General features: G+C 70.5%; 60 protein-coding genes and 4 pseudogenes. 37 read left to right on the forward strand and 27 right to left on the reverse strand.

Annotation, left to right across the window (positions count from 1 at the left end; all coding sequences use genetic code 11):
- Positions 1-422 precede the first annotated feature (422 nt).
- From AB0B76_RS52600 to AB0B76_RS52625, 6 genes are all read left to right on the forward strand, one after another.
- Positions 423-2,732 carry a glycoside hydrolase family 9 protein gene (locus tag AB0B76_RS52600; protein WP_360391926.1) on the forward strand — a complete coding sequence of 770 codons (2,310 nt, stop codon included), beginning with the start codon at positions 423-425 and terminating at the stop codon, positions 2,730-2,732.
- A 39-nt stretch (positions 2,733-2,771) separates the two neighbouring features.
- Positions 2,772-3,365, forward strand: a complete 594-nt coding sequence (locus AB0B76_RS52605; protein WP_360391929.1) for a CBS domain-containing protein — start codon at positions 2,772-2,774, stop codon at positions 3,363-3,365.
- 307 nt (positions 3,366-3,672) lie between these two features.
- Complete coding sequence (locus tag AB0B76_RS52610) at positions 3,673-6,126, forward strand: glycosyl hydrolase family 65 protein (RefSeq protein ID WP_360391932.1); 2,454 nt, start codon at positions 3,673-3,675, stop codon at positions 6,124-6,126.
- A gap of 157 nt (positions 6,127-6,283) precedes the next feature.
- The gene (locus AB0B76_RS52615) at positions 6,284-6,781 is read left to right on the forward strand and encodes an MBL fold metallo-hydrolase (protein WP_360391934.1); all 498 of its coding nucleotides are present in this window, start codon (positions 6,284-6,286) and stop codon (positions 6,779-6,781) included.
- A gap of 530 nt (positions 6,782-7,311) precedes the next feature.
- Positions 7,312-7,887, forward strand: a complete 576-nt coding sequence (locus tag AB0B76_RS52620; protein ID WP_360391937.1) for a hypothetical protein — start codon at positions 7,312-7,314, stop codon at positions 7,885-7,887.
- Entirely contained in the window at positions 7,884-8,483 is a 600-nt protein-coding gene (locus AB0B76_RS52625) for a nucleotide disphospho-sugar-binding domain-containing protein (RefSeq protein ID WP_360391940.1), read from the forward strand. Before AB0B76_RS52620 ends, AB0B76_RS52625 begins: the two co-directional genes overlap by 4 nt.
- On the opposite strand, the gene AB0B76_RS52630 is transcribed toward AB0B76_RS52625, so the two are convergent.
- The 12 genes from AB0B76_RS52630 to AB0B76_RS52685 all read right to left on the reverse strand — a co-directional run bounded on the left by AB0B76_RS52630 (position 8,439) and on the right by AB0B76_RS52685 (position 19,531).
- Positions 8,439-8,927, reverse strand: a complete 489-nt coding sequence (locus AB0B76_RS52630; protein ID WP_360391943.1) for a hydrogenase maturation protease — start codon at positions 8,925-8,927, stop codon at positions 8,439-8,441. The two genes, AB0B76_RS52625 and AB0B76_RS52630, sit on opposite strands and share 45 nt — an antisense overlap.
- Before the next feature lie 11 nt (positions 8,928-8,938).
- On the reverse strand, positions 8,939-10,240 hold the full coding sequence (locus tag AB0B76_RS52635) for a Ni/Fe hydrogenase subunit alpha (protein WP_360391946.1): 1,302 nt from the start codon (positions 10,238-10,240) through the stop codon (positions 8,939-8,941).
- Positions 10,237-11,010: an oxidoreductase gene (locus AB0B76_RS52640; RefSeq protein ID WP_360391948.1), complete on the reverse strand. Its 774-nt coding sequence runs from the start codon at positions 11,008-11,010 to the stop codon at positions 10,237-10,239. Before AB0B76_RS52640 ends, AB0B76_RS52635 begins: the two co-directional genes overlap by 4 nt.
- On the reverse strand, positions 11,010-11,825 hold the full coding sequence (locus AB0B76_RS52645; RefSeq protein WP_360391951.1) for an FAD/NAD(P)-binding protein: 816 nt from the start codon (positions 11,823-11,825) through the stop codon (positions 11,010-11,012). Before AB0B76_RS52645 ends, AB0B76_RS52640 begins: the two co-directional genes overlap by 1 nt.
- The gene (locus tag AB0B76_RS52650) at positions 11,822-12,283 is read right to left on the reverse strand and encodes a cyclic nucleotide-binding domain-containing protein (protein WP_360391954.1); all 462 of its coding nucleotides are present in this window, start codon (positions 12,281-12,283) and stop codon (positions 11,822-11,824) included. The genes AB0B76_RS52645 and AB0B76_RS52650 overlap by 4 nt, the downstream gene beginning before the upstream one ends.
- Positions 12,280-13,410 (reverse strand): 4Fe-4S dicluster domain-containing protein, encoded by a 1,131-nt coding sequence (locus AB0B76_RS52655; RefSeq protein ID WP_360391957.1) that lies wholly within the window; start codon positions 13,408-13,410, stop codon positions 12,280-12,282. Before AB0B76_RS52655 ends, AB0B76_RS52650 begins: the two co-directional genes overlap by 4 nt.
- A gap of 89 nt (positions 13,411-13,499) precedes the next feature.
- Positions 13,500-14,561: a hydrogenase expression/formation protein HypE gene (hypE, locus tag AB0B76_RS52660; RefSeq protein WP_360391960.1), complete on the reverse strand. Its 1,062-nt coding sequence runs from the start codon at positions 14,559-14,561 to the stop codon at positions 13,500-13,502.
- Entirely contained in the window at positions 14,558-15,673 is a 1,116-nt protein-coding gene (hypD, locus tag AB0B76_RS52665; RefSeq protein ID WP_360391963.1) for a hydrogenase formation protein HypD, read from the reverse strand. Before hypD ends, hypE begins: the two co-directional genes overlap by 4 nt.
- Positions 15,670-15,960 (reverse strand): HypC/HybG/HupF family hydrogenase formation chaperone, encoded by a 291-nt coding sequence (locus AB0B76_RS52670; RefSeq protein WP_360391965.1) that lies wholly within the window; start codon positions 15,958-15,960, stop codon positions 15,670-15,672. The genes hypD and AB0B76_RS52670 overlap by 4 nt, the downstream gene beginning before the upstream one ends.
- Positions 15,961-15,965: 5 nt before the next feature.
- Positions 15,966-18,305, reverse strand: coding sequence for a carbamoyltransferase HypF (gene hypF, locus AB0B76_RS52675; protein WP_360391968.1), 2,340 nt, complete (start codon positions 18,303-18,305; stop codon positions 15,966-15,968).
- A gap of 341 nt (positions 18,306-18,646) precedes the next feature.
- Entirely contained in the window at positions 18,647-18,967 is a 321-nt protein-coding gene (locus AB0B76_RS52680) for a hypothetical protein (protein ID WP_360391970.1), read from the reverse strand.
- A gap of 114 nt (positions 18,968-19,081) precedes the next feature.
- Positions 19,082-19,531 (reverse strand): hypothetical protein, encoded by a 450-nt coding sequence (locus AB0B76_RS52685; protein WP_360391972.1) that lies wholly within the window; start codon positions 19,529-19,531, stop codon positions 19,082-19,084.
- Positions 19,532-19,667: 136 nt separating this feature from the next.
- On the opposite strand from AB0B76_RS52685, the gene AB0B76_RS52690 reads away from it, so the two are divergent.
- A complete protein-coding gene (locus tag AB0B76_RS52690; RefSeq protein WP_360391974.1) occupies positions 19,668-20,000 on the forward strand; it encodes a hypothetical protein in 333 nt (110 codons plus the stop codon).
- Positions 20,001-20,162: 162 nt separating this feature from the next.
- Positions 20,163-20,537, forward strand: coding sequence for a GNAT family N-acetyltransferase (locus AB0B76_RS52695; protein ID WP_360391976.1), 375 nt, complete (start codon positions 20,163-20,165; stop codon positions 20,535-20,537).
- On the opposite strand, the pseudogene AB0B76_RS52700 reads toward AB0B76_RS52695, so the two are convergent.
- Positions 20,494-20,622, reverse strand: a pseudogene (locus AB0B76_RS52700) (IS3 family transposase); the annotation flags it as partial. The gene AB0B76_RS52695 and the pseudogene AB0B76_RS52700 sit on opposite strands and share 44 nt — an antisense overlap.
- A gap of 339 nt (positions 20,623-20,961) precedes the next feature.
- On the opposite strand from AB0B76_RS52700, the gene AB0B76_RS52705 reads away from it, so the two are divergent.
- From AB0B76_RS52705 to AB0B76_RS52740, 8 genes and pseudogenes are all read left to right on the forward strand, one after another.
- Positions 20,962-21,366 (forward strand): nitroreductase family deazaflavin-dependent oxidoreductase, encoded by a 405-nt coding sequence (locus tag AB0B76_RS52705; RefSeq protein WP_360391979.1) that lies wholly within the window; start codon positions 20,962-20,964, stop codon positions 21,364-21,366.
- 301 nt (positions 21,367-21,667) lie between these two features.
- Positions 21,668-22,156 carry a flavodoxin domain-containing protein gene (locus tag AB0B76_RS52710; RefSeq protein WP_360391981.1) on the forward strand — a complete coding sequence of 163 codons (489 nt, stop codon included), beginning with the start codon at positions 21,668-21,670 and terminating at the stop codon, positions 22,154-22,156.
- A 492-nt stretch (positions 22,157-22,648) separates the two neighbouring features.
- A complete protein-coding gene (locus AB0B76_RS52715) occupies positions 22,649-22,807 on the forward strand; it encodes a hypothetical protein (protein ID WP_360391984.1) in 159 nt (52 codons plus the stop codon).
- 29 nt (positions 22,808-22,836) lie between these two features.
- Entirely contained in the window at positions 22,837-23,082 is a 246-nt protein-coding gene (locus AB0B76_RS52720; RefSeq protein ID WP_360391987.1) for a hypothetical protein, read from the forward strand.
- 215 nt (positions 23,083-23,297) lie between these two features.
- Positions 23,298-25,118 carry a phosphoenolpyruvate carboxykinase (GTP) gene (locus AB0B76_RS52725; protein WP_360392072.1) on the forward strand — a complete coding sequence of 607 codons (1,821 nt, stop codon included), beginning with the start codon at positions 23,298-23,300 and terminating at the stop codon, positions 25,116-25,118.
- Positions 25,115-26,713, forward strand: a complete 1,599-nt coding sequence (locus AB0B76_RS52730) for a TrkA C-terminal domain-containing protein (protein ID WP_360391990.1) — start codon at positions 25,115-25,117, stop codon at positions 26,711-26,713. The genes AB0B76_RS52725 and AB0B76_RS52730 overlap by 4 nt, the downstream gene beginning before the upstream one ends.
- Positions 26,714-26,852: 139 nt before the next feature.
- Positions 26,853-26,996, forward strand: a pseudogene (locus AB0B76_RS52735) (universal stress protein); the annotation flags it as partial.
- Positions 26,997-27,109: 113 nt separating this feature from the next.
- Positions 27,110-27,241, forward strand: a complete 132-nt coding sequence (locus tag AB0B76_RS52740; protein ID WP_360391993.1) for a hypothetical protein — start codon at positions 27,110-27,112, stop codon at positions 27,239-27,241.
- Between the two features lie 137 nt (positions 27,242-27,378).
- Here the strand turns inward: AB0B76_RS52740 and AB0B76_RS52745 are convergent, their stop codons facing one another.
- Positions 27,379-27,684, reverse strand: a complete 306-nt coding sequence (locus AB0B76_RS52745) for a DUF4389 domain-containing protein (protein WP_360392075.1) — start codon at positions 27,682-27,684, stop codon at positions 27,379-27,381.
- 386 nt (positions 27,685-28,070) lie between these two features.
- Positions 28,071-28,598, reverse strand: coding sequence for a TrkA family potassium uptake protein (locus AB0B76_RS52750; protein WP_360391996.1), 528 nt, complete (start codon positions 28,596-28,598; stop codon positions 28,071-28,073).
- A gap of 185 nt (positions 28,599-28,783) precedes the next feature.
- Between AB0B76_RS52750 and sulP the strand changes: the two genes are divergently transcribed.
- Complete coding sequence (sulP, locus tag AB0B76_RS52755; RefSeq protein WP_360391999.1) at positions 28,784-30,502, forward strand: sulfate permease; 1,719 nt, start codon at positions 28,784-28,786, stop codon at positions 30,500-30,502.
- On the opposite strand, the gene AB0B76_RS52760 is transcribed toward sulP, so the two are convergent.
- Entirely contained in the window at positions 30,454-30,618 is a 165-nt protein-coding gene (locus AB0B76_RS52760; RefSeq protein ID WP_360392002.1) for a hypothetical protein, read from the reverse strand. The genes sulP and AB0B76_RS52760 overlap by 49 nt on opposite strands.
- On the opposite strand from AB0B76_RS52760, the gene AB0B76_RS52765 reads away from it, so the two are divergent.
- A complete protein-coding gene (locus AB0B76_RS52765) occupies positions 30,583-30,939 on the forward strand; it encodes a hypothetical protein (RefSeq protein ID WP_360392005.1) in 357 nt (118 codons plus the stop codon). The genes AB0B76_RS52760 and AB0B76_RS52765 overlap by 36 nt on opposite strands.
- A gap of 1,029 nt (positions 30,940-31,968) precedes the next feature.
- On the opposite strand, the gene AB0B76_RS52770 is transcribed toward AB0B76_RS52765, so the two are convergent.
- The 3 genes from AB0B76_RS52770 to AB0B76_RS52780 form a co-directional block, all read right to left on the reverse strand.
- Complete coding sequence (locus AB0B76_RS52770) at positions 31,969-32,373, reverse strand: CBS domain-containing protein (RefSeq protein WP_360392007.1); 405 nt, start codon at positions 32,371-32,373, stop codon at positions 31,969-31,971.
- Between the two features lie 82 nt (positions 32,374-32,455).
- A complete protein-coding gene (locus AB0B76_RS52775) occupies positions 32,456-32,671 on the reverse strand; it encodes a hypothetical protein (protein ID WP_360392009.1) in 216 nt (71 codons plus the stop codon).
- Positions 32,672-33,158: 487 nt separating this feature from the next.
- Positions 33,159-33,842 (reverse strand): acetyl-CoA hydrolase/transferase C-terminal domain-containing protein, encoded by a 684-nt coding sequence (locus AB0B76_RS52780; protein WP_360392012.1) that lies wholly within the window; start codon positions 33,840-33,842, stop codon positions 33,159-33,161.
- 100 nt (positions 33,843-33,942) lie between these two features.
- On the opposite strand from AB0B76_RS52780, the gene AB0B76_RS52785 reads away from it, so the two are divergent.
- From AB0B76_RS52785 to AB0B76_RS52800, 4 genes are all read left to right on the forward strand, one after another.
- Positions 33,943-34,092, forward strand: a complete 150-nt coding sequence (locus AB0B76_RS52785) for a CBS domain-containing protein (RefSeq protein WP_360392014.1) — start codon at positions 33,943-33,945, stop codon at positions 34,090-34,092.
- A gap of 29 nt (positions 34,093-34,121) precedes the next feature.
- Positions 34,122-34,448 carry a CBS domain-containing protein gene (locus tag AB0B76_RS52790; protein WP_360392017.1) on the forward strand — a complete coding sequence of 109 codons (327 nt, stop codon included), beginning with the start codon at positions 34,122-34,124 and terminating at the stop codon, positions 34,446-34,448.
- A gap of 279 nt (positions 34,449-34,727) precedes the next feature.
- Positions 34,728-37,235, forward strand: a complete 2,508-nt coding sequence (locus tag AB0B76_RS52795; protein ID WP_360392020.1) for a DUF4118 domain-containing protein — start codon at positions 34,728-34,730, stop codon at positions 37,233-37,235.
- Positions 37,236-37,746: 511 nt separating this feature from the next.
- Positions 37,747-38,436: an IS6 family transposase gene (locus AB0B76_RS52800; RefSeq protein ID WP_360392078.1), complete on the forward strand. Its 690-nt coding sequence runs from the start codon at positions 37,747-37,749 to the stop codon at positions 38,434-38,436.
- An 11-nt stretch (positions 38,437-38,447) separates the two neighbouring features.
- On the opposite strand, the pseudogene AB0B76_RS52805 reads toward AB0B76_RS52800, so the two are convergent.
- A pseudogene (locus tag AB0B76_RS52805) lies at positions 38,448-38,754 on the reverse strand (DDE-type integrase/transposase/recombinase); the annotation flags it as partial.
- Positions 38,755-38,955: 201 nt separating this feature from the next.
- Here AB0B76_RS52805 and AB0B76_RS52810 point away from each other — a divergent pair.
- The 8 genes and pseudogenes from AB0B76_RS52810 to AB0B76_RS52845 all read left to right on the forward strand — a co-directional run bounded on the left by AB0B76_RS52810 (position 38,956) and on the right by AB0B76_RS52845 (position 43,630).
- Positions 38,956-39,351, forward strand: coding sequence for a GntR family transcriptional regulator (locus tag AB0B76_RS52810; RefSeq protein ID WP_360392023.1), 396 nt, complete (start codon positions 38,956-38,958; stop codon positions 39,349-39,351).
- A complete protein-coding gene (locus AB0B76_RS52815) occupies positions 39,348-40,223 on the forward strand; it encodes an ABC transporter ATP-binding protein (RefSeq protein ID WP_360392026.1) in 876 nt (291 codons plus the stop codon). The genes AB0B76_RS52810 and AB0B76_RS52815 overlap by 4 nt, the downstream gene beginning before the upstream one ends.
- Positions 40,223-41,194, forward strand: coding sequence for a transporter (locus AB0B76_RS52820; RefSeq protein ID WP_360392029.1), 972 nt, complete (start codon positions 40,223-40,225; stop codon positions 41,192-41,194). The genes AB0B76_RS52815 and AB0B76_RS52820 overlap by 1 nt, the downstream gene beginning before the upstream one ends.
- Positions 41,195-41,662: 468 nt before the next feature.
- The gene (locus AB0B76_RS52825) at positions 41,663-41,938 is read left to right on the forward strand and encodes a hypothetical protein (protein ID WP_360392031.1); all 276 of its coding nucleotides are present in this window, start codon (positions 41,663-41,665) and stop codon (positions 41,936-41,938) included.
- Between the two features lie 64 nt (positions 41,939-42,002).
- Positions 42,003-42,368: a hypothetical protein gene (locus AB0B76_RS52830; protein WP_360392034.1), complete on the forward strand. Its 366-nt coding sequence runs from the start codon at positions 42,003-42,005 to the stop codon at positions 42,366-42,368.
- Positions 42,369-42,479: 111 nt separating this feature from the next.
- Positions 42,480-42,920 carry a hypothetical protein gene (locus AB0B76_RS52835; protein WP_360392037.1) on the forward strand — a complete coding sequence of 147 codons (441 nt, stop codon included), beginning with the start codon at positions 42,480-42,482 and terminating at the stop codon, positions 42,918-42,920.
- Positions 42,921-42,960: 40 nt separating this feature from the next.
- Positions 42,961-43,224 (forward strand): annotated as a pseudogene (locus tag AB0B76_RS52840) (transposase); the annotation flags it as partial.
- A gap of 217 nt (positions 43,225-43,441) precedes the next feature.
- On the forward strand, positions 43,442-43,630 hold the full coding sequence (locus AB0B76_RS52845; protein ID WP_360392084.1) for a hypothetical protein: 189 nt from the start codon (positions 43,442-43,444) through the stop codon (positions 43,628-43,630).
- Positions 43,631-43,973: 343 nt separating this feature from the next.
- Here the strand turns inward: AB0B76_RS52845 and AB0B76_RS52850 are convergent, their stop codons facing one another.
- Together AB0B76_RS52850 and AB0B76_RS52855 are read right to left on the reverse strand one after the other, a co-directional pair.
- On the reverse strand, positions 43,974-44,480 hold the full coding sequence (locus AB0B76_RS52850; RefSeq protein ID WP_360392039.1) for a hypothetical protein: 507 nt from the start codon (positions 44,478-44,480) through the stop codon (positions 43,974-43,976).
- A gap of 195 nt (positions 44,481-44,675) precedes the next feature.
- Positions 44,676-46,685, reverse strand: a complete 2,010-nt coding sequence (locus AB0B76_RS52855) for an AAA family ATPase (RefSeq protein WP_360392042.1) — start codon at positions 46,683-46,685, stop codon at positions 44,676-44,678.
- Positions 46,686-46,928: 243 nt separating this feature from the next.
- Between AB0B76_RS52855 and AB0B76_RS52860 the strand changes: the two genes are divergently transcribed.
- Positions 46,929-47,174, forward strand: coding sequence for a hypothetical protein (locus AB0B76_RS52860; RefSeq protein ID WP_360392045.1), 246 nt, complete (start codon positions 46,929-46,931; stop codon positions 47,172-47,174).
- 22 nt (positions 47,175-47,196) lie between these two features.
- On the opposite strand, the gene AB0B76_RS52865 is transcribed toward AB0B76_RS52860, so the two are convergent.
- From AB0B76_RS52865 to AB0B76_RS52875, 3 genes are all read right to left on the reverse strand, one after another.
- Positions 47,197-47,583, reverse strand: a complete 387-nt coding sequence (locus tag AB0B76_RS52865) for an ATP-binding protein (protein WP_360392047.1) — start codon at positions 47,581-47,583, stop codon at positions 47,197-47,199.
- Between the two features lie 706 nt (positions 47,584-48,289).
- Positions 48,290-48,391: a DivIVA domain-containing protein gene (locus tag AB0B76_RS52870; RefSeq protein ID WP_360392050.1), complete on the reverse strand. Its 102-nt coding sequence runs from the start codon at positions 48,389-48,391 to the stop codon at positions 48,290-48,292.
- Between the two features lie 108 nt (positions 48,392-48,499).
- Positions 48,500-49,462: a DJ-1/PfpI family protein gene (locus tag AB0B76_RS52875; protein WP_360392052.1), complete on the reverse strand. Its 963-nt coding sequence runs from the start codon at positions 49,460-49,462 to the stop codon at positions 48,500-48,502.
- Positions 49,463-49,612: 150 nt separating this feature from the next.
- Here AB0B76_RS52875 and AB0B76_RS52880 point away from each other — a divergent pair, with 150 nt between their 5' ends.
- From AB0B76_RS52880 to AB0B76_RS52900, 5 genes are all read left to right on the forward strand, one after another.
- Entirely contained in the window at positions 49,613-50,860 is a 1,248-nt protein-coding gene (locus AB0B76_RS52880) for a YbfB/YjiJ family MFS transporter (protein WP_360392054.1), read from the forward strand.
- Positions 50,752-51,060, forward strand: a complete 309-nt coding sequence (locus AB0B76_RS52885) for a universal stress protein (RefSeq protein ID WP_360392056.1) — start codon at positions 50,752-50,754, stop codon at positions 51,058-51,060. The genes AB0B76_RS52880 and AB0B76_RS52885 overlap by 109 nt, the downstream gene beginning before the upstream one ends.
- A gap of 169 nt (positions 51,061-51,229) precedes the next feature.
- Positions 51,230-51,991, forward strand: coding sequence for an aquaporin (locus tag AB0B76_RS52890; protein ID WP_360392059.1), 762 nt, complete (start codon positions 51,230-51,232; stop codon positions 51,989-51,991).
- An 867-nt stretch (positions 51,992-52,858) separates the two neighbouring features.
- Complete coding sequence (locus AB0B76_RS52895) at positions 52,859-53,059, forward strand: helix-turn-helix domain-containing protein (RefSeq protein WP_360392081.1); 201 nt, start codon at positions 52,859-52,861, stop codon at positions 53,057-53,059.
- A 36-nt stretch (positions 53,060-53,095) separates the two neighbouring features.
- A complete protein-coding gene (locus AB0B76_RS52900) occupies positions 53,096-53,473 on the forward strand; it encodes a cupin domain-containing protein (RefSeq protein WP_360392061.1) in 378 nt (125 codons plus the stop codon).
- 92 nt (positions 53,474-53,565) lie between these two features.
- On the opposite strand, the gene AB0B76_RS52905 is transcribed toward AB0B76_RS52900, so the two are convergent.
- Positions 53,566-53,865 carry a hypothetical protein gene (locus AB0B76_RS52905; protein ID WP_360392064.1) on the reverse strand — a complete coding sequence of 100 codons (300 nt, stop codon included), beginning with the start codon at positions 53,863-53,865 and terminating at the stop codon, positions 53,566-53,568.
- A 345-nt stretch (positions 53,866-54,210) separates the two neighbouring features.
- Positions 54,211-55,026, reverse strand: a complete 816-nt coding sequence (locus AB0B76_RS52910) for an Ig-like domain-containing protein (RefSeq protein WP_360392067.1) — start codon at positions 55,024-55,026, stop codon at positions 54,211-54,213.
- Positions 55,027-55,091: 65 nt separating this feature from the next.
- Here AB0B76_RS52910 and AB0B76_RS52915 point away from each other — a divergent pair, with 65 nt between their 5' ends.
- Positions 55,092-55,628 carry a hypothetical protein gene (locus tag AB0B76_RS52915; RefSeq protein WP_360392069.1) on the forward strand — a complete coding sequence of 179 codons (537 nt, stop codon included), beginning with the start codon at positions 55,092-55,094 and terminating at the stop codon, positions 55,626-55,628.
- Positions 55,629-55,686 lie beyond the last annotated feature (58 nt).

The raw sequence follows: 55,686 nt of genomic DNA on the forward strand, positions 1-55,686 counted from the left end.
GACGAACGCGGCGACGACGAGGGTCAGCCGGACCGAGGCCGGTTGCTTGCTTCGCACGGACGAGATCGTGGCAAGGCCCGACCGTTGCCGGACCCGTTGTCAGCACCAATCACCCGATACACCACCCGCACCACCGGTCCGATCCGCGGCCGCGGGAATCGCCTCCCGGGCGCCAGGCCAATCTGCGTACCGTCGGCGTATCCGCCGGTAGGTGGCCGCCCGCGCGTGGTTTCCGTCGCGCCCACGGACGAGCTGGCAGGGCGAGACGGTTCTGCTCCTCCGAGATGTCGTAGCCCCAGTTCGATATCGGGCTCGGCTTGCCTCACTCAGATGTGAGCGGCGGGGGGAGGCTCCGTTCGCTCGGCGCACGTCTGCCGGTGTGGGTGTGGCGGGTGGTGGCGGGGCGAGGCACCGTCGGAGGTATGGCGAGGGATGCGCGTGAGAAGGTCTTCAACGGGACGTTCGACGGCAATGACACCGCCGGCTGGTTCGCCGCCGATGCGGACATGGCCACGGCCGACGGGAGGTTGCGCGTCCAGGTGCCGGCTGGCCGCCGCCAGCCGTTCGACGTGATCGTCGGGCAGAACGACATCCCGCTGGAGCGTGGCGCGCAGTACAACATCTCGTTCACCGCTTCGGCCAGCCGTCCGGTGACCATCCGGACCCAGGTCCAGCTCAGCGACGAACCGTACACGGCGACGTGGTCGCAGGACGTCGGCCTCGACACGGGCCGGCAGCAGTACCGGTACTCATTCACGTCGAACCTCGACACCGACCGGGGTCAGGTCTCCTTCCAGCTGGGCGGCTCGGACGCGTCGTGGACGTTCACCCTCGACGATGTATCCCTCGTCGGCGGTGAACCGCAGGAAGCGTACGTGCCGGACACCGGCCCCCCGGTGCGGGTCAACCAGGTCGGCTACCTGCTCTCCGGACCGAAACACGCCACGGTCGTGACCAATGCGCCCGAGCCCATGTCCTGGAAGGTCGTCAGCAGCTCGGGCGAGATGGTCGCGTCGGGACGCTCGACGCCGCGCGGGCTCGACGCGTCGTCTGGGCAGCGGGTGCACACGATCGACCTCGGCACGGTGGCCAAGCCGGGCACCGGCTACACCCTGCAGTTCGACGGTGCGCAGAGCCACCCGTTCAGCATCGCCGACTCCCTGTACGAACCGCTGCGCCGGGACGCGTTGCACTTCTTCTACCTGCAGCGCAGCGGTATCCCCATCGACAACGCCCTAGCGCCCGGATACGCCCGCCCCGCCGGTCACCTCGGCGTGCCGCCCAACCGGGGCGACACCAGCGTGCCCTGCCAGCCCGGCGCCGGCGACTACACCCTCGACGTGCACGGCGGCTGGTACGACGCCGGCGACCACGGCAAGTACGTCGTCAACGGCGGCATCGCCACCGCGCAGCTGCTCAGCCAGTACGAGCGCACCAAGACCGCAACCGTGGTCACCAGCGCCGCGCTGGACGACGGCAGCCTCAGCATCCCGGAGCGCGGCAACCGCGTCCCGGACATCCTCGACGAGGCCCGCTGGGAGCTGGAGTTCCTGCTGCGCATGCAAATCCCCGCCGGCAAACCCAACGCCGGCATGGCCCACCACAAGGTCCACGACCGGGCCTGGACCGGCCTGCCGTGTCTGCCCGACCAGGACCCCCAGCCCCGCGAACTGCACCCGCCGTCCACCGCGGCGACCCTCAACCTGGCGGCAACGGCGGCCCAGGCCGCCCGGCTGTACCGGCCCTTCGACGCTGCCTTCGCCGACCGGTGCCTGGCCGCGGCCCGCACCGCGTGGCAGGCCGCGCAGGACCATCCGGCGATGTACGCCAAATCGGACGACAGCACCGGCGGCGGCCCCTACGACGACACCGACGTCCGCGACGAGTTCTACTGGGCCGCCGCCGAACTGTTCATCACCACCGGCGAACAGCCCTACCTCGACGCGCTGCGCTCCTCGCCCTACTGGACCGGCGACACGTTCGCCAGCGGCGGCCCCGACTGGAAGTTCGTCGCCCCACTCGGCCGGCTGGACCTGGCAACCGTGCCCAACCGGCTGCCGAAAGGCGACCGCGAGGCGGCCCAGGCCTCGGTACGTGCCGCCGCCGATCGCTACCTGACGACCATCCGCGACCAGGCCTACGGCGTCCCGCTCACCGAGAACGAGTACACCTGGGGATCCAACAGCGTGATCCTCAACAAACTCGTCGTCATCGCCACCGCCTTCGACCTCACCGGCGAGCAGCGGTACCGCGACGGCGTCCTCGAAAGCCTCGACTACCTCCTCGGCCGCAACGCGCTCAACCACTCGTATGTGACCGGCTACGGCACCCGCTTCTCGCACAACCAACACAGCCGCATCTACGCCCACCAACTCGACCCAAACCTCCCCCAGCCGCCACCCGGATCGATCGCCGGCGGACCCAATCCCGGTCTGGAAGACCCGAAGGCGAAGAAGGTCCTGCTCGGCACGGCGCTCGCCGAACGGCCCAAGCCACAGCTCTGCTACCTCGACGACATCGAGTCCTGGTCCACCAACGAAGTCGCGATCAACTGGAACTCCGCCCTGTCCTGGGTCGCCTCATTCGCCGCCGACCAAGGCCGGCCCGTCCCTCACGATGGCCCGAAGCCCCACGGCGAGGTTGAAATCACCATGGGCGAAGACCACCAGGTGAACGTCATACTGCCGCCCGGCTGGTCGATCCTCGTCCAATCCTCCGGAGGCGCCCCGTAAGGCCGAGCACACAGACGGCCGCACATGAAGGAGCCCTCGATGCACGCGAAGGACATCATGACGGTGCCGGCGCATACTGTCCGCGCCGACGCGCCGCTGGACGACGCGGTCGCGCTGCTCGAGCAGAAGTCCATCACCGCGGCACCAGTCGTCGACGAGCGGAACGTACTTGTCGGGTTGATCAGCGAACTGGACGTACTGCGGCAGGAGATGGCCGCCCGAGCTGGCGACGCGGCCAGGGTCCATCCAAGCGCACGGCGCGTGGCCGAGGTGATGTCGGGTCTTCCGTTGGCGGCCTGGCCCAACGCCGACGTCGCCGACATCGCGGCGGCCATGGTGAACCAGGGTGTGCACAGCGTCCCGGTCGTCGTCGACCAGCACGTGGTCGGCATCGTCAGCCGGTGTGACGTGCTGCGGACCATCCTGCCGACCGACGATTCCGCGCAGCACGAGGCCCAGCAGCGCCTCGACCACTACGCCGGCGGGCGGCGCCGCTGGTCGGTCACGGTCCACGACGCCGCCGCGACCATCGACGGCAGCTTCGACAACGACACCGAGCTCGCGGTCGCCGAGGCGTTGGTGCGCACCACCGCAGGGGTGACGAACATCCACGTCGCCGCACAGCCTGGCTGACGCCGGCGTCGCAAGACAACGGTTGGAGCACACCTGTGAACGCCTCGCCTGCCCTGGACCGCAGCCCACGAGACACTCCGGGCGGCGGACTCACCTTCAGCCGGACGCTGCCCAGGTCCGCCACCCGGTCCCGACGTGATCGGGGCGCACGTTGCGGTTCAGGGCGGACCCGCCACGCTGACGGGTTATGGTCTGGGACGTCGGTCCGCTGTGATCCCTGCAGACCCGGCGGATGCGCAGCGCCCGTGGGCGCACGATCGCCGTTGCGCAGGCCGGGCGAGCAGCTTCATAAGACGAGGGTGCGCACGTGGTAGGTGCGTGGACGCTGCAGTTCGAAGAGTTCGACCCGGCTCGGGAGGGGCTGCGCGAAGCGTTGTGCACTCTGGGCAACGGCTACCTGGCCAGCCGGGGGGCCCTGCCGGAGCACAATGCCGGTGAGGTGCACTACCCAGGCACATACGCGGCCGGTTGCTACAACCGCCTGCGGGACACCGCGGACGGCGAGACCGTCGAGAACGAGAGCCTGGTGAACCTGCCGAACTGGCTGCCGCTGACGTTCCGGGCCCAGGACGGCCCGTGGCTGGGTCAGACCGGTGTCGAGCTGCTCGATCAGCGGCACGAGCTTGACTTGCGGCGCGGGGTGCTGACCCGCCGGCTTCGCGTGCGTGACAGCGCTGGCCGGGTCACGGCGGTGACGCAGCGCCGGTTCGTGCACCTACGCCACGAGCATGTGTGCGGGCTGCAGATCACGCTCGCACCCGAGGACTGGTCGGGGACGTTGACCGTGCGCTCTGGGCTGGACGCGACGGTCAGCAACTGGGGTGTGGCCCGCTACCGGGGTCTGTCCGGGCAGCACCTGACATTGCAGAGCGCCGAGCCAGCCGGCGCCGACACTGTGCTGTGTGTGGTGGAGACGAACCAGTCGCACATCCGTGTCGCCGAGGCCGCGCGTACCCAGGTGCTCAGCAGCGGTCAGCCGGTCGCCCCCGGACGGGAGGTGTACCAGGAGCAGGGCCGCATCGGGCACGAGATCAAGATCGATGTCTCGGCCGGGCAGCAGATCACCGTCGAGAAGGTGGTCACCATCTACACCTCGAGAGACAAGGCGATCTCCGATCCTGCCGGCGCGGCGGTGCAGCGGCTGACCTGGCTGGCTGGGTTCGACGAGCTGCTCGACGAGCATGTACTGGCCTGGCGGCACCTGTGGCGACGGTTTCGCATCTCGCTGGAGGGGCAGGAGAGCCGTGCACTACCAACGGTGCGGCTGCACCTGTTCCACCTGTTGCAGACGGTGTCGGAGAACAGCGTCGACGCCGACGTCGGGATACCGGCCAGAGGGTTGCACGGCGAGGCGTACCGGGGGCACGTCCTGTGGGACGAGTTGTTCGTCTTCCCGATCCTGAACCTACGGCTGCCGGTGTTGAGCCGGTCGCTGTTGCGCTACCGCTACCGGCGGCTGCCGCGGGCCCGGGCGGCCGCTCGCGCCGCGGGCCACGTCGGGGCGATGTATCCGTGGCAGTCCGGCAGCGACGGGCGTGAGGAGAGCCAGCGGCTGCACCTCAACCCGCTCTCGGGCCGGTGGATCATGGACGCGAGCAGGCTGCAGCGGCATGTCGGGCTGGCCGTGGCGTACAACGTCTGGCACTACTTCCAGGTCACCGGTGACCGCGAATTCCTCAGCCATTATGGCGCCGAGATGATTCTGGAGATCGCCCGCTTCTTCGCCGGCCTGGCGGACTACGACCACGGCCGCGACCGGTACGTCATCCGTGGGGTGATGGGCCCGGACGAGTTCCACACCGGCTATCCCGGCACCGGCCGGGTGGGAATCGACAACAACGCCTACACCAATGTACTGACGGCGTGGGTGATGCTGCGCGCCCTGGATGTCCTTGACGTGCTGGGCGACGACCGCCGTGTCGAGCTGACCGAGACACTGGGCATCGATCCCGGTGAGCCGCAGCGCTGGGAGGACGTCTCCCGCCGGATGTACGTGCCGGTCCGGCCCGACGGGATCGTCAACCAGTTCGACGGGTACGAGGAGCTCGCTGAGCTGGATTGGGCGGCCTACCGTGGCCGATACGGCGACATCCGCCGCCTGGACCGCATCCTGGAGTCGGAGGGCGACAACCCCAACCGGTACAAGGCATCCAAGCAAGCTGATGTGCTGATGTTGTTCTACCTGCTGTCCGCCGACGAGCTCGGGGAGCTGTTCGACCGGCTCGGCTACCGGTTGCCACGCGACGCCATCCCGAAGAACATCGAGTACTACCTGGCCCGCACCTCGCACGGCTCCACGCTCAGCGCGGTCGTGCACGCATGGGTGCTCGCCCGGAATCACCGCGCACAGGCGCTGCGCTACTTCGTCGAGGCGCTCGAGAGTGATGTCGCCGACATCCAGGGCGGCACCACTGCCGAAGGCGTACACCTGGCGGCCATGGCCGGATCGGTGGATGTGCTGCAACGCTGCTTCGCCGGCGTGGAGACCCGTGACGACGCGCTGGTGCTCAATCCGTACTGGCCGCGGCACCTGGGCGCGCTGCAGTTCGACATCCGCTACCGGGAACACCCTCTGACGCTGCGGATCACCGGCGACACCGTCAGAGTCGAGGCGGCGGCCGGCCGGCAGCCACCGATCCGGCTGTGCTGCCGCAGCGAGACGGTCATGCTCGGCCCCGGCGAGGTCGTCGACTTCCCCGTCTCGCGACGTGCCGCAGTCACCGGCGATCCGAATCAGGCGTGGGATGGCGACCAGCCCTGAGCCCGTTGGGGGCGGTGTGGTTCGCCTGCTACGGCTGACGCTGCTCGGCGTGGGGGCGATGAACTCGCCACGGTTCGCGCCGGCCGGGTTGCTGCTGCGGTTCGCCGGGACCCGGATCGCCTTCGACGGAGGCCCTGACGCAGAATCGGCTGGGCGGTTGGACGCCTGGCTGGTCACCGATGAGCGCAGCGAGCTGCGTGCCAAGCTGCGCCGGCTGGCGGCCGAACATGAGGTCACACCGGCGATGGCCGGGCACACCGCCGGTGCCCTCTGCGTGCAGCCCCAACCGGTGACGCACACCTCCCACCCGACCTTTGGGTACGCGATCCGCGCCGGGAACCGCTTGGTGGTGTGGGCGCCGGAGTTCTGGCAGTTTCCGGCCTGGGCCGCCGGGGCGGACCTGATGTTCGCCGAGGCCGCCGCCTGGGACCGCCCGATCCGATTCCGCGGCGGGGTGGGCGGGCACGCCAGCCTGCACAGCACTGCCGAGCAGGCCGAGCAGCTCGGCGTACGCCGCCTCGTCTACGCACACATCGGCCGACCGGTGATCCGCGCCATGGACGCGGGGCTGCAGCCGCCCATGGGCGAATGGGGCATCGAGGGCCACACGTACCAGTTGCCGGTGCAGGGCCCTGGGCCCGGTCGATTGGCATGACCGCCGCAGCGGCGGGGCCGGGCGGGAACAGACACGCTGATGCGCGGCCGCATCGCGGGCGGCGTTGCCGCACGGCGGCGCCGGAGCCTGGCCGCGGAGGAGGCAGCATGTCGACCACCACGCATGTCGCGGTCAGCGTCGCACTCTCCGACGCCGGGGAGGCGACCCGCGCGCTCGCGCTGGCTCGCGCCCTGCGTGATCGGTGCCCGGCCGGCCATGAACTACGGATCCGTTCCTCACGGGAGGCAGCCGCTTCGAGCCCATGATCGAAGCGGCCGGGTTCTCGATCGTCGCCTGCGAGCCGCGGGTCGCAGGCCGCAGCATCGCCGAGGACCTGCGATGGGAACTTCCGGAACTGGTCGGGTCCGCCGAGATCGCCCGTGCCTTCATCGAAGGGCAACTGGCCGCGCTACGGGACTTGCGGCCGCACGTCGTGCTGCACGGCATGTGGCCGTTCGCCAGCCTGGCGGCCCGCATGCTCGACCCTGCCGACCATCGCCTTCCTGCCGCTACCGTTGCACCAGACCACCGTGCGTGGCGGCATCCTGTGCGACCTGCCGGATCCGGTCCCGGTGCTGACCCGCCTGCCACGCCCGCTGCGGCGCAGGATCGCCCGAGCGGCCGCTCCCCTGATGGTGAGGGCACCGATCTTCCACCAACGCCGGCTCGGTGCCCCCGCGACCGCCTGCGGCTGGCCGAGCAAGGGCCCGTTGAGCCTCTTCGAGGCGATCCGCGCCGACTTCACCGTGGTCACCGACCTGCCCTCGTTCCACACCGGCTACCCGCTGCCGGAGGGCTTCGAGATCACCGGGCCGGTGTTCGCCGACGACGGTGCTGGCGCGCATGCCGGCTCCGCCGAACTGGACGCGGATGTCGGCACGGCCCTACGCCGCGACGGTCAGCCCGCGATCCTGCTCACCATGGGCAGTTCCGGCACCCCGGAGCTCCTCCTCGAGGCGATCCACGCCCTCGTCCCGCCTCCGCGCACCGTCCCGGTCGTGACCTTGCTCCCGACGAGTGGAATGTGCTGGTCCTGGCCCCGCCCGCAGTGTGTTCGTTGGAGGACGCCCGGGCCGCCGCGGCGCGGAGCTCTCGCGTTCTGGTGACCGACCGGTTCGTTCCCGCGCTGGCGGCGAGCCGCCTCGCGGACGTGGTGGTCAGCCGCGGCGGCCAGGGCACGGTGCAGACCGCGCTCGCCGCGGGCGCCCCGCTGGTCGGCGTCGGGCCGCAGATGGAGCAACAAATCAACCTCGACCACGTGATGGACGCCGGGGCCGGGATCCGCATCCAACGGCAGCGCTGGCGGGCTCCGGCCATCCGGCACGCCGTCCGCACCGTCCTAGCCGACCCGCGATACCGCCGCCACGCCGAGGCCCTGGCTGGGACGATAGGGACCATGGACGGTGCCGCGACCGCCGCCGAGCGGATGTGGGACTTCGTGCGCGGCATGGCGCAACTGGGCGTGGCACTCGCCCTGCGGGCCCGCGGCGGCGCACACCGCAACTGGGGCCTGGCCGTCGCCGTCGCGCTGTCCCTGGCGCTGCAACTGGGCGCGCTCTGGCTGCCCCCACTGCGGTCGCTGCTCGGCACCGAGATGCTCTCCCCCGCTCAGGTCGCCGCCTGCGCGAAAGCGGCCGCGATCCCCGGGCTCGTCACCCTAGCCACCGCACGAGTCCGCCGGGACACCTCGCAGGTCCGGTGACAGGCGAGCACACAATTCGGCGGCGAGCTCCGCGGCCACACGGTCGACGGCCACCGCCACAGCCGGTGACAGGCCGGTGCCGAAGCCGGTATCCGCCGCCTCGACACCGAATACGATCATCCGGTCCGGGAGGCGGTTGAGCTCGCGGGCCAACGCCACCGCCTCGCCCATGTCCGTGGCGTGTGAGCTGGTGGTTCTGGCCCGTTCGGGCGACGGGCGCGGCGCGATCAGTCGATGGATCCGGCCCGGATGTGCCGGGTTCGCCTGCACGGCCTCGACGAGGATGGCGAGGCGTCGCCGTTCCCACAGCATGATGAGCGCGCAGGCCTCGCCGTCGCTCTCGGCCAGGGTTGCCCCCTGCATGCCGGCGTGCCGCAGCCGCCGGATGACGGCCGGACCGACGCCGTCGTCACGCCGGTAGGGGTTGCCGACGCCGATCACCACAACCGGCAGGATCATGTGCGCTCCACGGTCAGGTCGAGGAAATGCGTGGCGCACGAGATGCACGGGTCGTAGCTGCGGATGGCCTGCTCGCATTGGGCGGTGAGCTGTTCGTCGTCGAGCTCCAACCGGTCCTGTACGAAGCGGCGCAGGTCGTCCTCGATGCTGGGCTGGTTCTGTGCGGTAGGTGGCACGATCCGGGCGCTGCGGATGGTCCCGTCGCCGTCCAGCTCGTACCGGTGGAACAGCACACCCCGGGGCGCCTCGGTGGCGCCGTATCCGGTGGCAGATCGCGCCGGGACCGCCACGGACGACGGTTCCGGCGGCTGGTACGCCTCGATGAGCCGCAACGCCTCGTCGAGGGCGTAGACGATCTCCACTGCGCGGACGACGATGCTGCGGAACGGGTTGTCGCAGCGTTGCCCGAGGCCCGCGGCGGCGGCTGCGTGGCGGGCGAGCGGCGAGAGCGCGGCGTGGTTGAGCGCGTATCGGGCGAGCGGGCCGGTGAGATACCTTCCCGCGTTGGCCAGTTGGGCGTGCATCGCGGTCGAGTGTGGTACCTGTGTCTCGACGACGTGCCGTTCGAAGTCCTGTACCGGGAACGACCGCCCGGTCGACGTTCGCGGCTCGCCGCGGTCGATCGGGTATCGCTGCGGGTCGGCCAGGGCCAGCAGCTCGTGGTCGATGGTGAAGTCCGGGAGCGGGAAGCCGGCGACCCACTCGACGGTGGCGAGGGCGTGGTCGAGCGCGGGCCGCAGCGTGTCGCGGGCGAGCATGCGCAACTCGTCGGCGGACGGCGCGTGGTAGAAGCCGCCTACGCGCACGTTGATCGGGTGGATCGCGCGTCCGCCGACGAGCTCGAGGATGGCGTTGCCGGCCTTCTTCAGTGCGAGCCCGCGCTCGACGGCGCCGCGGTGGTCGCGGGCCATCTCCACGACGCTGGGGTAGCCGAGAAAGTCCGGTGCGTGCAACAGATACACATGCAGGGCGTGGCTGGCGACCCACTCCCCGCAGTAGAGCAGCCGGCGCAGCTCGGCGATCGGTTCACTGACCTGCACGCCGCAGGCGTCCTCGATGGCCAGACAGGCGCTCATCTGGTACGCCACCGGGCAGATCCCGCAGATGCGGGCGGTGATGTCGGGCGGCTCCGCGTGACCGCGGCCGCGCAGGAACGCCTCGAAGAACCGCGGCGGTTCGTAGATCTGCAGCCGCACGTCCGTCACCGTCGTGCCGTCGACGCGGACGTACATCGCGCCTTCACCCTCGACGCGGGCGAGCGCACCGACCCGCAACGACCGGTCGTTGCGATGGGTCATCGGTCCTCCCCCTGCTCGGCGGCGGCCTGGAACTCCGGCTTGGCGGTGTGATAGGTGCGGAATACCCGCGCCGCGTCCTGCGGCGACATGCCGAGGTGACGGAGCGAGGCGACCATCGCGGCGGTGTTCGGCTGCGCCATCGGACCGAAGCAGCCGTAGCAGCCGCGACCGTATGCGGGGCAGAGCGCACCGCAGCCGGCGCGAGTGACCGGGCCGAGACACGGGATCCCCTGCGCCACGGTCACGCAGGTCGTGCCGCGCAGCTTGCATTCCTGGCAGACGCTGTGGATGGGCAGGCCGGGACGGCGGCCGGCGAGCACCGCGGTCAGGACTCCGATGAGCTGGCGCCGGTCGATCGGGCAACCGGGCAGTTCCAGATCAACCTGCACATGTGCCGAGATGGGCGTCGAGTGCTCCAGGGTCGCCACGTACTCCGGCTTCGCGTAGACGACCGATCGGAACTCGTTGACGTCGGCGAAGTTGCGCAGTGCCTGGACGCCTCCGGCGTTGGCGCACGCGCCGATGGTCACTAGCATGCCGGACTGCTCCCGGATGCGGTGGATGCGCTCGACGTCGGCTTCCGTGGTGACGGACCCCTCGACGAGCGAGACGTCGTAGGGGCCCTCCACGACCGCGCTGGAGGCCTCCAGGAAATGCGCGATCTCGACGTGCTCGGCGAGCGCCAGCAGCTCGTCCTCGCAGTCCAGCAGGGTGAGTTGACAGCCGTCGCAGGACGCGAACTTCCACACCGCGAGCTTCGGCTTCGTCATCACAGCTCCTTCGTCGACAGCAGCGGCCCGGCGACGTCGTAGCCGACAACCGGGCCATCCCGGCACAGCAGCAGCGGGCCGAGTTGGCAGTGCCCGCAGTGGCCCAGGCCGCAGTGCATGTTGCGCTCCAGGGACAGCCACACGCGGTCGGGCGGCACGCCCCGGTCGGTGAGGCCGCGCGCGGCGAACCGCATCATGATCTCGGGCCCGCACAGGTAGGCGGTCGTCTCGGTAGAGTGGTTGTTGAGCCGGTCGAACAACGCGGTCACCACGCCCACCTGACCGGTCCAGCCGGCGGCGGCACGGTCGACGGTGACGAATACCTCGAGCCCGGCGGACCGCCAGGCGTCGTACTCGTCGGGGTACAGCAGGTCCTGCGGTGTCCGCGCGCCGATCAGCACCGCCGCGCTGGCGTAGCGGTCCCGGTCGGCGATGGCGTGCCGCACCACGGGCCGTAGCGGTGCCAGGCCGAGCCCGCCGGCGACGATGACCAGGTCGGCGCCGGCGGGCGCCGGCAGGTCCCAGCCGTTGCCGAACGGTCCGCGGACCCCGAGCATGTGGCCCGGCTCGGGGCGGCACAGGGCGTTGGTCGTGGCCCCGACCGCCCGGATCGTGTGCAGCAGACCACCCACGCCGTATCGTCCCGAGACGGAGATCGGCACCTCCCCGACCCCGAACGCGTACAGCATGGCGAACTGGCCGGGCCGGAACACCGGCAACGGCTCGTCGACCGGCTCCAGGGCGACGGTGACCGTGTCGTCGGTGTCCCGCAACCGATCGACGACCCGGTAGAGGGCGGGCGTCATCGTCGTCATGTCGGCACCGTGTACAGATCGAGCAGGCGCATCCTGGTGGCCTGCATACGGTCCACCACGACGGCCATGAGGCGCTTGGTCAGCTCGTAGCCGAACTCGGGCTCCGCATCGCACAACGCCCGGGTGGCGGGGCCATCAATCGCGATGCTGAGCACCGGATCGACGGCTGCCGCACCGAAGTGCCAGCGGTACGGCGGGAAGAGCCAGGACCAGCCAAGTACCGTGCCCGGGCCGATTGTTTCGACGATGAGGTCGCCGCGCCCGGGCGCCCGGATGTCGAGGTTGACGGAGCCGGAACGGATGAGCCAGAACCGGTCGGCCCGGCCGTTCTCCTCGAAGATGCGCACACCCGCGCGGAATGGTGTGCGACACGCCCAGCGCGACAGGCGCTCAAGGTGGGGCGGCCGCAGGCCAGCCAGGAAGGGATGCGCGGCGAGGAGGTCGTACGTTGTGATCATGGCGAGTCCCCGGTCGTCGTGGGCGGGTGGGTGTTGAGGGCGTGCAGCTCGGCGGTGACGTCGATGCCGACCGGGCACCAGGCGATGCACCGACCGCAGCCCACGCATCCGGACTCGCCGAACTGGTCGTGCCAGGTGCCGAACTTGTGGGTGAGCCAATGCCGGTAGCGGCCGGCCCGCGAGTCGCGCACCGGCCCGCCGTGCAGATTGCTGAAGTCCAGGTCGAAACAGGACTCCCAGGTCTCCCAGCGTTCGGCGTGGTCGCCGGTCAGGTCCGTGGTGTCGGTGACGGAGGTGCAGAAGCACGTCGGGCACACCATCGTGCAGTTGCCGCAGGCCAGGCAGCGCTGCGCCACGTCGTCCCACTGCCGGTCCTCGCGATGGCCGGCCAGCAGCGTGCGCAGATCCACCTCCGGCAGCGTCCGGCCCATCCGCGCCGCGGCCGACGCGACCGCATCCGCTGCGGACTGCACGTCCGCAGCGGATGCCGGCGTCGCGCGTACCCGCGCGAGCACGGCCTCGCCTTCGGCCGTTGCGCTGTCGGCCAGATACGTGCCGTCGGGGCGTTCGGTCAGCACGATGTCGTAGCCGGCCTCGGCCCGGGGACCGCCACCGGCCGACACGCAGAAGCAGGCGCCGCCCGGTTCCGTGCAGTTGACCGCCACGATCAGGATCTCGGCCCGCCGTGCGGCATAGCGACCGCCGTCGCCCAGCACATGGTCGAGGACGCCGATCGCGCGGAGATCACACGAACGCACGCCGAACAGCGCCAGCCGGCGCGGCGCCGGCGCGTCGTCGGTCACCTGGAAGCCGTCCTGGGCCTTGTCGGCCGACCACAGCCGCTGGCGGGACGGATGCAGCACCTGCTTCCACGACTGCGGCCCGGACGTGTGGGTGAACGCGAGCCGGTCGTCGCCGCGCTGGAGCCGGTAGGTTCCCGCTTCGACCTCGGTCCGCCAGCCGTACGGCAACTCCGAGGCGTTGCCGAGTTCGACCATCACGATCGCGTGTCCACGGACGGTCGGGCCGACGACGGTCCGACCGTCCGACTGCAGTGCGGTGAAGAGGTCGTCGAGTCCGGACAGCAGGACCGGTCCGTTCGTCGGCGACGAGTGTTCTGTGGTCATCGTGCTTCTCCTGCGCTTCTCCCCGCGCCGGGTATCCCTTCCCATCACAGCGCGGTACCGCTGGCCCGCGTAGGGCCGTTCGACCCGCATCAGCAGATCCGCGGCAGCTGCTCGCCGACCAGCATGTCGACGACCCGCCGGCCGCCCATCAGCGTGTTCATGACCACCCGCCCGGGATGTTCGCCCACCACCTCACCCAGTCGGACCGCGCATCGCCCGTCGGGCGCCGATCGCATCGCGGCCAGTAACGCCTCGGCGGACCCGGGTGCGACCACGGCCACCAGGCAGCCTTCGTTGGCCACGTGCAGCGGGTCCAGGCCCAGCAGCTCGCAGGCGGCGGCGACGGGTGCCGGCACGGGCACGGCGGCCTCGTCGATCTCGATCCCGACCCGCGAGGCGGCGGCGAGCTCGTTCAGCGCCGATGCCACCCCGCCGCGGGTCGGGTCGCGCATCACGTGGATCGCCGGCCCGGCCTCGGCCACCATCGTGGCGACGAGCCGGTGCAGCGGGCAGGTGTCGGAGACGATCTCGGCCTCGAAGCCCAGGGCCTCGCGCGCGCTGAGGATGGTCGTCCCGTGCGCGCCGATCGGGCCGGACAGCAGCACGACGTCGCCGGGGCGCGCGAACGCGGCCGAGACCCTGGCGCCCGGCAGCCGGCGGCCCACGCCGGTCGTGGTCACGAACAGGCCGTCCGCCGCGCCCCGCCCCACCACCTTCGTGTCGCCCGTGACGACCGGCACCCCGGCGGCGGCCGCCGCGGCGCCGACCGAGGTGGTGACCCGCCGCAGGTCCGTGATCGGGAAGCCCTCCTCGATGATGTACGCCACGGCCAGCGCCACCGGGTCGGCGCCCATCATGGCGAGGTCGTTGACGGTGCCGTGGACTGCGAGCGACCCGATGTCGCCGCCCGGGAAGAACAGCGGGCTGACCACGAACGAGTCGGTGCTGATCACCAGGTCGATTCCGCCGACCGGGACGACGGCCCCGTCCTCCGGCACCCCCTCGCCGGCGGCGCCGCCCAGGCCGGGCAGCACGACGTCGCGCAGCAGCTCCGCGGAGAGCTGCCCCCCGCTGCCGTGCCCGAGCAGGATCTTCTCGCTCTCCGTGACGGGCACCGGGCAGCCGGCGAGGGCGGGATCGACGGCGGTCATCTTGGCCTCGCCAGGATCGACGGCGTCCGGCGTCGTCCCGCGTTGTAGAAGGCGGCGCAGGTGCCCTCGGTGGAGACCATGGGCGCGCCGAGCGGGGTGCGGGGGGTGCACAGCGTCCCGTACGCCGTGCAGTCCGTCGGCACCCGCGTCCCCCGCAGGATGTCACCGGCGATGCAGGCCGGATGTTCCTTCGCGGTCAGGTCCGCCACCGCGAAGCGCAACTCGGCGTCGTAGCGGGCGAATACCTCGGTGAGCATCAGCCCGCTCTGTGGGATGGTGCCGATGCCGCGCCAGGCGCGGTCACCGATGCGGAACACCCGCCGGATCGCTTCCTGCGCCTCGGTGTTCCCGGATCGCCGTACCGCACGGACGTACTGGTTCTCCACCTCCGCGCGGCCTTCCTCGAGCTGCCGGACGGCCATCAGGATGCCCTCGAGGAGGTCCAGCGGCTCGAACCCCGTCACGACGATCGGGACGTGGTAGCGGTCGCTGATGGGCTCATACTGGGTCCAGCCCATGACCGCGCAGACGTGCCCGGCGGCGAGGAATCCCTGGACCTGGCAGTCCGGCGCGTCGAGGATCGCCGTCATCGCCGGCGGCACCAGCACGTGGCTGACCAGCATGCTGAAGTTGGCCAGGCCGAGCCGGTGGGCGTGCAGCACCGCCATAGCGTTGGCCGGCGCGGTGGTCTCGAAGCCCACCGCGAAGAACACTACCTCGCGATCGGGTCGCTCGGCGGCGATCCGGACCGCGTCGAGCGGAGAATAGACCACTCGGACGTCCGCGCCCCTGGCGCGCAGCGCCAGCAGGTCGGTCGCGGTGCCCGGCACGCGGAGCATGTCGCCGTAAGACGTGAAGATGACCTCGTCGCGCCGGGCGATGGCGAGCGCCTTGTCGATCAGCTCCAGCGGCGTCACGCAGACCGGGCAGCCCGGGCCGTGGATCATCCGGAGGCCGTCGGGCAGCAGCTCGTCGATGCCCTGCCGCACGATGGTGTGGGTCTGGCCGCCGCACACCTCCATCAGCGTCCAGGGCCGCGTCGTCACCGCCTCGATCTCGGCGAACAGGCGGCGCGCGAGGGCCGGGTCGCGGTACTCGTCGACGTACCTCATGGTGCCGTCCTCTCCGCAGGCACCGACCCGAGCGTGCTCTCGGGGGACAGCTCCTGCTCCAAGGCGTCGCCCATGGCCCGGAGGATCTCCAGCGTGCGCTGCGCCTCCGCCTCGTCGACGAGGCTGATCGCGAAACCGACGTGGACGATCACGTAGTCCCCCGCGCGGGCCTCGGGTGCGTAGGCGAGGCAGACCTCGCGTACCACGCCGCCGAAGTCGACCGTACCCATCGTGATGCCGCCGGCATCGGTCGTCTGCAGAATCCGGCCCGGCACACCGAGGCACATGCCGCTCACTCCTTCCGCAGCCGCGCGGCGGCGACCGCCGCCTGGCCGTAGCTGATGCCCCCGTCGTTGACCGGAACCCGCTCGTTGATCAACGGCTCCAGCCCGGCGTCGGACAGGCCACCGAGCAGCGCGTCGGCCAGCAGCTGGTTCTGCATAACGCCGCCGGACAGGCAGACGGTACGCAGGCCGTACCGCGCGGCGATGTCTGCGCAGAGGGTGATGGTCACCGCGGTGATCGTCGCGTGGAAGCGTGCGGCGAGGATCCCGGCGTCGACGCCGTCGCGCCGCGCCTCGAGCAGGGCCAGCAAGGTGGGCGCGACGTCGTACACGAGCACGCCGTCGCGGGTGACGAGGCGCCACGGCAGTGCCGGTGCCCCCCGGCACGGGCCGGCGGCGGCCTCCAGCGCGACCGCCGCCTCGCCCTCGTAGGTCGCGTCGTCGCGCAGGTCGAGCAGCGCGGCGACGGCGTCGAACAAACGGCCCGCGCTCGACGCGACGGGACAGTTGACGCCGCGCGCGACCATCCGCCGCACGGTGGACACCTCGCGTTGCGGCAATCGCCGCAGGAACGATTGGGCCAGGCGCAATGCATCCGCGCGGGAGCGCTCGTCCGGCGGCTCGCCGCCGAACAGGTAGCCCAGGGCCATGCGGGCCGGTCGGCGTACCGCGGCGGCACCGCCGGGCAGCGGAGCCCGGCCGAACCGCGCCACCCGGCGGGACGACACGAGGTCGGCGACAAGCACCTCGCCGCCCCACAGCGTGCCGTCGTCGCCCAGACCCAGCCCGTCGTACGCCACCCCGATGTACGGACCGGTCACCCCGTGCTCGGCGGCGCACGACGCCACGTGCGCGTGGTGGTGCTGCACGCCGACCCGGCGGCTCATCGGCAGCGTGGCGGCGTACTGCGTGGACAGGTAGCCGGGGTGCAGATCGTGGGCGACGACGTGGGGCTCGACGCCCACGACCCGGCACAGGTGCGCCAGGTTCGCCGTGAACGCTTCCATCGTGGGCTGCTGCTCCAGGTCGCCAGTGTGTGGGCCCACGATCGCGGTACCGCCGCGGGCCAACGTGAACGTGTGCTTGAGCTGACCACCCACGGCCAGCAACGGTTCCGGCGCGGGCACCGGAAGATCGATGGGCTCCGGAGAACAACCACGGGCACGCCGCACGATCGACGCGCGCCCGGCGACCACGCGGGTGACCGAGTCGTCGTACCGCGACCGGATCGCCCGGTCGTGCGTGAGGAACCCGTCGGCCAACGCGGCGAGGCGCCGCCGGGCGTCGGCGTCGTCGATCGCGATCGGCTCCTCCGAGAGGTTGCCGCTGGTGACCACCAGTAGGCGGTCGAGGTCCGCGAGCAGCAGGTGGTGCAGCGGCGTGTAGGGCAGGAACAGCCCGAGCCGCGGGGCGCCCGGCGCCACCGCCGGCGCCAGGCAATGGACGGCTCGCGCCTCGACGAGGACCACCGGCCGGGCGACCGAGGTCAGCAGCGCCGCCTCGGCGTCATCGATGCGCGCCAGCCGGCGTGCCGCGACCAGGCTGTCCGCCATGACGGCCAGCGGCTTCGCCGGGCGGTGCTTGCGCGCACGCAACCGGGCCACGGCGACCCCGTCGGTCGCGTCGCAGACGAGCTGGTAGCCACCGAGTCCCTTGAGTGCGACGGTGGCCCCGTCGCGGATGAACGCCTCGGCGGCGCGCAGTGCGTCCTCGCCGTAGACGGCTTCCTCGCCCGGGGCATGCCACGCCAGCCGCGGGCCGCAGGCCGGGCACGCGATCGGCTCGGCGTGGAAGCGGCGGTTGCCCGGGTCGGCGTACTCCCCCGCACACTCGGCGCACATGGCGAACGCACGCATCGTCGTGCGGACCCGGTCGTACGGCAGCGCATCGATGATGGTCGCCCGCGGGCCGCAGTCGGTGCAGTTGACGAACGCGTAACGGTACCGGCGGTCGCCCGGGTTGAACAGTTCGGCCAGACACGCGTCGCACGTGGCGAGGTCCGGCGGTATCCGGCGGAGCTCCGGTCCGTTCCCTGCCGGGCGCCGCCCAACCGACGGCTCGACCCTGAACCCGGCACCGCGGGGCGGCGCACGACCGTCCAACTCCCTGATCCGCACGTCGGACACCCGAGCCCGGGCCGGCGCCTCGGCGCGCAGCCCGGCGGCGAGCGCGGCGATCGCCTCGGGCGTCCCGGCCGCCTCGACCACCACGAGACCGTCGTCGTTGCGGACCCACCCATCGACGCCCAGGCTGCAGCCGAGACGGTAGACGAACGGACGGAAGCCGACGCCCTGTACCGTCCCGTGGACCTCGATGCGGCGCGCCACCCGCGCCTCGATCGCGTTCATACTCTCAGCACCTCGCGCCGCAGCCGATCCGGCCGCCGCGACGACTCATGCCTCAAGCCTCGTCCGGCGTCGCCCCGGTAGTAAGGCCATCCGGCCCGCTCACCCGGGTGATTGGTCCTCATCCTGCACGGGTGAGCAGGGCCGCCGAGGTGTAGCGGCACCGAGTGCCTCCCGTTCCCGGCACAACGTGACCAGGTGGTGCGGCGTGGCGTGGGCTCAACGGGAAGGGTGCCACCGGCGAGGACGATGAGGGTGCTGGCGGCGGCCGTGCTGAGCAGGGTCAGCACCGGGCCGCGGCGCATTGCCAGCATGAGGACGGCAGAGCCTGCGAGGATGCAGTACTACCAGGGCTGGGTGAGAGTGCGGGCCAGCGGGGCGGCCACCGCGTCCGGATGGATCGGTTTGGGCCGACTGCCCGCGCTGAACGCTGCCACGGCGCCGCCCGATCTATGACACAGCAAGGCTTCGGCCATCTGCGATCGGGAGCGGAGACGCAGACCCGGGTGCAACGCCCCGCCGGCCGCGGTGAGCAGCTGCCCGCAGCGAACAAGGTCGAGGCGGTAGTAGCGGTAGAAACGGTAGTAGATGTCGCGGCCGTCGGCGGAGCTGCGGCGAGTCCGGACCAGGTCCGCCTTGCGCAGCAGGCCCAAGTGGTAGGACACAAGGCTCTGCTGCGGTGCCGGTCGCCACCGGGCGCGCCATCGATACTCCCCGATACCCGGCCCGCCGGGCGGCGACTAGCGACCATCGGCGATGGAACGTGCCGTGGTGAGCGGTCACCGACGCCCGGCGGGCGGTTCCGGCTCGCCGGGGTCGTCGATCTCGTCGGCCACCACCTCAATGACGTCCGCGGGTGGCCGGCGCGGCGCCCGCGGCGGTGGCGCGCCGGGGGTCGGCACCCCGATCCGTATGCCGATCGCGGGGCAGCCGACGCCGCCGAGCATCCGCCGCAGCGTCCGGCGGGCGACCTCGTTCTCGACCAGGTCGCTCATGGCCGAGGTGGCCAGACGCTCGGCGGTCGCCGTGAGCAGGACCGCGGAGAGGGTGACGCCGCCGGCGGGCCAGTCGTGCCGGTCGTCGCCGTCGGTGACCACCACGCCGTAGCGGGCGTAGCGGTCGTTGACGTCGACCCGGCTGGTGATGCTCGCGCCGAGGCCCATGGCGGCGAAGTCGCGTATCGGGACGGGACGGGCCCCCCAGCGGCGCCAGGGTGTCGACCGGGACACCGTCTTTGCCCTCGCCGGGCCGGCGGAGCCAGGCGGCGAGTTCGGCGCGGTACGCGGGATCGGCCAGGAGCGCGTCGGATGCCTGCCCGGCGGCCAGTGCAAGGTCGGCGAGACCCCGTGACCAGGTCATCTGCAGGTGCGCGTGCGCGCGGCGCGCGGCTCGGCACAGGCGGTCGATCGACTCGTCGGGCACCGGCCGGTCGGCGAACGGGCGCCGATCCGACCGGCGGGCCCGGATGACGCGACGCAGCCGCTGGGCCTGGGCCGAGGGCTCGGCCACGCCGCGGTATCGGACGACGGCGAGCAGGTCCGGGTCGCTGTCGTCCGGTATCGGTTCCACCGTGAAATCCACTCCGTCGGCCGCGAGGGTGACGCAGGCGTGATGCAGGGCGGCGCCGCAGCTGAGCACGAGCAACCGGCCCGTGGGGTCCAGAGTGGCCAGCCGGCGGTGGCGGTCGGCGAACAGTAGCGCCGTGTCGTGGGTGATGCGCCAGCGCCACGGCTGGGTGTTGAGGATGGAGGGCGCCTGGACGGCGTCCAGCGCCGCCCGGGCGAGTCCACGCACCCCCGCGCTCCGCGTTACACGGTCTCCCCGGTGTAACGCCAGCGTCCGGTCGATGACTGTAATGGTGTGCTGAACGAGACGATCCGCATCGAGGCGTACACCGGTGACCGGAACCGGCTGCGCGACCTCTTCGCGCTGGCCGAGGACGCACCCATCCATCTGGACGCATACCTGCACGCCGGCCGCGTCCTGGTCGCGGTCCACAGCAACGAGATCGTCGGTTACTGCCAGCTGGTCGAGACCGCCACGAGCGGTCAGCTGGAGCTCACGAGTCTGGCGGTACGCGAGTCCGAGCAGCGCCGCGGGATCGGCGCGCGCCTCGTGCGGGCCGCGCTCGACCTGGCCGCCGCCGAGCAGGCGGCCGAGCTCGTGGTCTTGGTGGCCGAGGCGGGAGTGGGCGGCGGATGGTGTTGTAGCGGTGCAGCCACCGGAACACGGTGAGTCGGGCTTCGCGTTCGTCGGTAAACGCTCGGCCGCCTTGCAGGGTCTCGCGTTTCAGTTTCAGGCTGGCGTTGAACGACTCGGCCACCGCGCCCCGATCGCCTACGAGAACACCGCCCGAGCAACACCGACTGCGCTGGCCCCAGCCGCATAACCACGCGTTCCAAGATCAGGAGTCGAGCCCCCACTGGCCCTGGCAGACCCTGTTCAACCGCGTCCACGCCCCGCCAGCCACGGCCTGACCCCGGACCAATCGCCCGCCCCAGGCCCGACCACCGCCACGGAGCACGCCGGAACGCCCGGCAGGTCCACGGGCCGGGGCAACAACGACCCACCGGCCCTGGTCCAGAAGCTGCCGGTGCGGCACGCTTGATTCACTAGCTTCGATGCCGATCAGCGCCCGCACGAAGAAGGCGGGTGGCCGATGCCGTTTTCACGGGTGCTGACCAATGTCACGCGCGGTCGGGTGAACCGGATCATGTTGCGCTCCGCCGGTCATGCCGCATTCGCCGATCTGGAGCCGGTGGGTCGCCGCTCCGGCACCGTGCGCCACACGCCGGTGCGGGCCTTCCGGGTCGGCGACACGGTGATCGTCGGGCTCAAGTTCGGGCCTCGATCGGACTGGTACAAGAACATCACATACGCCGGCACCTGCCGGATGCGCCCGGGCAAAGAGCACCTCACCCTCGGCGCCCCGTATGTCGTACCGGTCGAGCAGGGCACCCGCGACATCCCGCGTCTGTTCCGGTTCGGACTACGGCACCTGGCGCACACCAAGGAATGCGCGATCCTGCCCGTCCCAACGCGCCAGCAGCATACAACCACATGATGGCACGTGGCCGCCTTACCGGACGCTCGTGGAGCTCACCTATCTGGGCGGTACGCTCCCGGCCGACGCGAGCGACGCCTTGGCCCGAGCGGTCCGGGCTCATCCTGAACTCCACCGATGTTCCCGGACGTGGTCAAACGTGCCAGCTTGTGGGTTCGGCCGGTTGATACCTGCATCAGGTGCCGGTCTGGACGCTTGCTTCGAGGTGCGCGCCAGCCTGCCCTTCGACCCGGAGCCACGGGCCGAAGGACCCTCCTGTCTGCGCTCGCTCGTGGCTAGCGTCGGCTCGGGAAGGACAGAGATGCGCGTTCTGGTGACCTATGCCGACGATGACGGCGCCTCCGAGGATACGGCTCGCCTGATCGGTGACGCACTGGTGTGCGACGGAATCGAAAGCGTCGTGCGCCCCGTGGAGACCGCAACCCTTGGGGATTTCGACGCGGTGATCCTCGGCAGCACGGCCCGCGCTGGCCACTGGCCACGCCGCGCCATACGATTCGCTCTCACGCAACGGCACGCCCTGCGCCGCGTGCCGGTCTGGCTGTACTCCAACAGCCCAGCCGGTGACGCATTCGCACCCGAGCAACGGATCGACATCACGCCTGTCGAGGACGCACTCACCCCGCTGGACCACCGCCCGTTCCTGCCCGCCGCACCTACCGTGGGCTGGCCCCCGCAAGCGTTGCAGCCCGACCAGGGCGAGGTACGCGGCTGGGCACACCAGATCGCCACCGCACTACAGACGGCCGGTCCAATAGTAGAAACGCCGTTCGCTCCCGCGGTGTCATGACACGTCCGCGCGGCAACAGCCTGCCGGCACTGTACGGGCTCGACATCCGGTCGCTCGCCTACGGCACCGGTGACGCCGAAGTCCGCCGGCGGCGCCGCACTCGCGCAGGCCTCGCGGCATACCGCGAGGCGGGCCTGGCCGCTGTCCGGCACGCCGCCGCAGGCGTCGGCCGTCGAGACAGTCGAGGCCGAGCTGACCGTCACCCGCCAACGCGTGCGGGCCTTGGAACGCCACTGGATCGAAAGCTGGAGAAGGACAGTGGCTCGGTGCAGATGGACGAGTTCAAAGCCGCCGACGCAGTGCGCCAACGCTGGACAGGGCAGCGGCCACGGTGACCGCCAGCTGCATGCTCACCCTCACTGCCCGGCCGGCTCGGGACTTCCGCCTCAGCCGCACCGGGCGCGCGAGGCGCAGGATTGAACTGGCGGCAGACTCACGCTGCCGCCGTGGACAGAAGGGAGCCTGGCCATGGGGTCAAGATCCAAGCAGCTGTTGTGGTTCGTCGCCGGGGTCGCCGTCGGGTTCGCGGCGGCGTCGATCGATGAAATTCTGATGTTGGTGGCCCGGCGTCCGTCACCAGTCGACGCGGACGCTGCCGAACCGGCGCTGCGACTCGACGTCGAAGAGCAGGCGATCCGCTCGACGACCTGACCCGTGCGGTCGCGTTCTACCACGACGTCGTGGGCCTGCCTGTGGCCAAGCGGTTCGACGCGATGGGCATGGTGCTGTTCGAGGTCGGCAACGAAACGCCCGGGCTGGGCGTCGGCGTTAGCGACACGCCGCGCGCGGGGCGGGCCGAAGATCTGGTTCGGGCGCCCGACGCGCGCGGCTCGGCCGCGGAAATGGCCGCGAGCGGCATCACGCCAGCGCCGGAACCGTTCTGCTCGGGACTTTGGTCACTACGCGTCCAGTTCGCCCCTACCTAGGTTTGAGGGATGGACATGGCCGAGTTCCAGCGCCGCGTGCGGCGCCCACCCAGCCGCCGACCGGCCTCGACCCGGCCGGGCCGGCCTGGGCGACAGCCGGAGGCCTGACCTGCGCGCCGGCCGACGATTCCCAGGTCGTAGGTCCTGGGGCCGTGGTGCCTGCGGCTCTGCCCCGCTCCGGCGTATCGGGCTGGAATGCGGACGGCCGAGAAGCACTGCGACAGACAGGATCGGACCATGGACCATCAGTCCCAACCACACACTCCCGCCTTCGCGCCTGGGTGTCCGCGACCGCCGCCCTGACCACACCTGACGAGGTCGTCTGGTGCGACGGCTCGGAGGCGGAGTGGCAGCGGCTCACCGACCAACTCGTCGAGTCGGGCACCTTCGTCCGGCTCAATCCGCAGCTGCGGCCAAACAGCTTCCTCGCCCGTTCGGACCCGTCCGACGTCGCGCGCGTCGAGGACCGCACCTACATCTGCACCCCGGACCCGGGCGACGCCGGCCCCACCAACAACTGGGCCGACCCCACCGACATGCGCCGCACCCTGGGGCTGCGGCTCGCGGGCGCGATGCGGGGCCGCACGATGTACGTCGTGCCATTCTGCATGGGGCCGCTCGGATCGGAGATCTCGCAGCTCGGCGTCCAGATCACCGACTCGCCGTACGTCGTCGTGTCGATGCGGATCATGACGCGGATGGGCAAGGAGGCCCTCGACCTCATCGGCGACGACGGCGACTTCGTCAAGGCGTTGCACAGCGTCGGCGCGCCAGTCGGGCCGGGCGCGCCGGACGTGCCGTGGCCGTGCAGCGCGACGAAGTACATCACCCACTTCCCCGCGGAACGCGAGATCATCTCCTACGGCTCCGGCTACGGCGGCAACGCGCTGCTGGGCAAGAAGTGCTACGCGCTGCGCATCGCGAGTGTCATGGGCCGCGACGAGGGCTGGCTCGCCGAGCACATGCTCATCTCACGCCTGACGAACCCGGCCGGCGAGGTCCGCCACATCGCCGCCGCATTTCCGTCGGCCTGCGGCAAGACCAACCTCGCCATGCTCATCCCCACCCTGCCCGGCTGGACGGTGGAGACGATCGGCGACGACATCGCGTGGATGCGCTTCAACGCCGACGGCGAACTGCGCGCCATCAACCTCGAGAGCGGCTTCTTCGGCGTGGCACCCGGCACCGGCCCGCAGACCAACCCCAACGCGCTCGCCACGCTGTACGCCAACTGCATCTTCACCAACGTGGCGCTGACCGACGACGGCGACGTCTGGTGGGAGGGCCTCACCGACGAGCCGCCCGCGCACCTCGTCGACTGGCGCGGCGAGGACTGGACGCCGGACTGCGGCCGCTTGTCGTCGCATCCCAACGCCCGGTTCACCGCCCCGGCCGCGCAGTGCCCGTCACTCGCCGACACCTGGGAGGACCCGGCCGGGGTACGCGTGGACGCCATCCTGTTCGGCGGCCGGCGCGCCGGCGTGGTACCGCTGATCGTCGAGGCCCGGGACTGGGCGCACGGGGTGTTCCTCGGGGCGACGGTGTCGTCGGAGACCACCGCCGCGGCCGTGGGGGCCGTCGGCCAGCTGCGCCGCGACCCGTTCGCGATGCTGCCGTTCTGCGGGTACAACATGGCCGACTACTGGGCGCACTGGCTGGAGACCGGTCAACGGCCCGGCGTGCGGGCGCCGCGGATCTTCCACGTGAACTGGTTCCGCAAGGCGGCCGACGGCCGCTGGCTCTGGCCGGGCTTCGGCGACAACAGCCGCGTCCTGGCGTGGATCTTCGACCGGTGCGGCGGCGCCGGCGCGATCCTGAGCCCGATCGGCAACCTGCCCGAGCCGGGCGCGCTGGACACCACCGGGCTGGACATCTCCGCGGCCGGCCTGGCCGAACTGTTGCGCGTCGACGCCGATGAGTGGCTCCGCGAGACGGAACTGATCGGCGACTGGTTCGCGCGCTTCGAACGCCTACCCGCCGCGCTGGGCGAGGAACTCGCCGGACTGCGGGCGCGTCTGTCCGCGGCCCGGTCGTGATCGTCGATTCCCTCTCCGGGAACCCGCTGCTCACCCTGTTCGTGGTCGTGGGCGGCGGGTTCCTGGTGGGGAGGGTCCGGATCGGCGGGTTCAGCCTCGGCGTGGCGGGGGTGCTGTTCACCGGGATCGCGTTGGGCGCGCTGGATGCGCGCCTCAAGCTGCCGGAGATTGTGTACCTGCTGGGGCTCGGGCTGTTCGTGTACACCATGGGGCTGTCAGCCGGCCCGGGGTTCGTCGGGTCGCTACGCCGGGCCGGGCTGCGCTGGAACGCCTTCGCACTGGCCGCGATCGCGGGCGTCGCGGTGCTGGTGGTGGCCCTGTCGTGGCTGCTCGACCTGGGCCGCGCCAAGGGCGCCGGATTCTTCACCGGCGTGCTGACCAACACCCCCGCGCTGGCCGGGGTGGTGGAACGGCTCGACGGCGGGCCCGACGCCAACCTGCCGGTCGTGGCGTACTCCCTGGCGTACCCGGTCAGCGTGCTGGCCTGCCTCGTCGGCATCAGCGTGCTGCAACGCGCCTGGGGCGTCGACTACGCCGCGGAGGCCCGCGCCGCGCACCTGACCGAGCAGCCGATCCACAACGCGACCGCGGACGTGCGACGGCCGGTGACCGTCAAGGACGTGGTCCGGGCCACCGGCGGCCGGGCGCTGATCGGCCGGGTGGCGCACGCCGGCGAAGTGACCGTGGCGGAGCCCGACCTGCGGCTGTGTCCGGGCGACCGGGTGACGATCGTGGGCGAGCGGGACGCCATCGCCGACGCGACGGCGATCGTCGGCGAGGCCGCGCCGGAACGGCTGGACACCGACCGCAGCCGGCTGGACGTGCGGCGGATCTTCGTGTCCGACCCGGATCTCGTCGGTCGGCGGATCAAGGAACTCGACCTGGCCCGGCGATTCGGCGCGACGATCACCCGGGTCCGCCGCGGCGACACCGACTCGCTGGCCGACCTGAACACCGTCCTGGAGCTGGGCGACCGGGTGCGGGTGCTGGCCCCGCCGACGCGGATGAAGGAGATCAGCCGGTACTTCGGCGACTCGTACAAGGAACTGGGCGAGGTCAACATCGCGTCACTGTCCCTGGGCCTCGCCCTGGGACTGCTGCTCGGCACGGTGAGCCTGCCGCTGCCCGGCGGCGGCCAGCTGAGCCTCGGCTTCGCGGGCGGGCCCCTGGTGGTCGGGCTGCTGCTGGGCGCCCGGCGGCGCATCGGGCCGCTGGTGTGGCAGTTGCCGAACAATGTCAACTGGTCGTTGCGCCAGATGGGGCTGGTGCTGTTCCTCGCCGGGATCGGCACCCGCGCCGGCCAGTCGTTCGTCGCAACGGTGGCCACCGGGGACGGGGCGAAGCTGGTCGCGGCGGCGTTCGTCGTGTGCCTGTTGGTCACGGTGGGCGTGCTGTGGCTCGGGCACCGGGTGCTGCGCTGGCCGATGGGCGTGGCCACGGGCGTGCTGGCGGCCGTGTGCACCCAGCCGGCGACGCTCGGCTTCGCCGTCGAGCAGGCCGACAACGAGCTGCCCGAGCGCGCATACGCGGCGGTGTACCCGACGGCGATGATCGTGAAGATTCTCCTCGCCCAGATACTGCTCACGGTGCTGTAGCCGCGGTTGGTCGGGTCCGCACGGACCGATCGAGACCGCCGAACGCGAGGCGTTGGAGGCATCGATGACCGGCTGGCGCGAGAAGTCCCCGACCGTCGATGTCGAGGCCCTGCTCGCCGTCGGCCGAGCGGCCTAGGTGCTCATCGGCGTCTCGCGCACGGCGCAGCTCGTCGTGGTCGGCAGCCGCGGACACGGCGGCTACACCGGGCTCTTGCTCGGCTCCGTCGGCCCGCAGCTCGTGCAGCACGCCGAGTGCCCGGTGCTGATCGTCCACGCTCGCGGCTCCGCGGCCCTCCGGCTGGAGTCGAACACACCTGACGAGGAGCACCGGGACCTTCGGCCCTGGCGATCAGCTCCAGGCAGGTCGACCGTTGGCTACGGAGGGAGTTGAATTCGATGAAGCTCACGGCAACGCTGCGGACATCCACGCTGCGTCATGCATCGACCCGCAGGATGCAGCCATCGGCGATGGTCGCGCGACTCGAACGGTACAAGGACGAACTGCCGCCGCGGCTCAACGTCGGCTGACCAGGACGGATTCCTGCCGGCCACGTCCTTGCGGAGTACGCGGTCGGCGGGGTCCGGTATCCAGACCCGCGGCGCTCTCCCCGCTTGCCTGGTGGCCGCGTCCACGGCGACGCGGCCATCACGCGGTCGGCCGGCCGCTACGCCGGACCGCCGGTGGACACCGGGGCCGGTGGCGTGCCCGCCGGCGGCCCGTCCGGACCGCCGACCGGCTCCGCCCCGCCGAGGTCGAGAGCGAACGGCGGATACCGGTCGGTGAGCAGCGCGACGTACGCGCCGACCCGCAGGTACCAGCGCCACGCCCCGACGAGCAGGTCGTACAGGCCACCCGGGCACCGGCCGGTGAACAGCAGCGCCACGCCGGCGAAGAACACCGCCAGTGCCGCGACGCCCGGCGCAGTGAACCGCGTACCGTCCTCGGCGACCCGGCTGAAACTGGTCGTCAGCGCGGCTGACGATCAGGATATGCGGCAGCGCGAAAAGCCACGCCACCAGCGGCAGCCAGCGCTTCGGCGCCGCCGGCCCGTCAACCTCCAGGCGGGCCGGGTAGTCCGGCACGTCAGCGAGCGTGAACGGCGGATACCGGTCGGTGCCGAGCACCCAGTAGCCGTAGTACCCCACAAGCGGTCTGCGGATCGACGGTCTGCGAATCGATCCGTGCCCCGGGACCGCCGGCCCGGGACCGGTCGGGGCCTCCGGCCGTGGTGATCCGCGCCAGCATGCCCGAGCCTGAAGGTCTGACCGCCAACGTCGTCGCGGTCAAGGGCACCGGCGAGACTCCTCGGCGCTGCGGCGCGGGTCCGGCGAGTCCGGCGGCGCACGCGGGACGGGGTCACTGAAATGCCGCTTCGATGTCCTGCTTGGTCGCGGTGGCCGTGATAACGAGCAGCACATCGCCGGGTTGCATGCGGTGGTCGGGCCCAGGCACCGCGGGCTGCCCGTCGCGGATGACGGCGGCGACGACGGTACCCGACGGCAGCGGCACGTCCGCGAGGGCGCGCCCGGCCGTCGCCGACTCGGGCCGGATCCGGGTCTCGATGAGGGTGACGCCCGCTGCGGCGAGCCGCATCAGTCCAACGGTCTGCACGCCACCCGTCGCCTCCTCGATCAGCGCCACCATCGGCCCTTCGGCGGGCAGTGCGACGTCGACACCCCAGCGTTGGTCGAACAGCCAACCGTCGTCGCGGTCGTTGACGCGGGCGAGTACCCGAGGCACCGCGAACTGGCGCTTGGCCAGCAGCGAGATGACGAGGTTGTCCTCGTCCTCTCCGGTGGCGGCCACCACGAGATCGGCGTTGAGCGCCCCGGCGCGTTCGAGGACGTCGGGCTCGCAGGCGTCGCCCTTGACCTGGCGGAACACCGGGAAGGTCTGGAAGAGTTCGGGGGTCTTCGCGGGCCATCCGCCGCTTGGCGCCAGGCAGGTCGACCAGCCAGCGGGCAATGCTGTACAGCGGCGGTCGCGAGTTCGGCGATGCGGTGTTCGACCGCGTCCCTTCGGAACCCCCGGAAACGGGACGCAGCGCCTGCTGGGCCTATCGTGATCGGATGGCCAACGCAGGGGCGACCGGGCGGCGCTGGGTCCGGCTGGTGCCGGGCATTGCCCCGCTGCGCGGGTACCGCCGGTCCTGGCTGCGCGGCGACGCGCTGGCCGGCCTGACGATCGCCGCTTACCTGGTGCCGCAGGTGATGGCGTACGCGACGCTCGCGGGTCTGCCGCCAGTGGCGGGCCTGTGGGCGGTCCTCGCGCCGCTGGCCGTCTACGCCGTGCTCGGCTCGTCCCGCCACCTGTCTGTCGGCCCGGAGTCGACGACCGCGCTGATGACCGCCGCGGTGGTCGCCCCGCTCGCCGGCGGCAGTCCCACCCGCTACGCGGCGCTGGCCGCGGCGCTCGCCGTGGTCGTCGGCGTGCTCTGCCTTGCCGCCGCCGTCGCGCGCCTGGGTTTCCTTGCGGACCTGCTGTCGAAGCCGATCCTGGTGGGGTACCTGACCGGCGTCGCGATCATCATGATCATCGGCCAGCTCGGCAAGGTGACCGGGATACCGGTGACCGGCGACACCCTCGTCGAGCAGGTTATCTCCGCCGCGCGAAACATCGGCCAGATCGACCCGGGGACCCTCGTGTTCTCCGTCGCCGTGCTGGTCCTCTTGTTCGTCATGCACTGGCGGTGGCCGCACCTGCCGGGGCCGCTGTTGACCGTCCTGCTCGCCACCGCTGCGGTCGCCGTGTTCGGCCTGCGGGAACGAGGTCTCGCCGTCGTGGGTACCGTCCCGCGAGGGCTGCCCACGCCGGCCCTGCCGGGCATCGGTGACCTCACCCACCTGCTGCTGCCGGCGGTCGGGCTGATGGTCGTGGGCTACACCGACACCGTGCTGACCGCGCGCGCGTTCGCCGCCCGCGGCGGCTACCGCATCGACGCCAACCAGGAAATGCTCGCTCTCGGCGTAGCCAACGTCGTCACCGGCGCCCTGCGGGGCTTCCCGGTCAGCAGCAGCGGCAGCAGAACGGCGATCGGATTCGCCGCCGGTGGCCGCACCCAGGTGAGCTCGGTGATCACCCTGGGGGCGGTGATCGGGGTACTGCTGTTCGCCGCGCCGCTGCTCCAGCTGTTCCCGGTCGCGGCCCTCGGCGCCCTCGTCGTCTTCGCCGCCGTACAGCTCATCGACGTCGCGGGATTGCGACGCCTGGCGGCGTTCCGCCGCAGCGAGCTGCTCCTGGCGGTGGCGACGATCGTCGGTGTCCTCACGCTCGACATCCTGTACGGCGTGCTGTTCGCCATCGGGCTGTCGGCGGCCGAGCTGCTGCGCCGGGTGGCCCGGCCGCACGACGCGATCCAGGGCGTGGTTCCCGGCCTGGCCGGCATGCATGACATCGACGACTACCCACAGGCAACCACAACCCCGGGGCTGCTGGTGTACCGGTACGACTCCCCGCTGTTCTTCGCCAACGCGGAGGACTTCCGCCATCGGGCGCGCGCCGCCGCCGAGAGCGCCGCGACGAGGTGGTTCGTGCTCAACACCGAGGCCAATGTCGAGGTCGACATCACCGCGCTGGAAGCGCTTGACAACCTCCGCAAAGAGCTGACCGACCGCGGGGTGGTGTTCGCGATGGCGCGCGTCAAGCGCGACCTGCAGGACCAGCTCGACGCCTACGGACTGACCGCGTCGATCGGGACGGACCGCATCTTCCCCACCCTGCCGACCGCCGTGGCCGCCTATCAGGACTGGCGACGCCACCACGACGAGCCGCCGGGTTCGCCGCCGTGATGGTGTCCTGGGCGGCCCGGTCTGGGATCCTGCCCGATCGGGACGATCGGCCCTGGTCGCCGGACGGCGCCGACCGCCTCGTGCCCGAGCACGCACCCGGGCTGCACCGCCGGCACGTCACCGGCGAGGATGTGCAGATCCGTGCCGCAGATCGGGTGGCCCCGTACGGCGTGACCAATTGGGTGCGCAATGCCCGCGCTGCCGGTCAGGTGACGCTGCGTCGAGCCGGGCGCCGGGAGACGCTGCGGGTGACCGAGGTGCCTGCCGCGGACCGGGTACCGATCCTGCGCCAGTACTGGCGCGAGGTACCCGTCACCCGCAAGTTCTTCGGGACGACCTCCACCTCCAGCGACGAACTGTGGGCCGCCGAGGCACAGCGCCACCCAGTGTTCCATCTCGCCGACACGGACAGCGCAGTGCCAGACGGCCGGTCCTGAGCACCAGCGGGCAACCAGCAAAGGCTTGATCGTGACCCGCGCGGACCTGCTGCCGCTGAACGCGCAGAACGAGGGCATCACCGCCACCTACGTGGCGGGCATCCTCGAGGTCCTTGTGCCGCTCGCCGGCGCGCTGACCCTCGGCGTCGACCGGGAAGTTCCGCGGCCGCGCACCTCCAGTCCGGCGCCCGCACATCTACCGGTGAGGACCGCCGCCCGCCGACATGGCCGTTGTCGGAATGACCTTTGGCCGTGGCCGCCGCGGCGGGCGGCTCCTAGCGTGGTCGCTGGAGGCCGCATCCGGCGGGCAGGGAGGGCTGCGGAGGGGGTGAGACCGATGGGTGCGTTCATCGTCGTCGCAGCGGTCGTGGCCGGGGTCTACGTCGCGCTGATGGCGATGTATGCCATAGCGATCCGCACTCGTACGACCCACCTTCTCCGCCAGCCCGACAAACTGGACCGCCCTCGACAGCACGGCGCCCGGACGCGAGGATTGCCGCATCCAGAGCCGGGAAAGCGGACCGGTGTGAAGGAGTTCGCGGACTCCTTCCTGGGCGCTCAGGCGCGGACTGAGGTCATCGACGCACCACACCGTGCGACGCATCTGAGCCTCGGCGGGGCCATGTGCAACCTTCGCCTCGCCCTGGCCGCCGAGGGCCGGGCCTCACGACTGCGGCCGCGGCCGCTTCGCCAGCCTGCCGCTGGGCCCGGTGAGCCGGGCCGTCGTCCACCACACCGTGTGCCTGGTGGCGATGGTCCGCTGAACCCAGAGCCGCCGGCCGTGGCCCGGCGGCCCAGAGCCGCCGGGCTTGCGCCACGTATCACCGGGCAAGTTGGCGCGGGCCGGGCCAGTCCTCAGCCGGTCCGTTCCGCCGCGCGGACGGCGTCCACCCCAGCCGTGGTACCGGCGAGCGCCTCGACGATCCGCAGTTCGGTGTCGTCGTCCAACGCCCCGGCGACCGTCGCGGTGCCACCCTGGACGGCGACCGGCCAGCGGCGCTGCCCGCCCGCTCAGGTGTCGAGACGTCGCTAGGCGTCCCGCTGCGCCGACGCCGCGGTCGGGAGCAGGGTGCGCAGCACGTCGCAACGGCTGACGACGCCGATGACGTGCTCGTCGACGACCACCGGCACGGTGTGCGCCCCGTGCTCGACCATGGCCTGCGCGACGGCAGCGACGTGGGCTTCCGGCCAAGCCGCCATCGGCAGGCCGGACATCGCCTCACGAACCCGGAGCGGCCCTGCGGCCAGGCGCGTCCGGGCCAGCCGCTGACGCAGCAGGTCCAGCTCGCTGACCATCCCGACGAGCATGCCGTCGTCGTCCACGACCGGCGCGGCCGTGATCGACCGCTCCTCCAGCAGCGCCACCGCGTCGCCGAGCGGCGCATCCGCACGGACCGTGCAGGCCGGCGAACTCATGATGTCCTTGACGCGCATCGACTGCTCCCTTCGTGTAGGGCGGCCGACCGGTACCCCGAGGCGAACCGTCGGCGGGGCTCCCGGTGGCGGCCGCCGGGTGCTACCGGGCCGCCCCGGCCGTCATCGTGGCCGTCAGCACCTCGGCCTGCAGCCGGACCGGGTCCGTGGCCGAGTCGAGCAGCAGCCGGACCACCGCGGTCAGCATCTCGATCTGCCGCTCGGCGCGGCACATCCGCAACGCCATGTCCCCGGTCTGCGTGCTGGGCCGCATGCACTCGACCAGACCCTGCTCCGGCGCGATCATCGTCGTCGACATCGCCGTCGCACCTCCCCCATCTCCACTCCGGGTGTTCCCTCCGCCTCAAGCCTCCGGGCGTGGACGGCCGCCCGTACAGGCCTTTCGCCCCGTACTTCGAGGCCCGTTGCCGCCGCCCCACGCGCCGGAAAGCGCGCGCCCGAGCAGGCCGCCACGACACGACGCAGACTGGCATCGTGGACGTTGGGCGAGAGGTGAGCTCGCGATGAACGCAGCCAACGGCAGCGGCAGACCGGGCGCCACCGGGAACTGCTGACTGGCAAGCGGGAGGCGGCCGAATAGTACGAACGGCCCGCCGCCGACCCCGGCCGCGGCTGCGATCCCGGGGCTCGCGGGCACCTACGCCAACGCCGGTTCGTCGTGGGGCCGGTGCTCTGAATACACCGAGCCGATCCGCCAGGTGACGCCGTCGTAGGAACCTGCATAAGCGACGCGTTCGCCGGGATGGTCGAAGGCGCCGTCGTCGGTGGGACGGAAAACGCCCGCGTCAGGTCAGCGGCAGGCCGAGCTCCCGGCCGGCCGCGCGGAGGCCGTCGCGGGCCGCCGGATGAGCGGCCTGGTCGAGGATCTGCGGCGCCTGCTCGACCGAGTCACGGCCCCAGATCCGGGCGGTGCCCTGCTCGGTGACGATGTAGCTGTGTTGGAAGGACGTCACCGGCCCGGACAGCAGCGACACGACGGCCGATACGTCGGCCTTCGGGTGCCATGACCGCAACGCGATGACAGCGTGGCCGCCCGGGGAGTGCATGGCGCCGACGATGAAGTCGGTCTGCCCGCCGAAGCCGGAGTGCGTCCGGTGGCCGATCCGGCTCGCGTTGGCCTGCGCCAATGAGACACGGCTCACGGGCTGGGCCTGGACGAGATCCAGCGTGCCCGCCTCCTCGTCACCGGCGATCGCCCTGACGCCGGCGGAGATGGCGAAGACGGCGACCAGGATGGGTACCAGCAGACCGAACACACTGACCGCGAAGTAGTTTTCGGGTTTGGTGTAGTCCTCCATGTGTAGCGCTTCTTTGACCGACGGCGGGAACGAGTTCAACGCGTCGGCCATCGCCGGGTTGTTGATGCTGGGGTAGAACGAGGCGTACATGGCCGCGATCGCGGTCAGTGCCAGGATCCATCCGATCCACGTGCGACGGTTGTCCCGCATCGACTTCCAGAAGACGCGCATCACGCCTCATCATGCCGGTAGTAGGTGAAGAAGAGCTCTTCGAGCTCGAGCTCCTCGCTGGTCAGATCCACGACGTGATAACGGGCCAGTGCCTTCACCAGTGCTGGAACGCGAACGGATCACCGCGGTCCCCGTCGTCGACGACCAGGGCGCGCTGGTTGGTTCGATCAGCGCCCTGGACGTGCTGCGGCAGGGCACCGCCGCGGGTACCCATGCTGGGACGAACCGTGGCGCCGAGTCGTGGACGTGATGTCCGGACCTCCGGTGGCCGGTTGGCCGGTGGACGAGGTCGCCGACATCGCCCGGCTCATGGTCGAGCAGGGTCTGCACGTTGTCCCCATCGTCACCGACGATCACGTGATCGGCGTGGTCAGCCGCACTGAGGTGCTGCGCACCATCATGCCGACCGACGAGGCTGCGGGCCAGGAGGCACAGCGGCGGCTGGACGCCTACGCCGGCGGGGAGCGCCGTTCGACGATCACCGTCGAAGACGGCGCCGCGCTGCTCAGTGGCAACCTCGACAACGCAACCGAACGCAACGTGGTCGCCGCGCTCGTGGAGACAACCACCGAGATCGACACCGTCCGCATTCGCGCCCAGCCCTGACCCGCCGAACCGCAGGTCATCGCCGCAGGGCGGAGCGGTGCGTCAGATGCGATGCCACTCGCGCCCAGTGTGCACAGGCGGACACCCGGGCGTGCCTACAGCGGCCCTTCCGGGTAGACCACACGCTCGGTGTTCCGTGGCCGGTCCAGCACCCGGCAGGCGGCTTCATACTGGAGGTAACAGTTGCAACCGGCTGCCTGATCGGGGGCGACTGTCGGGCCCGCCCGATCGGTGGGCGGAACCGGTTCGCGTGGCGATTCCTGGTAGGGGGAGTCCTCGGTGACACGGGGCAGGTTGCGGGTCTACCTGGGTGCGGCGCCCGGGGTGGGAAAGACCTACGCGATGCTGGCCGAGGGACAGCGCCGCCGATCCCGGGGAACGGATGTCGTGGTCGGGTTCGTGGAACCACACGGCCGGCAGCTGACCGCGGCGATGGCCGACGGGCTCGAGGTGGTCCCCCGCCGTGAGTGCGACTACCGGGACGCCCGGTTCGCCGAGATGGATCTGGACGCGGTGCTGGCCCGGCACCCGCAGGTGGCCCTCGTGGACGAGCTGGCGCACACGAATGTCCCAGGTTGCCGGAACGCCAAGCGCTGGCAGGACGTCGAGGAGCTGCTCGACGCCGGCATCGACGTGGTCACCACGCTCAACATCCAGCACCTCGAGTCACTCAACGACGTGGTGCGCCAGATCACCGGCGTCACCCAGCAGGAGACGCTGCCGGACGAGGTGGCGCGACGCGCGGAGCAGGTCGAGCTGGTCGACATGACCCCGGAGGCGTTGCGCCGGCGGATGGTGCACGGCAACGTCTATCCTCCAGACCGGATCGAGGCGGCGCTGACCCACTACTTCCGACCCGGGAACCTGACCGCGCTGCGGGAGCTGGCGTTGCTGTGGGTGGCCGATCGGGTCGAGGAGGGCCTGCAGCGGTACCGGGCCGAGCACGGCATCGCCACTGGCTGGGAGACCCGCGAGCGAATCCTGGTAGCGCTCAGCGGCGGGCCCGAGGGCGAGACCCTGATCCGGCGGGCGGCCCGCATCGCGGAGCGCATGCGGGGCGCCGAGCTGCTTGCCGTGCACGTGCTGCCGTGTGACGGGCTGGCCTCGGGCAGCCATCCGGCGCAGGCGGCGCAGCGGGCGCTCGTGGAGTCGCTGGGCGGTCGTTACTACCAGATCGTCGGTGACGACATAGCCAAGGCGATACTCCAGTTCGCCCAAGCCGAAAACGCCACGCAAGTCGTGTTGGGGGCCAGTCGCCGAGGGTGGCCGGCGTCGGCGTTGACCGGCGAAGGGGTGGGTGCCCGGGTCACCCGCTTGTCCGGACCGATTGACGTGCACATGGTCACGCACGAGCACGCGGCCGGCCCGCCCGCACTGCGACTGCCAGGCGCCGGCCGGGGGTTCGGTGTGCGCCGGTACCTGGCCGGCGTCGCCCTGGCAGTTCTGCTGCTGCCCGCCTTCACCCTGATCGGACTGCAGGGCCACTTCACGCTCTCCAGCGTCCTGCTTGGCTACCTGCTGCCCGTGATCGTGGTGGCGCTGGCCGGAGGGCTGTACCTGGCGCTGCCGACAGTGGTGGCGGGCACCCTGCTGGCCAACTACTACTTCACGCCCCCACTGCACAGTCTGACCATCGCCAGACCCGACGATGTAGTGGCGCTGTCCGTCTTCGTCGTCGTCGCGGCGATCGTCAGCTGGGCGCTCGAGACCGCGATGCGGCAGACCCACCGCGCCGCACGCGCGTCGGCAGAGGCCGGCGCGCTCAGTACGCTGGCCGGCGCCGAGCTGGGCGGGCCCAATCTGCCGGCCCTGCTGGAACAGGTACGGCAACTGTTCGGACTGGACGCGGTCAGCCTGCTCGACCGGGGATCCGCAAGCGGCCTCGGACAGAGCTGGCACGTGCTGGCGTCGTCCGGCGACCGGCCACCGGAACAGCCCGCCGAAGCCGACACCAGCGTCCCGGCCGGGCAGACACTCACCCTGGCCGGGCGAGGCCGCGCCCTCGGCGACAGCGACCAGCGGGTACTGGTGGCCTGCGCCGTCCAGATCGCCGCCTGCCTGGATCGCCAGCAGTTGGCCGAACGCGCCGCCGACGCCGACCAGCAGATCGCCGCCGATCGCGCGCGTACCACGATGCTGCTGGCCACCCAGCGGGAACTGCAGGCGCCCCTGGCGCAGATACAGGACACGCTGGACCGGCTCGCAACCCAGGAGTCGCTCAGCGCAGGACAGCGACACGAGCTAGCCGCCACCGGCCAGGCCAGCCTTGCCCGCATCGCAACCTGCCTCACCGACCTCCAGAACCTGGGCCAGGCACGCGCGGGAGCGCTGGACATCCACCTCCGTCCCGTTGAGCTCGACGATGTCCTCTCTGCGGCGCTCGACGATCTCGGGCCGGGGGGACACGACATCGTCATGGACACCCCCGAAGACCTGCCGGACGTCATCGCCGACGCCAACCTGCTCACCCGCGCGGTCACCAGCCTCGCGACCAACGCCCTGGACCGCAGCTGGCGCACCGCGCCGGCCACGGTGACCGTGAGCGTGCTGCCCCACAACCTCGCGATCAACATCATCGATCACTGCATCCGGATGCCGGTCCCGCTTGAACCTTGCCCCCCGGACATGGCGCGCGAGCCCATCGGCCCAACCCCGGACGGCAGTCTTCCTGTGCGCACCGCGCGGGCGCTCACCGAAGCCATGGGCGGCACTCTGCACTGCCATAACACCCCCGGCGGCGGACTCACCATCAGCCTGACGCTGCCCAGGACCGCCATCCGCTCCTGACATGCCCGAAGCACGGGGTCACCCGTCGGCAGGCACGCTCGGCCGTTGCCTTGGGCGTCGGCGGCCCTTCGCGGCGGCGCAGCGATGCTCAGGCTGCCTGATACCTCGGCCAGTCCACCAACTTGACGGCCGGCGGCGGCGTGGCGGTGGGCTGGCGGAACAGGTGTGCGGGGCAGGCTCATGTGGGTGAGCACCGCCGGGACCACCGTAAGAGCCTTCACCAGAAACGTCGCCGCTGCGCGGCCCGAACGGGGAATGTTGGATCAAGTGGCGAATACGCCCGCAGCGACGGCCCCGCCTGCCGGGTCGCGACCGGACCAGACCGAGTGGAGGGACCGTTCTTCCGGTGCCGCACGCTGATGAAGCCGCTCGAGCCGAACAGGATCGCCGCAACGGGACCATAGCGGTCCCGGCCGGCGCTGAGCTGTGCCAGCGGGCACCGTTGCATTGAGCGTTGGCAGGATCGAGGCAGACTTGAGCAGTGAAGTCGCCGACCCGACCTGATCCGTGGCTGCCTCCGAAGTCGGCGTTCGCCGGGTTTCGGTTTCCGCCGGATGTCATCGTCGTCGCCGTGCGCTGGTATCTGCGGTTCAACCTGTCCTATCGAGACGTTGAGGAACTGCTGGTCGAACGCGGCGTGGAGGTCGATCACGTGACGGTCTACCGGTGGGTGCAGCGATTCACCCCTTTGCTGGCCGACGCGGCCCGGTTCTGCCGCCATTCACCGGGCGACACATGGTTCGTCGATGAGACGTACATCAAGCTCAACGGGGTCTGGTGGTACGTGTACCGGGCGGTCGATCAGTACGGGCAGGTCATCGACGTGCTCGTGTCGGCGCGCCGGGACACCGACGCGGCGCGAAGGTTTTTCCGCCGAGCGCTGTCGGTATTGAAGGTGACGCCCACCGAGGTGATCACCGACGCCGCCGCGGTCTACCCCGGCGTCCTAGACGAGCTGATCCCGTCGGCGTGGCACCACGTCGAGCGGTACGCCAATAATCCGATCGAGGCTGATCACAGTCGACTGAAGTACCGGTTGAGACCGATGCGCGGGCTGCGTACGGACAACACAGCGCAGGTGATCATCGCCGGACACGCCTTCATGCAGAACCTTCGACCCGGCCACTACGAACTCGCCGGCGACGCCCCGCCGGCTACGCGAGTCGCCGCTGCGTTCATCGAACTCGCCCACGCGATCTGACCGCGGACCCGACGCGGGTTCAACGCGTCCGCCGATCCCACAACGCAACGGCGCCCGTCGATGACCTGGCCGTGCTGGTCGACGGCCCGGTACACATACCGCCAGACACCGTTGACCTTCACATAGGTCTCGTCCGTGAACCACCTGTCACCCGGGTGCGTGCCGGCTGAACCGGGCCGCGTCGGCCAGCAGCGGGGTGAAGCGTTGGGCCCGGCGGAAGACGGTGACGTGGTCGGCCTCGGCACCACGTTCAATGAGGAGTTCTTCGACGTCGCGGTAGGAGAGGTTGTACCGCAGGTAGAGCCCGACGGCAACCATGATGACGTCGGGTGGAAACCGGAACCCGGCGAACGCCGACCGCGGCGGCGGGGACGGACGCCGACGGTCCGAGAGCTTCACCGTTCAAGCCTGCCTGACCAGGGCAACGCTCAATGCAACGGACCCCAGCGCCGTACTTGACAGCTCCCGAGCTTTACCCCTTTACTAGGGAGATAGTAAAGGAGCGGAAGGCGGGCCGTCTTGTTCGTGTTCAGGCTCGACAGCAGGTCGGGGGTGCCGCCGTACCGGCAACTGGTGCACCAGGTGCGGCAGGCGGTCCTTATGGGGTATCTGCGGCCTGGTGACCGGCTGCCGCTGATCCGTGAGGCAGTCGAGACCCTGGCCATCAACCCCAACACCGTCGCCAAGGCCTACCGCCAGCTGGAGCAGGAAGGCCTGGTGACGGGCCGCCCGGGGCAGGGCACCTTCGTCAATGACGTGGCGTCCGCGGCGATCCCGGCGGAGGACTACACCTCGCTGCGCCAGGACATGGAGGCGTGGCTCAGGCGTGCCTACGCGGCAGGCCTTGACGAGCACGCGGTCACCGCCCTGTTCACCACCATCCATCAAGAAACCAGGATCGAGGCCGTCTCATGACAGATGCCCTTTCCGCCAGCGGCCTCTGCAAGCGCTACCGCTCGACATGGGCGTTGCGCGAGTGCGACCTGGCGCTACCGGCTGGGCGGGTGATCGCTCTGGTCGGCCCGAACGGCGCCGGCAAGACCACGCTGTTGCGGCTGACCGTTGGCCTACTCTCGCCGACCTCTGGCTCGATCGAGGTATTCGGCTCCTCGCCCACCACCAACACGCCACAAGCGTTGGCGCGCATCGGTTTTCTGGCCCAGGAGCACCCACTCTACCGGAGTTTCACCGTCGCCGATCTCTTGCACTTCGGTGCCAGCCTCAACATCCGGTTCGACCGCCCGCTGGCAGAAAAGCGGCTTGCCTCGCTTGATATCCCGCTCAACCGCAAGGCGGGCGCGCTCTCCGGCGGACAGCAGTCACAGGTCGCCCTGGCGCTGGCCCTGGCCAAGCGCCCAGACCTGCTGGTGCTGGACGAGCCACTATCCAGTTTGGACCCCGTGGCGCGGCGTGAATTCCTGCAGACCCTGATGGGCGCGGTGGCACAGGACGGGATCACCGTCCTGTTCTCCTCCCATGTCGTACACGAGCTGGAACGGGTCTGCGACTACCTGGTGGTGCTCAACAACGGCCGCATAGCCATCGACGATGACATCGAAACACTGCTCGAAAGGCACAAGATCCTCACGGGACCACGCTCCGATGTGCACGATCCGATGTTGGGCGCGGTCATCGAAGCCACTCATAGCGACCGGCACACCTCGCTGCTCGTGCGCGACGGCGCCGCGATCGAGGGATGGCAGGAACAGCCGGCTGGGCTGGAAGACGTCGTCCTGGCGTACCTGCGTGGTGGCGTGGCGATGGACCGGACGAAGGTGGCCGCGTAATGATCTGGATGACCTGGCGGCAACACCGCGCCGAAATGCTTGTCCTGGCGGGGATTGTGGCTGTTGCTGGGCTGATCCTGCTGATGCAGGGGCTCTCCATACGCGGGCTGTTCCCCGACGGCACGGCGGCCTGCGCCAACTCCGACGTCACCAGCGGGGACAGCTGCGCGCAGGCCCTGAGCAAGCTCAGCGACGGTTACGGTCACCCCGAACCGATTTCCTTCCTGGCCACGCTGATGCCGTTCGTGATCGGTGCGTTCCTGGGCGCGCCCCTGCTCGGCCGCGAGTTCGAGGCGGGCACCTGGCAACTGGCGTGGACGCAGGCAGTGCCGCGGCTGCGGTGGCTGGCCGTGAAAGTCACGGTGCTGGCTGGGCTGACCGTGCTGCTCACCCTGGCGTTTTCCGCCATGGTCACTTGGTATCGGGCGCCCGTGGACACGTTCGGTGGAAGGCTGGGCCAGGTCGGGTACGAGGTCGAAGGCGTGGCGCCGGTCGCCTATGCCCTGTTCGCCTTCGCCGTGGCCACCGTGGCCGGGGTGTTGCTGCGGCGCAGCCTCGCCGGGTTGGCCGTGGCCGCGGCGGCGTTCGTGACGGCGCGGATTGCCGTAGCCAGCTTGGCCCGCCCGAAGTTCGCCTCGGCCATGACTGTCCTTCAGACGATCCAGGACAAAGGGCCAGGCGAGACCAGAGGCACCGGCAACGCCGGCGACTGGGTGCTCGATACGGCCTTCATCGACTCGTCGGGCCACAAACTCAGCACAGCCACGCTGGACAAGCTGTCCGGCGATGCCGCCAACGCCGGGGTCAGCATCCCGGCCTACTTCCAGCAGCAAGGGATCCATCGCGCGGTGAGCTACCAACCCGGCGACAGGTTCTGGCATTTTCAGTGGATCGAGTCCGGGCTCTATGTCGGCGCGGCCCTCTTGCTTGTCGCCCTGGTGGTCTGGCGAGTCAGGCGGCGCAGCCTCTAGTCAGGTTGCTTCTGAAGTGACGATCGCCCCTGACGAAAGTCGGGGCGATCGACACTTTGGGCTTCCGCTGCGAGCAGCGCTATCGCAATCGCCATCCGATGCCCCGGCCATGCAGGAAGCGGACGCCGCGATGATCACCGCGAAGCCGGTCGAGACCCGACGTGCCGGTTGCCAGCTCCGGTCACGACTGAGGCCAGATAAGCCGGGCTTCTCGACCACTTGGAGATCGCTTGGGACCACGAACCCGAAGGCTTCTTGCTTCCATCCGGCCACTACTGTCCGACTTCCTGCTGTGCCTCCTGTATCCAGGAAGGCATGATCGGAGCTCGGTGGTGATCAAGTTGACGTCTGCGTCGACATGCAACGGCCCCACGTCGCGAACATGTTCGCGACGTTTCTATCCAGCTCAGAGCCAACTCAACACCAAAGGCGGTCGGTAAGATCGAGCAGGACCAGCACCGTTGCATCGTGCTCCGCGAGCACGAGCACCCCGGCTTCGATCCGGTCGCGCCGCAGTTCATCGCCGACACCGTGCGCAGTGCGCTGCGGCTCGGCTACCACGTCGTGCTCGAGGGCATCCTCCACGCCGAGCACTACGCGGCCGTGCTGCGCCAGCTCATCGCCGAGCACCCGGGACCGAGCCACGTCTTCTACCTCGACCTCCCCCTTGCCGAGACGTTGCGCCGTCACCAGGCCCGCGCCGCGACGGTCGCCTTCATCGCCGCGGACATGGCCGGCTGGTAGCTATTAATTGAACCAGATCTAGAGTTTTTGCAGGTCAGCGCTAGTTCTGTTAGCTTCCTCCGCCATGCAGGACGTGGAAGATCGTCGGGATCTGTCGCTACTCGTGGTGCCGGACGTCGGCCGCTTGATGGAGACCAACAACGAGTGCGAGCCATACTGTTTGTTCGACCGCGACGGGCTGTCGGTCGAGCCGGCGGCATTGTTCTTCGCCGAACTGCAGGCGTCGGGCCGATCGCGGTCGACGATCCGGTCATACGGCAACGTCTGCTGCGGTGGTGGCGGTTTCTGGCAGCGGTCGCGGTGGGTCGGGACCGCGCGACATCGTCGGAGGCTCGCGATTTCGCACGGTGGATGCAGTTGGCGGGCAGGCCGGTCCGCGTGCATTGGCGGCATCGAGGGCGGGGGACGTTGTCTGCGGGCAGTGGTGTGAAGAGCCGCTCCGGTTCCGGCGGCAGGTATCCGCCGGCGACCAGAGCGCATGCCGAGACGGTGCTGCGGGGCGTTCTACGACTTGCACCTGATGGCTGGCCACGGCCCGCTGATGAATCTGTTTCCGTTGGACCGGCTCAGGCGTGGCCGGCGGACGAACGAGCATCACAACCCGCTCGAGCCGTTCCGGCGCGAGCGGAAGGGCCGGTATCGGCCCAGGGTTACGCAACAGCTTCCGAAGCGGATTCCGGACGAGCAGTTCAACACGATCTTCGCCGACTTGAAGTACCGCCGGGACCGCGCGTTGCTGGCGTTCTGGGTCTCGACGGCCGCGCGGGCAGAGAAACTCCTGACAGCGAGCCAGGGCTTGGTCAAACCAGGCGATCAGCTTGTCGGGGTGATCCGCAGGGGCAGTCAAGCGCTGCAGCATCTGCCGGCCTCACCGGACGCGTTCGTCTGGCTGCGGCTCTACCAGGAGCAGTTGTGGGCGGGTGGAGGACCGCGTGGCCGGGACGAGGCGTTGTGGCTAACAAGTCCTCATAGAATGATCTAGGGACTTCCGTCCTTTGTGGACAGTGATCGATGTGTCGACTATGCGGAAGGGCGGACAGCCACCATGGGCGGTGCCGGACGGATTGTGGGAGCGGATCGAACCGCTGCTACCCCAGCACCCGCGCCGGTTCCGCAACCCCGGGCGGAAACGGGTGCCGGACCGGCAGGTGCTGTGCGGGATTCTGTTCGTGCTGTCCACGGCGATCCCGTGGGAGTTCCTACCGCAGGAGTTGCGTTTCGGCTCCGGGATGACCTGCTGGCGGCGGCTGGCCGAGTGGCACGAGGCCGGCGTCTGGCAACGCCTGCGGAGAGCACGAGACACCCCCGCAGACGCCGTGGTCGTCGACTTCTCCCACCGCTCCGACGCGTACACCGAACGCCCGTTCCAGGTTCTGGCCGAACTGCGGGATCTCCCGCTGCCTCCAGGACAGCTCGTCCTCCCCCTCCCTCGTCGGCGAACGCGACGGGGATCCGGGTACGGCCGGCAGCTCCACGTGCTTCATCGCCGTCGATGGGACGGCCGTGCCCGGGCGGCTCCCACCCGAACGGGCCGTAGCCGACGGACGTCTCGCCGATCGCGGCGACCGATCATGTGCAATCGTCGCGCCCGACGCCGACACGACCCACTGCCCGCTCGCGAGCGGCCAGCCCACCGTCGACGTCGTGGCGGCCTTCGCCGAGGTGTTGACGACGGTGACGGTGGCGATCTAGCCGCCGGTCGTCCCGCTGCCGCCGCTGCGCGTCGATGTGCGCCATGGCCCCGCACCCGCCTTCCGATGCGGGAACGGTCGCCGCGCTCCTGGCGAATACCGGGGTCACGATCGCGACTTCTCGCGCGACAGCGAAACGTGGGCGGAGACCATCGTGGTTTCGTTCCCCTGGGAGCACCCGGCCTCCGGAATCGAGGCGCACTGGCTTCGCACGGCGTGGTACCGCCGCCGCCTCGAACGCCCGATCGCCTGGGCGGGCCAGCGCACGATCCTGCATTTCGGCGCCGTCCACCACGCTGCGACGGTCTGGTCAACGGCTCACTCGCGGCGTCGCACACCGGCGGCTATCTCCCCTTCGAGGCCGGCGTGACCGACCTGCTCGACGCCGACGGCGCCGGTTCGCTGGTCGTGCGTGTCGACGCGCCGGTCGACAAGCGCTTCATCCCGCACGGCAAGCAGCGCAGCCTCCCCTCCGGCCGGCTCCGCTCCTCCGCGGCGCCGCCGTGCTCCAGCCACTGATACAGATAGCTGAACTGGCGGTCGAGCTCCATCGGGAGCCGGTCCGCGGTCGGCACCGCAATGCCGAGCTCGCGCAGCGACTCCAGGCCGAGCCCGATCGCCTCGACGTAGCGGTTGCGATGGGTCAGGCTGCGCGCCTGCACCGCCCTCGCGGCCACGCGGTGCACGCCGCTGGAGCACAGTCCTTCGATCGTGCGGCGGTACTCCTCGTCCGCCTCGTCCAGCCGCCCGAGGCTGTACAGGGCGGCGTGCCGGCCGGTGTGCACATCGACGAGCGCGGTGGTCTCCTCCGGGTCGACCAGCCGCAGCGCGGCCGCCAGCAGCCGGTTCACCCGCGAGTACTCCCCCGATCATCGTCGCCTGGTCGGCGGCGCGGCGAAACAGCTCCACCGCGCGGCGCCGCTCCGCCGGGTCGTCGACCGCGTCGATCACCTGCAGGTACTGCTCCGCCGCGACCGCGAACAGCTCCGCCACCGCCGCCAGCCGGCGCGCCATCGCCAACTGCAGGTCGCCCCGCCGGTGCGGATTCACGCCGCGCAGACCGTCTCGCGGATCCGGTCGTGGCGAAACAGCACCGCCTCCCGCGCCCCGGGCTCCACCACCAGCAGCCCCTTGTCGAAGGCGGGGGCCAGCCGCTGCTCCACCACGTCGGCCGGCTCGCCGACGGCGGTCTGCAGCACGCTCGGGTCGGCTCGCCCGCCGAGGCACGCCATCGCCTCCAGCATCCGCCGCGACTGTGCCGGCATCGCATCGACCCGGCCCGCCGGCAACCCGGCAGCGTCCGGCCGGCCCAGGTAGGCGCGCACCTCCGCCGCATCCCACCGCCAGCCGGCCTCCGCCGTCAGCACACCGTCGCGGCGCAGAGTGTTGAGCAGCTCCACCGTCTCGTACGGGTTGCCGGACGTGTGCGGACCGATCGCCTCGCCCAGGCTCGCCGCCGCGGCCTTGTCCACGTGGAGCATCTCCGCGACCATGACGATCGTGCCGGCCACCGGCAGGTTGCCCAGCCGCAGGTCCCGCACCTGCGGCTGCTCACGCCACCGGGACCGCACCGCCGCCAGCGGCTGCGCCGCCTCCGCGTCGCCTTCGCGGTAGGCGCCCACCAGCAACAGGCCCTCGACCGGCTCCGCGGTCAGCATCAGGTCCACGAAGCCCAGCGGCGTCCGCCCCGCCCACTGCAGGTCATCGACGAACATCACCACGGACCGCTGTCGTGAGGCGACCGCGCGGATCACGTCGAAGGCCACGCGCTGCACCCGCGCCTGCGCGGTCAGCGGATCCCCCGGATCGGGCGGCACGCCCAGCAGCGCCGCGAACTCCGGCAGTACCGCGGTCAGCAGGGGCGCGTTCACGCCGGCCGCCGCCACAATCCGCTCGCGGACCGCGGCCAGTTCGTGCTCCGGCTCGGCGAGCAGCAACCGGCCCAGCGCCCGGAAGCTCTGATGCATCGCGTCGAACTCCAGGTCCCGCCGGTACTGGTCGAACTTGCCCGCCACGAACCAGCCGTCCCGGTCCGTCACCACCGGCCGTAGGTGATCGACAAGCACGGTCTTGCCCACCCCCGGCGCCCCGCTGATCAGCACCCCGCGACACCGGCCCGCGAGCGCCTCCTCGAACGCCGCCTCCAGCGCCGCCCCTTCCGCATCGCGCCCCACCAGCCGCGACGGCGGTAACAGCCGCAACGGGACATCGCGCTCGCCGATGCGCAGCGCCACCGCCCCGGCGCGCGGGCCGGCGTCACGCAACCGCTGCAGGTCGTGGACCAGGCCCTGCGCGGTCTGGTACCGGCCGTCCGGCTCCTTCTCCAGCAGATGCATGATGATCTCGGACAACGGCGCCGGGACGGCCGGGTTCACCCGGATCGGCGGCACCGGCACCCGAGCCAAGTGATCATGCGTGAGCCGCAACGGGTCGCCCCGACCGAACGGCGGCGCACCCGTCGCCAGCTCGTACAGCGTCGCGCCCAACGCGTACACATCGGCCCGCTGATCCACCGACCGGCCGGTGCGCCCGGTCTGCTCCGGCGCCATATACGCCAGTGTCCCCACGCTCTCGGTGTAGTGCGTGAACCCGGGACGAAGCTCGGCAAACGGCGTTGCCAGCGCGAAATCCACAAGGAAGGGCGCGCCGTCGCGGGAGATCACGATGTGCGTCGGCGCGATGTCCCGGTGCATCACGCCCCGCCGGTGCATCCCGGCCACCGCGCCGGCCAGTTCCACCGCGAGCCGGATCAGGTCGTCGGCCGTCATCGGCTTCGCCAGCTCGGCCAGGCTGGCGCCGCCGACATCCTCCACGAGGACCGACCCCGGGCACTGCGGCGCCTCCACCAACTGCGCGACACCGCGTACACCACGCAGCCGCCGCAGGATCGCCGTCTCGTGCCGCGCCTGCCGCCGTGCGTCCGGCCCCAGAGACTCCTTACGGACCACCGCGCGCCCGGCGACCAGCTGCCGAGTGACACGCGTGCGCTCACTGTCGTACAGGATCTCGCCCCGGTCAGGTGGATCGCGGCCAGGCGGCGCTCCGCCGTCCGCCATCGACACCTCCACGCGCGATCGCACTCACCTCAAAGCGTACTGAGCACCGAGGTCCGGTTTCGCAATCCGGCGTGTGGGACCGCGGCCCGCGGCGGGTGAGGCCGGCATGGGGGGCAACCGGTATCCGCGGGTGCGGAAACCGGCAGCCGGACAATGCAGGTGGCGGCGAGGTCCCCCGCATCGGTACGAGAGACCGTGGAATCACCAGCCCACAGCCCACCACGAACGAACAGGTGATCCGCCATGACGACGCACACAGTCGACCCGGTGCTGTGCATGGCACTGTTCGTCTCCGACGCCTCGCAGACGTCCAACCTGGACAACAGCGCCATCCGCGACACCGCCACCGGCACGCTCGACCGGCTCGGCCCGGACGAGTGCTACGCCCGCGCCGCCGAGGTCTTCGGCGACCACCCCGAGCTGGCGGTCGGCCGCATGGCGTGGGCGCGCGAGACGTGCTCCCGGGCGATGACCCTCGCCGCCGTCTGACCGGCGACGCGCCGGGCGCCGGTCACCGGGGGCATTTCGGCCTGCAGTACCGCAAGGACCGTGGTTCCGCGGCCCTGCAGACCCCGGGATTGATGCGCAGTTCGCTGGTGAGCTGCCGGCACAGCCAGAGCCCGCGCCCGCCGTCGGTGTGGGCCGGGTCGAGCCGGGTGTGACCGAGGGTGAGGTCGCCGATCCCCGGCCCGTCGTCGCTGACCCGGCAGTACAGCACCGTCTCGCGGTGCCACAGCTGTAACCGGCCGCGTCCGGCGCCGTGCCGGACGCTGTTGGCGGCCAGCTCCCCGGCCACGATCAGCGGGTTGTCGATCTGGTCCTTGTCCGCGGTGATCTCGCCGGCGTGCGCGGCCAGGGCGGCCCGCAGCTGGTACAGGCCGTCCAGGTCGAACGTCACGTCCATGTCCGTCGCGTCGGGGCCGGCGTCGATGGGCCGGCCTCTTCAGGCAGCCTTGCCTGTTTGCCACGGCGGGTGCGGCCGGAGTGACCCTGACCATCAAGTAGCCGGGCAGCTGCTTGCCGGCTAACCGGCGCTCACAGCTGCGCCCACGCAATCGGTGCTAACCGTAGTGGACGGGTCGCATTCGTGACTCGGTCCGTCCCTTGACTTGTCTTTATGCCGGAGGACGACATGCCGACCGTCGCGGAGCTCGGCAGAGTTGTGGCCGGGCGGCCAACCGCGAGCTCTTAGGAGAACAACTGCGCCAACTTCGGCTGGCCAAGAATCTCGACCCCGGCGCCGCGGGCCGACGCATCGGGCGCCGGCAGGCCAAAGCCCTTCCGTGGCACCAGGTCCCGACCGGCGACACCACCCACAACCGCAGCCACGGCCGCGACGAGATCCGCCGTCTGCAGGTCATCACCGTGACCGGCCTCCGGTGGCGCTGTTGCGTTAGGGATCGATGGACGCGTCGAACTCATCGTCGTTCCGAGGTCGGATCGCCCTGGCGAGTTCGGCAAACGCCGTAGCGACCCGCGTTGTCGGCGGGGCGTCGACGGCGAGTCCGTAGTGGCCGCAGGCAGTGGTCGACCTCCCGGCGGTTGTACCCGCGCAGGGCCACCCGGAAGCTGACCGCCTGGGCGTCGGCCCGAGCCCTGACCCGTCAGTTCGGCCCGCTGGACGCGATGGCGTCATTGGCCGTCTGGACGACCTTGTCGACCTCGGCCCGATCGTAACCACGGAACTCGCTCGTGAACTGTGTCATACCTGCTCGTGTGCACCTTTCCCAGCATGATGCACTCAAGCTGCTCGATCGGCGCTGACGACCTGGTGGCCGTGATATGCCTGACCTGACCGACGGTCGAGGAGGGCGTCACTCGCGATTCCGGACCACACCGGTGCCGGTGGAGGCGAACCGCGCTCGGTAGGCCGCTGGTGTGACGCCGAGTTCGGCGAGGAACGCGCGGCGCAGGGTCTCCGCCGAGCCGAGGCCGGTGCGGCGGGCCACCACGTCGAGTGGGTCGGTTCCGGTCTCGAGCATCGTTTTGGCGGCTTCGACCCGGACTCGGGCGACGTACGCCGCCGGCGTGGTGTTCAGTTCGTCGCGGAACAGCCGGGTGAGATGGCGGGGACTCACACCGGCCCGGCTGGCCATCGCGGCGAGCGTGTGGTTGCCCGCCGGGTCCTCGGCGATCGTGTCGAGTAGGCGGCGCAACGGTTCCAAGCGTGGCCGGCCCGCCCGCAGGCGCACTGAGAACTGCGACTGGCCGCCCGGCCGGGCCATGAACACGACCAGGTGCTTGGCAACCAGCCGGGCGGTCTCGCCGCCCAGGTCTTCCTCGACCAGCGCGAGCGACAGGTCGATGCCGGCGGTGATGCCGGCCGATGTGATCACCCGGCCGTCCCGGACGAAGATCGCATCAGGGTCGACGTCGATGCTCGGGAACGCGCGCGCGAGGGTATCCGTCAGGCTCCAGTGGGTGGCGGCCCGCCGACCGTCCAGCAGGCCGGCGGCGGCCAGGGCAAACGCGCCGGCGCACACCGAGGCGGTACGCCGGGCCGCGCCTGCCAGCCGCTTGACCTGCGCAAGCAATTCGCGGTCGGCAATGCTGGCCGACCAGTCGGGCGAACCCGGAACGATGAGGGTGCCGATGGGGCCGGTCACGTCGGTCAGGGCCGCGTCGGCGCCCAACCGCAGGCCGCCGGTTGCCCGTACGTCGCTGCCGCCAGGACTGGCGGTGCGCAGCCGGTAGGGCCCGCCGTACTCGTTAGCGATGGCGAACACCTCGAGCGGACCGGTGACGTCGAGCAGCCTGACGCCGTCGTACAGGACCATCAGGACCGGATGGGACCTCACCCGCCAACTGTTGCTCGGGGTCTCATGGCATGTCCAGATCTGTGGGTGGTATGGCAGAAAGGACGGCGATAGTCGCTGCCGACGATGGCATTGACACCCCATGTGAGCCCCGCAAACAAGGAGTGCCAAATGTCGGTGAATGCAGCACCCGCCCGCGCCGCCGGTCGTGGCGTGCCGGAGCCGCTGGTCGCGCTCGGCCTGGCCGCTGGACCGGTCGTCGCCCTCGGCTTCACCCGGTTCGCTTACGCCTTGCTGCTGCCCGCGATGCGCGAGGACCTGTCCTGGAACTTCGCCGCCGCCGGCGGCATGAACACCGCCAATGCCATCGGGTACGTCCTCGGTGCACTGTCGGCCGCCTGGTGGGCCCGCCGGGTCGGCAGCCGCGCCGCGTTCGGCTGGAGCATCGCGATCAGCGCCCTGATGCTGCTGCTGTCCGGGATCACCGGCGGGTACATCGCGCTGGCCACCTTCCGCTTCCTCGGTGGCATCTCCACCGCGGTGACGTTCGTCGTCGGCTCCGCGCTCGCGGCCCGCGTGCATACTCGCGGCCACCCGCACCGGTCGGCCCTACTCGTCGGGCTGTACATGGCCGGCGTCGGCGTCGGGGTCGTCGTGGCCGGCCTCGCCGTACCCGCTGCAATCTCGTTGTTCGGATCGTCCGGGTGGCGACTCGGCTGGCTGGCGATGGGCGTACTGGCTCTCCTCGCCCTCGTGCCCGCGATCTGGGCCGTCCGGCAGGTAGCTGAGCAGCGCCCGTCGCCCGCCGGCGTCTCCGCCCGGACCGGTCTGCGTGCGCTGGCGCCGACCTTCGTCTGGTACCTGCTCTTCGGCGCCGGCTATGTGGCGTACATGACGTTCGTGATCGCGCTGCTGCATGCGCAGGGCCTGGGTACCGGTGCGGAAGCGATCTTCTTCGTGGTCCTGGGACTCGCGTCGTCCGTCGGCACCCTGGCCGTGTGGGGCCGGGTGATCGGCCGGCTGCGTGGCGGGCACGCACCCATGTTCGTCAGCGTCGTCGTCCTCGCCGGTGTGCTGCCCGTACTGGTATGGCACGGCATGGCCGCGGCGATCATCTCCGCGATCATCTTCGGCGGCACGTTCATGGCCGGGCCGACCGCGGCCACCATCCTCGCCCGCCGGGCGCTGCCACCGCACGGCTGGACACACGGGATCGCGCTGCTCACGGTCGCCTTCAGCCTCGGCCAGGCGTTCGGCCCACTGGTGTCCGGACTGCTGTCGGACCGGGCCGGCGGCATCACCCAAGGGCTGTGGCTCTCGGTGATCCTGCTCGCGCTCGCCGCCGTCGCCGCGTTGATCCAACGGGAGCCCGTGCTCGCCTCGAAACCCGAACCCGTCACCGCAGTTGCGGGCCGCTGACAGCCACCAAGGAGAGACATCGCAGCAACCGGAGAGGCCACGCCGTCGATGACGACACCGCGCGGACAATTGTCTGTACTGCCATTTCGGCCGGTGCCGGCCTCGTCGTACTCGGTCCGCACCACCGCCGAGGGCTCGCCGCGTGGCTGGACGGCAGCGTCAGCGTTGACGTCTTACACCTGCCGGCGAAGTTGCCGTGACAACGGTGTCCGAGCGAGGTGGCGACCACCCGCCGCCTCGCCAAGACACCGAGCGCACGCAGGTCGCGTCTACCCCTGCGCCACGTGCTGGTACAGGCATGTATGGATCGGCATGAACTCTCGCTTGCTGGGCATTCTAGGCCCAAGTTTCCAAGGGAAAGTCACGAGAATGCATCGCCGGGCATGGGCAAGCGAATTCATCGGTACAACCATCCTGCTGTTCGTGGAAGTGATCGTGGTCCGACTGCTGTTCGAACCCGACTCGGCAATCGCGCAACGAGTGCCTGGCCTGCCCGCGCGGCTGGCCCTGATCGGCCTGGTCACGGCCGCCCTGCTCGCGCTTCTCATCGTCTCGCCGATCGGCCAGAGCTCAGGAGGTCACTTCAACCCGGCCGTCACGGTCACCCTCTGGCTGGTGCGCGGCCTCCCCGGCCGCGACGCGGTGGCCTTTGTACTTGCGCAACTCCTGGGCTCGGTGGCTGGCGTGCTGCTGGCCCGGGCGGCTCTCGGATCCGTCGTCGCGCACCCGCACGTGAACTACGCCGTGATCCAGCCGGCCCGGGGATGGTCTGACGTCTCAGTCTTCATCGGGGAGGCGGTCTCCATCACTGTCCTGATGACTGCCGTCATGCTGTTTCTGACCCGTCCTGCCATGGTGCGCTGGACGCCCGCCGTCGTCGCGATCGCGGTCGGTGTGCTCATTGTCGTGGGCGGGTTGACCAGCGGAGGATGCTTCAACCCGGCCCGGCAACTGGGCCCGGCTCTCCTTGCCCGGCAATGGGAGCACCTATGGGCATACCTCATCGGTCCGGTCGCAGGCAGCGTGATAGTCGGCACCGTGTTCCGGATGACAGGCCGAGAACGACCGATAACCTGCGGCCTTTGTGGTCATCCGCCTGCGGATTTGCCTCCCGCGGGCTCGCGACGGTAGCCCGCGGGAACGACATCGTGCCTTTGACCAATACCTCGGCTTGTGGGCGGGCGAAGCCGACGGCCCAAGAGTGATGCCATCGTCGTCGACAGTGGTGACTGGCGGTCTTCACCGCAGCAGCCGGCGGCGTCGGCGCACCGCTGAAAAACGGTCATGACAGGGCCCTGAGCTGTTGGAATGTGGTTCGGGATCTGCCAATTCGGTCCACTGGTGCGTCCCCCTGCGCGTTCGTGATGAGCGGACGATGCATTGCGCGATCCCGCCAGGTCAAACCCCGCGCGGCGGTTGGTCGGACGGCCGCGTTGTCCCGCCGCCCACGCCTCTTCCGCGCGGTCTGTGCGGCTGCCTGGGAGATGAAGCCGCCGCGGCGCACCTGGACCGCCCGGCCGGACAGTTCCCGCACGTAGCAGCGGTAGTGCCGGCTGCCGTGCCCCCGCTCGAGAAAACCGGGTACACCGTGCGCCCGACCGACGACCAGTCACCGCGTCGCGACACCCGCACTGCTTGAACACGCCCGACATCGCCACCGCAACCTCCCCAACGGCCCCGGAATCTCCCGGGCCCGGCCTTGATGACCGAGGACGGGTAGCCGATAACCCCATCGGGTGACGCGCAGCGGTACGCATCGCGGCTTAAATCCGCGCACTACTCGTCATGCGAAGGACAGCTCGACGAGGCTGATCCGGGCGCGCTGGGCGCGGAGATAAGCATCTGCCGTACGTACGGACCAATGTGCCGACGCAGCACGCCGGCCATCGGCCGCTCAAAGTTCCTCAAGCCGCGGGTAGGTTGGTCTGTAGGGGTACAGGACCGGCTGAGGTGCTCGGGGCGAGCCGTCATACCAATGTTTTGCATGCGCGTCCTGCGGTGGACGCGGTCGGGAAAGCGCAGATCAGGAAGCTGGCAGAGGCCTGGCACGCCCCGGCCGACTGGGTCCAGCGGGCCAGGATTATCACATTGAGCAGGGCCGAGCTGCACACGACGGCGATCGCGGCGGAGCTGGGCTGTCACCCGAAGACAGTGCGTGTTTGGCTCGGCGACCACCGCGGACACCGAGCAGAGAGGTGAACCGACATGACCATCGCAGACAATCGGAGCACCTCCGTGCTCACCACGCTCTACGAGCGGCAGTTGTCGACCGTTCCGCAACCCGTCGACGTGATGACCCTGCTGGTCGAGATCCCGGCCGGCGGCAAGGGCCTTCCGCCGCACAAGCACTCTGGCCCAGTGTTCGGATACATGATCGAAGGCGAGATGCTCTTCGAGCTGGAAGGGGAGCCCGAACGGGTCATCAGGGCCGGCGAGCCGTTCTTCGAACCAGGCGGCGACGTCATCCACTACCAGGACCGCAATAACCTGCCTGACGCGACCAGCCGCTTCGTCGTCGTCATGCACTGCGTGCCCGGCCAGCCCATGCTCACCTACGTCGACGACGACGAGCTCGAACGCCGCCGCGACCGCCGCGCCCCACGCCCGCAGTAGTCGCACGACGTGTCGAGCAGTTCGCCGCCGCAGTCGCCGACGACGACATGATCATCAGCACACACGCGCAAGTGCTGTCGGGAGATGCCGGATCATGCCATGACTGCCGAGCACACATCGAGCAGGCACATGTGATCGTGTAGGAACCGGGAGTACTCGACGAGGTAGCCGTAGTCCTGGCGGAGGAAGAACGCGAACCGCTCCCCGGGCAGGGTGTCGTCGGCCAGGCCGTGGACGAACCATTCCAGCCGCCAGACCGACTGGTGCCAAGCTCGAGCCGCCATCACCACGTCCGGAGTGCCGAGCAGAAGTAGCTTCTCCCACTTGGCCTCGCGATCGCTCGCTGCGCGGTCCAGTTCGGCGATCCCGCGCGCCGGATCGATCGGCTGCATCTCGTGGTTGAGCCCACGGGCCGCGACTATCCGGGCGGCAGCCGAGAAGACGCGCTTGACGGTCTGCTCCTACGTCGCGTAGGCCTGTAGTCGATGTTCGTCCAGGCGAACCGCCTTCTCACGACGCGCACGTGACTGCTCGCTCAACCCCTCCGACCAGGCACGAGCCGCCCGCGCCACCAACGGAAACGACTCGGGCTGTTCCGGCAAAGGGAATCGGTGGGGATGGTATGACAACAAAGATCGTGGGTGCCGGGTAGCCCGAGTACCTGACACCCTCGGGCTACCCGGCTGTTTCGGGAGGATCGTTCGCGGCCGGCCGCGTGACGCGAGATCAGCTGATGGTCAGGGCGATGGCGTGAACGGGGCCGTTGCCCCAGTCGATCTGCAACTCGTAGGCACCCGGGGCGAGCCGTCGCCGGCCAGCGGTGGCCCCACCCCGCCGAACCGGCACTTGGGTGTGATCGTGACCAGGGCGGATTCCGACGTTTGCACGCCGGCACTGGTTGCTGTGACAGTGACCCGTACGTGCCCGGTCCTGGTCGCGGTCAGGACTCCCGCCGAGGTGACGCTCGCTCCGGCGGTGTTGGTGTCCATCGGGGCGATCTGGTAGCTGTACGTCGTTGTCGGGTTGGCCGGGAACACACTTGCGGACAGCTTTGTCCCCAAGGATGCCTGGTCGAGCGTGACTTCCCGGTCACCGAAGTCGACCCGCGACGTGTAAGCGTTCGGGAACGCCGAGCCGGTGGCGTCCGGTGCGCCGGAGGTCACCACGACCGGGAACGTGGTCGACTTGCTCTCCCCGTTGGCGGTGGCCTTGGCCGTGATCAGAACGGCGCCGGTGGACACGGGCTTGACCGAGCCGCTGGCGTCGACCGTCGCGACCGCCGGGTTGGAGGAGGTGTACTTCACCTTGAGCGCCCGATCGGAAAAATCCCAGAACGTCATGTCGTGCTTGGTGACCGACGGTTGGGCGTTGATCCGGTTGTCGGGGGTGTCCAGGCTCAACTCGGTGGCGTCCGGCTGGGCCGAGACCACCTCGACGCCGGCCGTGCGGTGTCCGGTCACCCGCAGGCTCACCGACTTCAGGTCCGCGTCGGCCGAGCTCGGACCAGCCAGGATGGTCCAGTCGCCCGCGGGGAACACCTTTTTGTGCTTCACGTCGTCCCAGAACCACAGGTCACCGGCGCGACGCCCGGCCCCGACGGCCGGCGATCGACGCGTATGTGCCCCAGGTCGTCGCCGCTGCCGGACCGGGCGCGCGCTGGGCCAACGGCACCTACTGGCAGCGCATGGCGAAGGTGTGGGCCGGACGGCCGCTCGACGAGATCACCGCCATCGAGCTCGAGGCCATGCGCCTGACCGTCGTCGCCGGCGCCCGCAACCGCCGCAACAGCCGCCACGGCCGCTACGCCGGTGAACTGCTCGTCGCCGCCGCCCGCGCCTACTACAACCGCGCGATCGCCGACGGCCACATTGATCCCGCGGCCAGCCCCGCCCACCGCGTCCGCAAACCCCGCCGCCTGCCCAGCACCCGCCGCGCCCTGACCCCGGACGAACTCACCGCCATCAACCAGGTCGCCCGGACGACCGGCAACGACACCGTCCTCGACGCCCTGCTGCTGCGGCTGGATACCGAGACCGCCTGCCGCCGCGGCGGCGCCCTCGGCCTGCGGCTGCAGAACCTCGACGCGACCGCGGCCTCCTGCTGCTCCGCGAGAAGGGCGGGCGCCGTTGCGTTAGCTCATCGGGAGGCGCGTTGAGCCAAGAGCGCCGGTCCTTAGCCTTAGATGGCGGCGGCGAGCTCGCCGAACGCCGCGG

The organism is Dactylosporangium sp. NPDC049140, from assembly GCF_040648435.1.

What these genes read in the sequence shown, in the direction of transcription:
- AB0B76_RS52815 (WP_360392026.1), top strand. Translation starts at nt 39,348, where the DNA reads ATGACAGATGCCCTTTCCGCCAGCGGCCTCTGCAAGCGCTACCGCTCG.
- AB0B76_RS52860 (WP_360392045.1), top strand. Translation starts at nt 46,929, where the DNA reads ATGACGACGCACACAGTCGACCCGGTGCTGTGCATGGCACTGTTCGTC.
- AB0B76_RS52875 (WP_360392052.1), bottom strand. Translation starts at nt 49,462, where the DNA reads ATGGTCCTGTACGACGGCGTCAGGCTGCTCGACGTCACCGGTCCGCTC.
- AB0B76_RS52650 (WP_360391954.1), bottom strand. Translation starts at nt 12,283, where the DNA reads ATGATCACAACGTACGACCTCCTCGCCGCGCATCCCTTCCTGGCTGGC.
- AB0B76_RS52635 (WP_360391946.1), bottom strand. Translation starts at nt 10,240, where the DNA reads ATGACCCATCGCAACGACCGGTCGTTGCGGGTCGGTGCGCTCGCCCGC.
- AB0B76_RS52835 (WP_360392037.1), top strand. Translation starts at nt 42,480, where the DNA reads ATGAATCTGTTTCCGTTGGACCGGCTCAGGCGTGGCCGGCGGACGAAC.
- AB0B76_RS52855 (WP_360392042.1), bottom strand. Translation starts at nt 46,685, where the DNA reads ATGGCGGACGGCGGAGCGCCGCCTGGCCGCGATCCACCTGACCGGGGC.
- AB0B76_RS52780 (WP_360392012.1), bottom strand. Translation starts at nt 33,842, where the DNA reads ATGCGCGTCTTCTGGAAGTCGATGCGGGACAACCGTCGCACGTGGATC.
- AB0B76_RS52740 (WP_360391993.1), top strand. Translation starts at nt 27,110, where the DNA reads ATGAAGCTCACGGCAACGCTGCGGACATCCACGCTGCGTCATGCATCG.
- AB0B76_RS52645 (WP_360391951.1), bottom strand. Translation starts at nt 11,825, where the DNA reads ATGACGACGATGACGCCCGCCCTCTACCGGGTCGTCGATCGGTTGCGG.
- AB0B76_RS52705 (WP_360391979.1), top strand. Translation starts at nt 20,962, where the DNA reads ATGCCGTTTTCACGGGTGCTGACCAATGTCACGCGCGGTCGGGTGAAC.
- AB0B76_RS52670 (WP_360391965.1), bottom strand. Translation starts at nt 15,960, where the DNA reads ATGTGCCTCGGTGTGCCGGGCCGGATTCTGCAGACGACCGATGCCGGC.
- AB0B76_RS52770 (WP_360392007.1), bottom strand. Translation starts at nt 32,373, where the DNA reads ATGCGCGTCAAGGACATCATGAGTTCGCCGGCCTGCACGGTCCGTGCG.
- AB0B76_RS52605 (WP_360391929.1), top strand. Translation starts at nt 2,772, where the DNA reads ATGCACGCGAAGGACATCATGACGGTGCCGGCGCATACTGTCCGCGCC.
- AB0B76_RS52890 (WP_360392059.1), top strand. Translation starts at nt 51,230, where the DNA reads ATGCATCGCCGGGCATGGGCAAGCGAATTCATCGGTACAACCATCCTG.
- AB0B76_RS52710 (WP_360391981.1), top strand. Translation starts at nt 21,668, where the DNA reads ATGCGCGTTCTGGTGACCTATGCCGACGATGACGGCGCCTCCGAGGAT.
- AB0B76_RS52655 (WP_360391957.1), bottom strand. Translation starts at nt 13,410, where the DNA reads ATGACCACAGAACACTCGTCGCCGACGAACGGACCGGTCCTGCTGTCC.
- hypF (WP_360391968.1), bottom strand. Translation starts at nt 18,305, where the DNA reads ATGAACGCGATCGAGGCGCGGGTGGCGCGCCGCATCGAGGTCCACGGG.
- sulP (WP_360391999.1), top strand. Translation starts at nt 28,784, where the DNA reads ATGGCCAACGCAGGGGCGACCGGGCGGCGCTGGGTCCGGCTGGTGCCG.
- hypE (WP_360391960.1), bottom strand. Translation starts at nt 14,561, where the DNA reads ATGACCGCCGTCGATCCCGCCCTCGCCGGCTGCCCGGTGCCCGTCACG.
- AB0B76_RS52830 (WP_360392034.1), top strand. Translation starts at nt 42,003, where the DNA reads ATGCAGGACGTGGAAGATCGTCGGGATCTGTCGCTACTCGTGGTGCCG.
- AB0B76_RS52775 (WP_360392009.1), bottom strand. Translation starts at nt 32,671, where the DNA reads ATGTCGACGACGATGATCGCGCCGGAGCAGGGTCTGGTCGAGTGCATG.
- AB0B76_RS52905 (WP_360392064.1), bottom strand. Translation starts at nt 53,865, where the DNA reads ATGCAGCCGATCGATCCGGCGCGCGGGATCGCCGAACTGGACCGCGCA.
- AB0B76_RS52880 (WP_360392054.1), top strand. Translation starts at nt 49,613, where the DNA reads ATGTCGGTGAATGCAGCACCCGCCCGCGCCGCCGGTCGTGGCGTGCCG.
- AB0B76_RS52640 (WP_360391948.1), bottom strand. Translation starts at nt 11,010, where the DNA reads ATGACGAAGCCGAAGCTCGCGGTGTGGAAGTTCGCGTCCTGCGACGGC.
- AB0B76_RS52870 (WP_360392050.1), bottom strand. Translation starts at nt 48,391, where the DNA reads ATGACACAGTTCACGAGCGAGTTCCGTGGTTACGATCGGGCCGAGGTC.
- AB0B76_RS52600 (WP_360391926.1), top strand. Translation starts at nt 423, where the DNA reads ATGGCGAGGGATGCGCGTGAGAAGGTCTTCAACGGGACGTTCGACGGC.
- hypD (WP_360391963.1), bottom strand. Translation starts at nt 15,673, where the DNA reads ATGAGGTACGTCGACGAGTACCGCGACCCGGCCCTCGCGCGCCGCCTG.
- AB0B76_RS52820 (WP_360392029.1), top strand. Translation starts at nt 40,223, where the DNA reads ATGATCTGGATGACCTGGCGGCAACACCGCGCCGAAATGCTTGTCCTG.